This is a genomic window from Rhodohalobacter halophilus, assembly GCF_001715195.1.
GTDB classification, from domain to species: domain Bacteria; phylum Bacteroidota; class Rhodothermia; order Balneolales; family Balneolaceae; genus Rhodohalobacter; species Rhodohalobacter halophilus.
The window spans coordinates 1-57,671 of the sequence record NZ_MDWE01000024.1; the positions used below are offsets into that span (position 1 = coordinate 1).

Consider the following 57,671-nt stretch of genomic DNA (forward strand, 5'->3'; position numbering starts at 1 on the left):
AAAAATATCTGTCAAAGGAGATGATCAGCATCCATTGTATGACTATCTGACTCAAACAGATAACCCAGATTTTACCGGAGAGATTGGGTGGAATTTTGAAAAATTTCTTGTAGATCGGAACGGAAACGTCGTCAGAAGGTTTAAAAGTAACGTAACACCGATGAGCGATGAGCTCACAAACTCATTAGAAAGAATTTTATAAAAACTTACATACATCCCATCACCATCCCGATAAAGGGCTACAGTTGAAACCTGTAGCCCTTTTATTTTTTAGAAAAAGTTACATTCTTTCTTGACTTCGTATCGAAAGGCTCCCTATATTCAAATCTGTTCAAAAATAGAATAAGGTTCGCTAGTTCGATTTTTGAACCTTGTTAAGTTTTACTTTTTGAAATAATGGTCCGGTAGTTCAGCTGGTTAGAACGCCTGCCTGTCACGCAGGAGGTCGCGAGTTCGAATCTCGTCCGGATCGCAAAAGCCGCTCAATTCATTTTGAGTGGCTTTTTTTGTTTTAGCTTAGTTTTTAAAAAGAGAACGCCCGGCCATGTTTTTTATGAATGAGGCTGCGAGTTTCCCGAAGGCTTTCGGGATCCGGATCGCTACAAAAGCCAAGCACTTAAAAAGCGGTTGTCTTTTGTTTGATATGATTTTAAAAAAATGTGAGCACCCAACTTTGTTTTATGGATGGGATTACGAGTATCTCGAGCACCCAATGAGTGGAGATGTGAAAGTAACCCATCAAAACCGTATCTCTGCGACTATTTCAAATCGCGTAAATTCAGATGATTCATTAAGGAATTCATTTTCTTGCCTGCTTACATCAAAAATTAGTTTTGACCGATTCTCCATTACATAGGCTATTCCACCAATCCACTGCCTGTGTGCTACTTGGTTAAGGTCTTGGTTGTAAAGATTATCATATCGAAAAGTGAAGTGTATGGGAGAGCGGAATGGGTCTGCTTCGGTAAAGATGCTCCACCCGCGAAGGTTATACGGATCGTTTGTATTTGGTACGATATAATTGCCTGCACTGTCGCCAAATGAATGTGCGCCCTGAAGCATCACATTGAGTCGGGATGATTCGAATGAGAGAGCAGATCCAGCCATTGAAAAATCAGGGCTTTCTGATAAGTTCCCTTTGCCATGTGCACCAAATAGAGATAACTGAAGCCCGGCTAATTGATCCGGAAATGGGCGAAGTGTAAGCCTGCCTTCAACAACTTTATTACTGTTCTGTTCAAGGCTGGCGTATCCGCCGCCGTTATATATACCGATGGCAAAACTTCCATACCGTGCCGGGTTTGAATTGAGGCCACGAGCAGATTCTCTTTCCAGTTTTTCACCAATACCGGCAGAAAACTGGAGTCCAAAATCTGCAGATGAAATAATATCTGTTTGGTCAAGCATCATAGAGTTCTGTGCCCGGTAGTCATTGATATCCTGTTCAAAAGCGATCCATGGGCGATGAACAACACCGGCCTCAACGTTGATTGATGTAAACGGGCCAATATCATTAAAAGAGTAGTTTGCTAAGGCGTATTTCAGACGAAGTTCAATGTCGCCGGCACCATCACCTTGTTGATCAATAGTAACATCCTGGGTAAAACGTACTTCGAGCCGATCTTTCAGGTGCTTTCTGAACGTGATGTATCCTCTTTTGATAGAAAACTCGTTGATGTTTGTCTCTTGGGTCCGGTCATACTCGTAAGAGATAAAAAATTGCCCGTTAAAACCAACGTCGTTTAGTGCGTTTTGAGCAAAACTTTTAGGATTAATTGATAGAAAAAGTAATACCAAGCAGACACTTGTTAGAATCATGCGGTTCGTAGACCGTAGGCTATAGATGATGAACATAGGTTGTTATTTTGGGGTATTGTATAAGATTGCAACCGAGCCCAGGTTTATTCAGGCCCGGATGCGTTTGAGAGAAGTTTGTGGATTCAGTTAGTCGTCGTATGCTTCGCTGATGATCTCACCTTTGTCATCTATGAGAAGATCCAGATCGCTTAATCTCCGCGAGTCGAGTGAAATCAGGTATCGCGTTTCATCTCCTTCTATAATTCGTTCTGCATCGTCTATATTGTAGTCGCTATACTCAGAATCGATTTTGTCTCTTACAATGTCAGGCAGTTCGCGGTTGCGAATCTCCTCCTTATGATAGAGAAGTGTTCCCGATTCATCATATCTGGCTTCGTGGTCGCGGCCCCAGCCGGTTTCAAAATCGACCTCGAAATACCCGGATTCTCTTTCCCAATCAATATCCCTTGCATTTGAGAAATCCTCGGAAAAGGAGTTAATGACTACGTTGGGAACTTGTGACACAGGAATATCCTGTCCTTTTACAGTTCCGAATATTGAAAAAGTCCATGCAAAAATTATGAGTAAATATTTCATTGTTCTATGCTTTAGAATTTAGTAGCTGCGATAAATTCATGATTACTTATTAACTGATAATCTCAGAATTATATCGCCTGTTTCAGTGTCTGCACTAAACATAAGACCCAAATTTTGAAACATTCTGGAATCAAAGGATGGACTGAAAAATTATTCTAAAAAAATTGCGGAGATGAGGCTATCCACTCAGTAGAGTTCTATCAGCGCTGAAAATGAGGGAAGTGGAGAGGATTTTTCAAGTTACAGGATACAGAAAGAAATGAATAGAAGATTGGGTATTTCCACCGCGTACTACTTACTGCACGGTTACTTCAAAACAGTGAATACCATCATTATATGAATAATTGATTTGATAGTCGTAGAGGTCACAAATTGCCTTTATAATAGCCAGGCCGAGTCCGTTTCCGTGCTTTGAACCGGGGTTCTTTGAAAAACGCTTAAATAGTTTTTCTCTGTCAAGTCTGTCCTCTGTAGAGCTATTACAGATCCTAAATGAGTTGTATCCGATAGAAATGTTAACATTTCCTCCCGGTTTATTGTGATTAATGGCATTCACCAAAAGGTTTTGGAGCATTACCTCGGTAAGATAGGGGTTAGCTTCTACATAAAGAGGCGCATCATCTTCATCGATCTGAATGGATATCTGTTTGTATGAAGTAAGATCTTCAAGATTTTCCATCAGGCTACGAATCATATCACCAATCGATATACGTTCGTTTTCTACAAATTGGTTATTATCGATTCGGCTAAGCAGGAGAAGTGATTTGTTTAGCTGATTTAGTCGCGATGTTATATCCAGAATTTCACCAACCGTGGCAGCATCCTGCTCACTTAGTTCTGCTTTTTCAAGTAGGAGCTCAAGTTTACTTGTAATGACAGCTATTGGTGTTTGAAGCTCATGGGCAGCATTTTCAGTAAAATGTTTCTGATTGATGTATGATTTCCTAGTTCTTTCAATCAGTTCATCGGCTACGCGTTTCAGTTCTTGAAACTCAGTTGTTGAAGATTGTATGTCAGTTAATCCTGAGCTCTGTTCAACCCGATAATCCTTTAGATCTTTAAGAACCGTGTAGAAAGGTGACCATAGATTTTTCAGAGCCCAATTGTTAATAAGAACGATAGTGAGAATAAGTGCAATGTAGAGCCAAATGATAAACCAGAACATGCTCTCTACTAAATCATCTTCCTCCACAGTAGAGGAGACCACCTGGTATTTGTAGTATTGGCCTTTTACCTGATAAGCCTCTGTCAGCATTCGAACCTGCTCAAGATCATTGCTGAATGGAAGAGGCATAAGCGTATTTCGAAATACTTCTTCCTGATAAACCAGGGCCTCCTCGTATGTAATAGGAGAGATTGAGAACATACCATCTTCAAAACTCGTGCTTTCCAAAAGGGAAGGGTCTTCTTTCACCCGTGAATCCAGCAGCTCCAGCTGATCTTCGAGGTTGTCATCAACAATGTCGTACACTTCATCACGAAAGCCGAAATAAAAGATGACTGACCAAATTCCGACTACCACTAAAATGGATACGGCCAGATATTGCAGTGATCGATTAAGCAGCCTCATGATTTTTCCAATTTATAGCCAACTCCGTATACGGCTTTAATTTCAACTGATGCTCCGGCTTCGTCAAGCTTTTTTCGGAGGTTGGTGATTTGATAGTATATAAAATCGAAGTTATCGGCTTGATCAATGTGATCTCCCCAAACGTGTTCGGCCAGACCGGTACGGGTAATCAGGCGGTTTTTGTTGATGAGAAAATATTTTAAAACGTCAAATTCTTTTCGGTTTAACGTGATGGGCTCTTTATTGATAGTGACTTTTCTGTTATCCGGATCAAGGCTTACATTCCCGTAATCTATAGTTGATTTTCCTTCCAGCGTATTTCGTCGCAAAACTGCTTTTACACGAGCGGTCAGTTCTGCCAGGTGAAACGGCTTTGTAAGATAATCATCCGCGCCAAGTTCAAGTCCTTTGATTTTGTCATCGAGAGAATCCTTTGCAGAAATGATGATTACATTCTCAGTTTTACCTTTCTCATTTAATTGTTCAAGAATTTGCAGGCCGCTCCCGTTTGGCAACATTATGTCCAGCAAAATACAGTCGTAATCATATACAAACACCTTTTCCACTGCAGAAAGATAGTCGGAGGCTGTTTCCACTACATAGTGCTCTTTTTTCAGAGAATCTTCGATACTCTTCAACAGTCCGGGTTCGTCTTCAATAACTAAAATTTTCATGGAGGGAATATATCAGAAGAATTTTGAAACTTTCTGGAATCTTAAAGGATAATTACTCCATTAAACATGGATGTCAATAATTTTGAAAGGAATGTTTATGTATTCTTAAACTGCAGTAGTTAATTAACACTAAACTGAAATACCGAGTTTATCTATTCTCGACTGAAACTGTTTGATTGCATAATTTAAAAACCACTCTTTTTCCAAATTAAATGGAATGACGTCATAAGGCTCAAAGATTTCGTGAATGATGTTTGTCGCATCATTTAAAAGAGTCGTAAGAATGTCTTCCGCGGTCTTTTTGAATTCAGGGTTTTCATCAAGTATTCTATTGATTAAATACAGACCAAATGCAATGTGTCTGGATTCATCCTGTTTAAGATTATTCAGTCCTTTTCTAAGTCCGGGCATCAAGTCTCGATCCTCAAGCATGTTGTAGAATGCAGCATAACCTGTTTCCGCCAATGTTCCTTCAACAATCATATTATATGTAATGGAGGCTTTTAACTGGTTTAAAGGTGAAGGATCAATGTCTAAGTTAGTCAATGCTTCTGGTAGCTTTTCGTAAAAGATGGTTCTATAAAACGGGCCATGAAATCTCTCGGCATTAGGTATTCCTTTATAAACTTCTTGTTGATATAATGAGAAAAATTCAACGTGTTTCGCTTCCTCCCACAAAAATGATGTGAGATACATTTCCTCTTCCAGCCTTCCCTCATTGCTTATGACCTTAATAAGTGGAAGGAGGTCGGATGTAACAGCTTCTTCTCCGGCTAAAAAAAGAGAAGTTAAATGTAAAAGAATCTCTTTCTCCTCTTTGGTTAGTTGGGTCCATTGTTCACGATCTGTTGTCAGGTCTATATTTGATGGATTCCAGATTCCAAATTGTTTTGCTTTCTGAAAGAGCTTCATCGGAAAACTGTCGTGATCGATGCCTTTCCTTGTTGTTTTAAATGACTTTCTGTTTTTCCTGACAACTTTTTCCTGGATTTTTGGTGAATTATTTATGACCTGACTATGCCCCAAAATGGGAGCTGCTTTAATGAGCTCTATTGCCGCTTTTCTCTGTATGGATAAAAGTACCAGGCTACCTTTTTCCATTGAGATTTTGCCGAGCATAATCAGTTTTGTAGGATCTCTGTCTCTTTCAATTAAACGAATCCATGCCTCTTCGGTGGCTTTTAATATTACATCACTTATAGGTTCATCTTCCGGAGTTGCATATCGTAACTCTTCACACTTTCCATATTTTAAATCCAGGTAAACGCCGGTTATATCTTGCTCTTTCAAATGGTTGATGGAAGGAGTGGTTATTTTTAGAATGATAGGCGCATTCCATCCTTTTCCCTGTTGGCGATAGTTTTCACTGTTGTTGATATTTTCTTTCCACTGCTTGAGCCACTTCTCAGAAAAATATCCGGTCTCTTTCTCTTTACTTTTTTTATTGAACCACATGAAGCTACTATTTTGTGAAATCTTTACTTGTTTAAATGCGTTTCTTCCATACAAATCTACAGAATTGTATAGTATTTATAATCTCCATAATTAACGGTATTTTAAGAGACTGTGTAAAATACTATAAAACAAATTAAATACAATAAAAACAAACAGATATGAAAAGTTTATATCCCGCATATGATGTCATTGTTGTGGGAGCAGGGCATGCAGGAAGTGAAGCAGCAGCTGCATCAGCGAAAATGGGTGCCAAAACCCTTCTCATAACAATGAACCTTGATGCTATTGCCAAGATGTCCTGTAATCCGGCCATGGGCGGTGTTGCAAAAGGACAGCTTGTAAGAGAGATAGATGCACTTGGCGGGTTGAGTGGTATTGTCAGTGATCAAAGTGGAGTTCAGTTTAGAATGCTGAATCGAAGTAAAGGACCTGCTATGTGGAGCCCTCGATGCCAGAGTGACCGGTCACTTTATTCTAAGATAATGAGAGAGAACCTGGAGAAAATTGATAACCTCTTTTTCCGTCAGGATAATGTTGTTGATATCGTAACCGATAGCAGCGGAAAACAGATAAAAGGCGTGGTTACTCAAACAGGTCAAACTTTTGAAACCAAGTCTGTTATTTTAACCAGTGGTACTTTTTTAAATGGTCTAATTCATATTGGAGAGTCTCAATATGGTGGGGGAAGATCCGGTGAACGTGCATCGATTGGAATTTCCTCTGCACTTGAGAAACTGGGTTTTGAAGTGGGGAGATTAAAAACGGGAACGCCTCCCAGAATAGATGGTCGTTCTATAGACTACACAAAGCTTGAAGTTCAGTACGGTGATGAGAATCCGAGTCCATTTTCTTTTATGACGGATGAGCTTCCCGGCCTGGATGATCAATTGACATGCTGGATTGGGTATACAAATGAAGATGTTCATGAGATGCTCAAAACCGGTTTCGACAGAAGCCCGATGTTTAATGGCAGGATCAAATCAGTTGGCCCGCGCTATTGCCCGAGTATAGAAGATAAAATCAATCGTTTTGCTGATAAAGATCGTCACCAGTTATTCCTTGAACCGGAAGGGTGGAATACGTACGAAATGTATTTGAATGGGTTTTCTACCTCACTGCCCGAAGATGTTCAATATCATGCGCTTCGAACCATTCCCGGTTTTGAAGAAGCAGTCATGCTACGTCCCGGGTATGCGATAGAATACGACTATTTCCAGCCTCATCAGGTTAAGCGTTCTTTAGAAACAAAAATTGTAAACGGTTTGTTTTTTGCCGGGCAGATTAATGGTACTACCGGCTACGAAGAGGCGGCTTGTCAGGGACTCATTGCTGGGATTAACTCGGCTCTTTTTGTTCAGGAAAAGGAGCCGTTTGTAATCAAGAGATCAGAGGGATACATCGGAGTTTTGATTGACGACCTGATCAATAAAGGTACGGAAGAACCTTACAGAATGTTTACGTCCAGAGCTGAACATAGAATTTTACTGAGACAAGATAATGCCGATTTGCGTCTAACTGAATTAGGCAGAAAAATCGGACTGGTTGATGATGAGCGTTATGATCGGTTCTCAAAAAAGAAGAAAGAGATCAACGAGCTGTTCGATTTAATTGAAAACTACACAGTTCGACCTGAGAAGATGGATCCTATGCTTAAAGAGAAGGGTACACCAACACTTTCTCAACCGGTAAAAGCCCGAACTCTGATTCCGCGGCCACAATTGACCATCGATGATTTATTTGCGGCAGACGAAGAATTAAACCAAAAAGCATCTGAGATTACTTCAAACCGAGATGTTTTAGAACAGGTTGAGATTCAGATTAAATATGAGGGGTATATCAAACGGGAGTTTGAGATGGTTGAAGAGATCAGCAATAAAGAGAACGCTGCTATTCCTGAAAAGATCGACTACCATAAAATCAAAAGTCTCTCTTCTGAAGGGCAGAGTAAGCTCAGTAAAATTCAGCCCGAAACTATTGGTCAGGCTTCAAGAATAAGTGGTGTATCTGCCAGTGATATAGCCGTTCTCATGATTTATCTTAAAAACTAAAAAAGACTTGTTTCACGTGAAACATCAGATTGAAGAGATAAAGGTTGAAAAAGAAGTGCTTGCTAATGCAAGGAAGTTATACTCAAAACACAGTGAGCTTCTTGAGTCATATATTGATCATTTACTCGAGTGGAACTCAAAAATCAATCTTGTGAGTCGCAATGTTTCACGTGAAACAGTTCGTGAGCATGTAATTCATTCATTGATTCCGCTTCAGCTTGGCTTGTTAAATGATGTTGATGAATGGATTGATTCAGGCACCGGCGGCGGTTTGCCCGGCATTCCGCTATCAGTTGTATACCCCGAAAAGAAGTTTTATTTGAACGATAATGTCCGGAAGAAAATGCGGGCAGTTTCGGCAATAACGGAAAAACTTAAATTGAAAAATGTTGAGGTAATTCCCAAGAGCATCTCATTGGTGGGCATTAAAACTGGGGCGGGGATTGTGACAAAACACGCCTTCAAGATTAACGACCTGCTGAGGCTCACAAAAAAGAAGCCGTGGAAGAAGATTGTTATGTGGAAAGGGGTGAAAGGTGCGTATCAAGAGATGGAAAGAGTGCATTCGAATGTGAAGTGTACGATCTACTCTTTTCAATTTGATGAGGAATTCTATGAGGGGAAGGGGTTGGTTTTGCTAGAAAAGTAGCTTTTATTTTTGGTGAAATGCTCACATCTTATTGGGGCTTATCGATAATTGTCGGTAAGCTTTTTTTATATAATCGAAAATGATAGGGTGAAATATGTCCAGATTAAAAAGTTCAGAGCGTCGTTTAAAAATGATTTTAATGCTGCAGGATTCGAAAAAGAAACTGACAGTCAGCGATCTGGCGGAAGAGTTTGGGGTGAGTCGCAGAACAATTTTCAGGGATTTTAATTTTCTATCGGATATTAATGTGCCGGTTACATGGGATGAGTACAGCGGCTATGGGGTAATTGATGGTTATAAAATACCCCCATTGATGTTCAATTCACGTGAGCTCGCTACAATCATGGTAGGTCTCAATTTTGTAAAGTCGCAAGTGGATAAAAATCTTGTAGATGATGCAAAAGGTGTTGAATTAAAAATAAAAAATGTCTTACCGGATGATTTAAAAAGATTTATGGAATCACTTGATGACCGAACGGTAGTGGATCCATTTCTTCATTTTGGTGCAGATAAAAAAGAGGGTGGAAATTGGTATCTGTTAAGTAGCGCGATCTCCCAGCAGAAAATAATAGAGTTTACGTACGAAAGTAAAAAAGATAGTGAGATCAGCAATCGTAAAGTGAACCCGTATCTTTTGGTTTTTTATAGAGACCATTGGAATTTGATTGGTTATTCACACATGCGGGATGCAATTCGGAATTTTGTGCTGGATCAAATGGCGGAGGTAAAAATACTCGATGAAAAATTTGAGAAAAAACCAGAAATCGACGTAGAGGGCCTTATTTTTAATTCTAACGAATCGGGGCAAAAAATAAGGGTGGTGGTTGATGAATCTGTAGAACGCGCGTTTAAGGCGAATCTGCCGACTAAAATATTAAAGTTTGAGCCTATTGATTCTAAAAAATTTAAAGCAGAGTTCAATTTTGATAATTTGGATTATTTAAACGAGTGGTTGCTTCAGTTTGGAAATAATGTGAAGGTGGTGAGTCCGGAAAAACTAAAAATAATGAGAAAAAATTTACTGGCCGGTATGCTTGAAAATATCTGATGTGAAAAGAGAGGAGGGAATAATATCAGATTAACCAAACCAGTCGATGTAATAAAAAAAGGCTCCACATTGTGGAGCCTTTTTACTTTCAGTTGAAACTTTAGAACGTAAGATTACTCGACGGTTGGGGCATCGTCTTCGGAAGTTTCATCTTCATTGACTACCCGGGTAACTGCGGCAATCTTTCCATCTTCATCGAGTCGCATAATTCGTACGCCCTGAGTGTTCCGACCCATGGTGCGGATTCCTTTACACTGCATTCGAATGATCTTACCGCGCTCCGTTATAACCATCAAGTCATCGTTGTCTGATACTTCTTTCAGCGCAATCAGATTTCCGGTCTTTGGAGTAACCTTAAGCGTAATAACTCCTTTTCCGCCACGGCTCTGTTCCCGGTAATCATCAACAAGAGATCGCTTACCGAAACCGTTTTCTGAAATCGCAAGAACCGTAGCTTCATGAGTGTTTTTAATCACAACCATATCTACAAGCTCGTCGTTATCATCAAGATTCATTCCGCGTACTCCGGAAGTGTTTCGGCCCATTTCACGGACTTCCTCTTCATGAAAACGTATTGCACGTCCGGATTTGTTCGCAAGTATTATGTTGCTTTCCCCATCCGTAAGTGCTGCTTCCAGAAGGCTGTCATCATCTTTGATGTTGATGGCAATAATTCCATCTCTTCTCGGGCGGCTGTATGCTTCGAGTGAGGTCTTCTTCACTTGGCCTTTTTTCGTAGCCATGATGATGGAGTGTGATTTGATGTACTCATCATCATCCAGAGTTTTGACAGGAACAAATGTCTTAATCGAGTCATCCTTGTCGATATCAATCAGGTTGACAATTGCACGGCCGCGCGCAAGTCTGGAGCCTTCAGGAATTTCATAAACTTTTAACCAGTAACAGTTGCCTTTCTCGGTAAAGAAAAGGATATAGTTATGGTTAGTGGCAACAAAAAGATGTTCTACATATTCGTCATCTTTTGTTGTGGTTCCTTTCATCCCTTTACCTCCACGGCGCTGGCGACGATAACCACTTACCGGCATTCGCTTGATAAATCCTTTATTTGATATGGTAACAACCACATCTTCATCTGCAATCATATCCTCAATGCTGAAGTCGTCGGCAGAATAGACGATTTGTGTACGCCGTTCATCACCGTATCGGTCTTTCAGTTGAAGGAGCTCATTTTTGATGATCTCTTTCTGTTCGTCTCGGTTAGAGAGAATTTTTCGATATTCGGCAATCTGAGTTACAATATCACGATACTCGGTATCGATCTTATCCCGTTCGAGCCCGGTAAGCTTCTGCAACCTCATGTCGAGAATGGCTTTAGCCTGAATGTCGGTCAGTGCAAACTTTCGACGCAGTTCCTCATTAGCCTCTTGTGGATTCTTGGATGCACGAATAGTTTTAATAACCTCATCCAGATTATCGAGCGCAATTTTAAGCCCTTCAAGAATGTGGGCGCGAGCTTCAGCCTGATCGAGATCATAAATCGTACGGCGAATAACGACCTCAATACGATGTTCAATGAAACGTTCAATCAACTCTTTGAGCGCCATTACTTTAGGTCTGCCTTGTACCAGCGCAAGGTTGATCACGCCAAAGGTTTGCTGCATTTGCGTGTACTTATAAAGCTGATTGAGTACAACTCCTGCATTGGCACTTCTTTTCAGGATAATGACAATTCTCATACCTTCGCGGTCAGACTCATCCCGAATTTCAGAGATGTCAGTGATCTTCTCGTCACTAACCAGCTGAGCAATTTTTTGAATCAGCGTGGCTTTGTTTACCTGATAAGGAATTTCTGTGACTACAATCTGTTCGCGTGAATTTCGTAGCTCCTCAACATTGGCGCGGGCTCGCATCGTAATTTTACCGCGTCCTGTTGTGTAAGCCTCTTTGACACCTTCGTATCCGTAAATGATTCCGCCTGTAGGAAAGTCCGGAGCCGTGATGTGCTTCATCAGCTGCTCGGTTTCAATTTCAGGGTCATCGAGAAAGGCAACGGTACCGTCTACCACTTCAGATAGATTGTGAGGAGGCATGTTTGTAGCCATACCCACAGCAATACCGGAAGCACCATTAAGCAGCAGGTTTGGCAGCATGGACGGAAGAACGGTCGGCTCGGTCAGTGTATCATCAAAGTTGGTCTGAAAATCGACGGTTTCTTTGTTGATATCTGTGAGAAGCTCCTCTGCAATTCGCTGCATACGAACTTCAGTGTAACGCATCGCCGCAGCGGAATCACCGTCAATAGACCCGAAGTTTCCCTGGCCATTCACCAAAGGATAGCGGAGAGAAAACTCCTGAACCATTCGTACAATCGAGTCGTAAACAGCAGAGTCACCGTGCGGGTGATACTTACCCAAAACCTCACCCACAATACGGGCACTCTTTTTGAAGTTTCGGTTGTGAAGCATCCCGAGATCGCTCATTCCATAAAGAATACGCCGGTGAACAGGTTTCAATCCATCCCGCACATCCGGCAGCGCTCTCGATACAATTACCGACATCGAGTAGTCGATGTAGGACGATTGCATTTCGTCTTCAATAGAAATAGGTATAATCTTTTCTGTAGCCATGAATCAGTTTTGTCAGATGAATAATTTCTTTAAATGTCGAGTTGAGCGTATTTGGCATTTCGCTCGATGAATTCACGTCGCGGTTCAACGTCTCCGCCCATAAGGGTTGAGAACATTTTATCAGCCGCCGCAGCATTTTCTACCGTCACTTTTTGAAGTGTTCGGGTTTCGGGGTCCATGGTGGTTTCCCAGAGCTGCTCAGGGTTCATCTCGCCAAGACCCTTATAGCGTGAAACATCAAATTTCTTCTTCGACTTTTTCAGCTCGCGAATCAATTTATCGCGGGTATCATCATCCCACGCATACTGAATATCCTGGCGGGTAGCCGTAATTCTATAGAGCGGAGGTGTAGCGATATAGATAAATCCATTCTCGATGAGCGGATGCATATATCTATAGAAGAACGTTAGCAGCAGAGTACGGATATGAGATCCATCCACGTCGGCATCTGTCATGATGATAATTTTATGATATCGAAGCTTATCAAGCTCAAACTCCTCTTCATGACCAACACCGGTTCCTAAAGCTGTAATCATCGCCTGGATCTCTTTGTTCTCCAGAATCTTGTTGATCTTGGCTTTCTCAACGTTTAGAATTTTTCCTCGAAGCGGAAGAATTGCCTGGAAACTACGATTTCGTCCCATTTTGGCAGAACCGCCCGCAGAGTCACCCTCCACAATGTAAATTTCACTGTGAGCCGGATCTTTAATAGAACAGTCGGCAAGTTTACCCGGAAGTCCGCCACCACTCATTACACTTTTACGCTGAATGAGTTGACGAGCTTTTCGGGCTGCTTCACGCGCCTCAGCTGCCAGAATCACTTTTTCAAGGATCTTTTTAGCAGTTTTGGGGTTCTGCTCGAGATAATCTGTAAGCTTTTCATAAACAATAACCTCAACAGCACTCTGAACTTCAGAGTTACCCAACTTTGTTTTGGTCTGTCCTTCAAACTGAGGTTCGGCAACCTTTACACTCAAAACGCAGGTCATTCCTTCTCGAAAATCTTCTCCGGATACCTGAATTTTGCTATTTGATTTGATGATGTTATTCTTCTCGGCATACGTTTTAAAGCAGCGAGTAAGGGCTCTTCTGAAACCGGAGATATGGGTTCCGCCTTCACGCGTGTTAATATTATTTACGTACGAGTGGACATTTTCTGAATAGCTCTCATTATATGAGATGGCCAGCTCAACCGGTACATTATCCACTTCACCTGAAATGTACATCGGTTCATCCATCAGGGTTTCGCGAGATTCATCCAGGTACTTTACAAAATCTTTAACGCCACCCGCAAAGTGGAATTCTACATGATGAGAATCGCTGTCTTCCTCTTCGCGCTCATCGGTAATTTCAATAGTGATTTGCGGATTCAGGAATGCGAGTTCACGCATTCGGTCTGCAATAATATCAAACTTAAATTCCGTTGTTTGAGTAAAAATCTCAGCATCCGGTTTAAATTTGATTGTTGTACCGGTAACTTTCGTATTCCCGGTTTCCTGAAGTGGAGTTGTGGTAAAACCACGCTCAAACTCCATTACATAAATTTTGCCATCCCGATGGATTTCTGCACTAAAAGTAGAAGAAAGGGCATTCACGCAACTTACACCCACGCCGTGCAATCCACCTGATACTTTATAAGAATCCTTATCAAACTTACCGCCGGCATGAAGCTTGGTTAGCACAACCTCCACGGCGGGCATATTCAGTTTCGGGTGCTGATCAACCGGAATTCCCCGCCCGTTATCAGAGATGGTGATTGAACCGTCTTGATGAATAATTACTTTAATGTGATCGCAATATCCGGCAAGAGCTTCATCAATGGAGTTATCAACAACCTCGTTGATAAGGTGGTGAAGCCCGCGCTGACCGGTATCGCCAATGTACATCGAAGGTCGTTTTCGAACAGCTTCAAGACCTTCCAGTACCTGAATATTCGACGCTTTATAGTCAGATCCTTTTTTTTGTGCCATAAATGGGGTTGAGTGTGGTTAAAAATAGCCTCTTAGACGGTGGAAAATAGCGCAAGATCGGGCAAAATCAAAAAAAGGTATGGGTATATGTGCCTTTTATTATTATCTCCTGCAAAAAGCCAATTTTGAAGAGCGAGAGAGGGCGTGGAGGCAGGCATTATTCCGATTGAATTGGAGTGTAGAAATTATATATAAAATTGTATTGAATTTAAAATGTAATCCTCTTAATTTTGGTGTCTATCGAAAAACCAGCTAAGTAAACGAATTATGGCACGCAAGGACGATATTACAGGACAAAAGCCGCTGAACGGTTATCGCTCATCAAAAGCGAACAACAAAACCAAGCACCGTTTTCATTTGAATCTGAAAAAGCGGCGATTTTATATTCCTGAAGAAGATCGGTGGGTTACCCTGAAGGTTTCGAACAAAACCCTCCGCACAATTAACAAGAAGGGAATATCTGCGGTTTTGAAAGAGGCCAGAAAAAAAGGAACACTTTTAAAAGAGGTATAAACAATGGCGAAAGGTAATCGCATACAGGTAATTCTTGAATGCACGGAAAAACCGGGAAGCTCTCGGTATGTTACGATGAAGAATCGTCGGAACACCACAGACCGTCTCGAGCTGAAGAAGTATAATCCGGTACTCAGAAAGCACACGATTCACAAAGAAATTAAATAATACGTAACCATGGCGAAGAAACAAGCATTTGGTGAAGAAGCCCTGGCGCTGAAACAGTCTCAGCGTAAAATGGCGAAGGTTATCATATCTACAAAGAATGAGCGCGGAAAGTATGCGTTCAGAGAAACGATGATGGACCAGGATGATGTGAAAGATTTCATCAGTAAAAACAAGAAGTAAGTTTTTCGAAATGATTTTCAGAAAAGGTTGCATCCAGAACGGGTGGAACCTTTTTTTTTGCTTACATTTAACTGTAATACTTAAACAAACAGACCCGTACAGGTTCTATGAGCATTAAAGAGAAAATAATGAGCGACCTGAAGGATGCAATGAAAGCAAAAAAAACGGATGAACTCCGTGTTTTGCGATCCCTGAAGGCGAAAATTTTGGAAAAAGAGATTAGCGAACGAAAAGGCGGAGAAGCATCCATCAGTGATGAGCAGGTCATTGAAGTGCTAATGAAAGCCGCTAAACAGCGGAAAGAGTCGATTGATCAGTTTGAGCAGGGCGGCCGCGATGATCTGGTTGATAATGAGAAACAAGAGCTGGCCATTATCGAATCGTATTTGCCTGAAATGATGGACGATGATGAAATTCGCTCCGAAGTCCAGAAACAGATTGAACAGATGGGCGCCTCCTCAATGGCCGATATGGGGAAGGTGATGGGCGTTATGATGTCCAAGCTGAAGGGCAAAGCAGAAGGTGGTGATGTGAGCAGAATTGTAAAAGAGGAACTCTCCAAATAGACCGGAATGAACCTGCTCGACTTCTTTATCGTGATACCGATCGGTTACTTTGCGTATCGCGGTTTTATGAGCGGGGTTATTCACGAAGTTTTAAATATTGCCGGTATTATTCTGGCTGTATTTCTCACCTTTGAATACATGGAAGAAGCCTCAGCCATGTTCAGGCCCTTTTTTGATAATCCGGATTATGCGGTCGTTTCAGCTGCAATATTTCTCTTTGTGGCCACTATCGCTGTGGTACAGGCCATCGCTTATGCAACACAAAAACTGCTCGAAGTTATTAAGCTTAATATTGTTAACCGGGTAGCCGGACTGGCATTTGGAGCACTAAAATCGGGCATTGTAGTCAGTGCTATTCTGCTTCTGATGGCCGGATTTAATTTACCGGGAGAACAGAGCCGAACTGAATCCATTTCATACCCCTATGTGATTTTTCTTGCACCCATGGCTTTTGACCTGGTTGCTACAGTTTATCCCGGGGCAGAAAATTTTATTGATACGATCGATAAAACGATCGAAGAGAACAATCCCATAAAATCATTACCAATATTTGAAGATTTAAGTATATGAGTTTTCCATCTATCGACGAGCAATTAAACGTCATTAAACGAGGTACGGTTGAGATTGTGCCAGAAGAAGATCTGGTTGAAAAACTAAAAAAATCGAAAAAGGAGAATCGGCCTCTGCGGATCAAGCTCGGGTGTGATCCTACTCGTCCGGACCTCCACCTGGGGCACTCGGTTATTCTCAGGAAACTTCGACAATTCCAGGATCTCGGGCATCACGTTATTCTGATTATCGGAGATTTTACTGCACTGATTGGTGATCCGACAGGGCAAAATAAAACTCGTCCCTCACTTACCGAGGAAGAGATAAAAGAGAATGCACGGACCTACCTTGATCAGGCCGGAAAAATTTTGGACGGTAAAAAGACCGAGATCGTTTACAATTCAGAATGGCTCGGCGATATGAAGTTTCAGGATGTGATTTTGTTGACATCCAAAATGACCGTTGCCCGTATGATTGAACGGGATGATTTTTCCAAACGATATAAGAATAACGAATCGATCTCCTTGCATGAATTTCTCTACCCGCTGGCACAGGGACAGGATTCTGTTCACCTCAAATCGGATGTGGAGCTTGGCGGAACCGATCAGAAATTTAATTTACTTGTAGGTCGTGACCTTCAGCGTGATGCCGGGCAGGATCCACAGGTTTGTCTGATGATGCCGCTTTTGGTTGGAACGGACGGTTCACAAAAAATGAGTAAATCGTACGATAATTATATCGGAATTGATGAACCGGCAAATGATATGTACGGTAAGGCACTGTCTATACCGGATGAGCTGATGTACTCCTACTACGAACTGGTGACCGACATATCAACGGATGAACTCGAGACGATAAAAAAGCGTATAGAGGAAGATCCAAGGAACACAAAGCACGATCTGGCGTTTACCGTCACGCGAATGTATCATGGGGAAGAGGCTGCGAAAGCTGCCCGAAAATATTTTGAGCAGACGGTGATTAACAAGGATATACCCGATGATGCACCGGAACTGACGTTTGAAGCCGGTTCAACCCACAGACTTTTGGACATTATAGCAGAGGCAAACCTGACCTCGAGTAATGGAGAAGCGAAGCGCATGATGAAGCAGGGCGGAGTAAGCCTGGATGACGAAAAAATCAAAAGCCCCGGACATGAAATTACTTTCAAAGAGGGGGATGAACTGGCGCTGAAAGTAGGTAAGCGAAAATTTGCTAAATTAAAGGCAGTATAAATCAAAATGGGGCGGTGTTGAAACTGTTCAGCACCGACACTCCTGAACCCAACATCTACCATGGGAACACACTATTCCGGATCCAGTTCTGAAAAAAATACACTGAACGCATTTATAAAAATAATGCGCGCAACGGATTCATTGAGCAATCGACTGAATCGGCATCTTGCGGAAGAAAATTTAACAGAGAGTCAGTTTGGCACACTTGAAGCTATACACCACCTGGGCCCGTTAAACCAGCGCTCAATCGGAGAAAAAATTCTGAAGAGCGGTGGGAATATCACAATGGTTGTCGATAATCTGGAAAAACAGGGATACGTAAAACGAAAGCGGGACCCCAATGATCGCCGGGCGGTGTTAATTTATTTAACCCCGACAGGAAAAAAGTTTATCGAGAGCTTCTTTCCCAAACATCTGGAAAAAATTAAAGAGGAGTTTTCGGTGTTTACCGAGAGTGAGAAAAAAGAGCTCGCTCGTCTGTGTAAAAAGCTGGGAGTAAAAGAGGAAGAGTAACCACCTGTTAAACTGTAAGGAATGCGCTGAACCCGTTTCTTACAAGTGTGAACCGATCCAGCACATATCAATTACCATTCGCATCCTACCCGGCAGTGCGACTAATGATCCTGCTCATGGCCGGAATTGCTGCGGGTAATTTTGTATCCATCAACCTGCTTCAGCTCTTTATCCTTTTTGTAGTTCTGTTACTGGGATGGGTAACCACTGAGTATGTAGTCAGAAGGTGGAGAGTTGTACAATCAGTTAGGTTATCTATCCTGTTTTACATGGCAATTTTAGTGGTTGCCGGTGCAATATGGATCAAAAACGAACAGCTGCAGAGAGAGAAGGGGTTTGAATCAGTACAATATCTCAACCTGTTTGCGTGGGAAGAGCTGCGAATAGAAGGAAAGGTCGGGCAAAAAGGTTTTACATCTGCCGGCAGGCCGGTATATGTGATAGAGGTGAGCAGAACAGAGTTTGAAGTTGGGGTGGATAGAAATGATACGTATCAAATCAGACTGTATAGTGATCAGAATAAAAGAGAACTAAGTGTAGGGAGTTGGATTGTAGCTGAATTAAAGCTATATCAATTTCCGGAACGAAGAAATCCGCACGATTTTGATTATGGAAAGTGGTTGATGAGGCAGGGGATCTTTGCCCACGGAGAGATTTTAAAGATTGAATCCTATGAAGAATCATCATCCATATTTTCCTGGGGTCCATGGAGAGATCATGTTCAGAAAAATATCGATGCAGCATTTTCTGAAGAGACATCTTCATTAGCAAAGGCTCTACTATTGGGTTATAAAGAGGAGATTTCAGAGGATACCCGGAAACAGTTTTCCCGATCCGGGTTATCACACATCATGGCGGTGTCGGGGTTGCATGTCGGTTTTATTGTAGCTCCGTTTTGGTTTTTGATTCCATACTTTTGGACAAAAAGAGGCGGGAAAATAGCAGGAATTATTGTTTTGTCGATTCTATTGCTGGGTTATGCAGGGCTGACCGGTTTTAGCGCTTCGGTTTGCAGGGCCTCGATAATGGCATGGCTGATAACGTATGGAAAGTTGTTTCATAAGGTGAGGAACTCCATCAATCTTACCGCCGGCGCAGCGATTTTATTACTGATTTGGAATCCAAGCCAACAGTTTGATGTAGGATTTCAGCTCTCGTTCAGTGCTGTTTTTGTCATATTACTGGTGTTGCCGGAAACTCAGAGACTCATTCCTTTAAGATATAGATATGGGCGGTTCGGGGTTCTTAGTTCACTAATTATGATATCCGTTGTAGTTCAGGCGGGTCTATTTCCAATCCTTATACACTATTTTGGTGAGTTTTCTATTGCCGGACCGATAGCAAATGCTTTTGTCATACCTATACTGACTGTTGCTGTGCCACTCGGATTGGTTCTGTCTATTTTACCTTCTACTGCTGTGCAAACGGCAGGATTTAGTATTGTGCCTGTAGAGTGGGCTTTGAGATGGGTAGAATTTGTGGCCATGACAATTGGCGAGAGTGACTGGAGTTACTTTACAGTAAATGCAGATTCCGTATTCCTCTTCCTGCTCTGGATCTCTTTGATTTTGTTAATTGCATCGATTCGAATACCGGAGTTGAGATGGAAAATGCTGATCATTAGCATGGCGTGCATTAACCTGATGCTCGTTGAGCTAACGATGAAAGCAGGGAATGACCCCTTGGCGAAAATAACATTTCTTGATGTTGGTCAGGGTGATGCAATTCATATCGAAACACCAATGGGTAAACACATTTTGGTTGATGCCGGCAGATGGAGTCCGGGAAGAAATAGCGGTAGTGATACTATTGTTCCCTATTTCAATTCGATAGGCGTCCATCACATAGATGCCATGATTTTATCACATCCGCATGCAGACCATATTGGAGGTGTGAATGTTATCATAGAAGAGATGAGTGTTGGCAAAATCTACCAAAGTAATTACGACTACGACAGCCGGCTATATCAAACATTGATGAGAAATGTAGAAATGTTGAAAATTCCTGTTGTAAATGTTTTTGCCGGAGATCGAATCGATGTTGATGAAACAATGCGAATTTATGTGACCGGTCCGATCAAAAGAGGCACACTCCCTTCGAACCCAAACAACTACTCGGTATCCATTAAAGTTGAGCATGGAGAAAGTTCGATCCTGTTAACCGGTGATGCTGAACATCAGCAAGAGCAGAAAATGGCGGAAGTTTACGGAGAATTTCTAAAAACAGATCTGTATAAGCTTGGACATCACGGAAGTAAAACAAGCTCATCAAAACAGTTACTTGATCAGGTAAGACCAGAAATAACGGTAACATCATTAGCCTATCAAAACCGGTTCCGGCACCCAAATCGAGAAGCCATTACAAATGTTTCTGCATTCAGCGGGGAAAATTACTTTACAAGCCTTGAAGGTGCAGTGGTGATTGAATCAGACGGAAACACCCTGAGAAAAAAAGAGTGGAAGTAATCTCATTAAAAGAAGTTTGCCCGTGGGCTCGGTAAGGTGTAATTTCATTGGGTAATTGTGGAAAAATTGAAAGAATATGTCTGAAAAGGAACGGCTTAGCTTTGAAGAAGCTTTAAAAAAACTGGAAGCAGTAGTTGAAAAATTAAATGATAAGGAGATCTCTCTGGAAGAGTCGGTGGCTTTATATGAAGAGGGTCAAAAATTATCGAAGATCTGCTCTGAAACATTGGAAAGTGCTGCACTGAAGATTGAACAAATTGATCAGACCCAGGACGACACAGAACGTGATTAAAATATTATGGAAGAGTACATTCCGAAGGCAGGTCCGCTGCTCAGTAAAATTCAGGGACCTGATGATTTAAAAAAGCTCAAGCCGGAACAGTTACAAGATGTTTGCGATGAACTGAGGGAGTTTATAATTGACTCGGTATCAGTTCATGGCGGTCATTTTGGAGCGAGCCTCGGCGTAATCGAGCTTACCGTTGCGTTGCACTATACCTACAACACCCCATCTGATAGAATTGTATGGGATGTTGGCCACCAAGCCTATGGCCACAAAATTTTGACAGGCAGAAGGGATCAATTCCATACAAATCGCAAGTACGGTGGAGTTTCCGGATTCCCTAAACGTTCAGAGAGCGAGTACGATGCATTTGGTGTGGGACATTCCAGCACGTCCATTTCGGCTGCACTGGGGATGGCAGTTGCGGGAGATCTGAATGAAACAGATCAAAAAATGGTGGCGGTCATCGGCGATGGAGCCATGACGGGAGGAATGGCGTTTGAAGCATTGAACAACGCCGGCGCCATGAATTCAGACATTCTGGTGATCTTGAATGACAACAACATGTCAATCGATCCGAATGTAGGAGCTCTGAAGGAGTATCTTGCCGACATCACCACAAGCAAGACCTTCAACAAGATGCGCGATGAAATTTATGACCTTCTCGGGCATTTTAAATCGGCCGGAGAGAAGATGCGCAAAGTTGCCTCACGCCTTGAAAAGGCTGTCACAGCGGCCATCACACCGGGAGCCCTGTTCCAAGCCCTTGGGTTTAAGTACTACGGTCCGGTTGACGGCCATAACGTAGAAACCCTTCGCCGGCACCTGGAGGACCTTCGAACCGTTTCGGGGCCAAAACTATTGCATATTGTAACCGTAAAGGGGAAAGGTTTTGCTCCTGCTGAACGGGAGCAGACCAAATGGCACGCACAGAGCAGTCCGTTCGATAAAATAACCGGAAAATCTTTGGCAGCACCCGCTCCTAAAAAGAGTCAGCCCCAAAAATATCAGGATGTTTTTGGGGACGCACTTGTTGAGCTGGCAGAGATGAACGAAAATATTGTGGCCATCACACCGGCCATGCCGAGCGGTTCCAGTCTCTGGCCGATGATGAATAGATTTCCTGAACGCGCATTTGATGTGGGAATTGCTGAACAACACGCCGTAACCTTTGCAGCCGGTTTGGCCGCTGAAGGAAAAAAAGCATTTGCAGCTCTCTACTCTACATTTCTACAAAGAGCATATGATCAGGTGATTCATGATGTGGCCATACAGAAATTGCCGGTTGTATTTTGTATTGACAGGGCAGGGCTGGTTGGGGCTGACGGACCAACACACCACGGATTGTATGATGTCTCTTATCTGAGGGCGGTTCCGAATATGATTGTTTCATCCCCAATGGATGAACAGAACCTGCGCGATATGATGTATACAGCTTCGGAATATGACGAAGCAGCCTGGGCTATTCGCTATCCGAGGGGCAGGGCAACGGGTATGGATGTTCGGAAAGAGTTTCAAAAAACACCGATTGGGAAGGGCAGGATGATTCGTGAAGGCGGTTCAGTGGCTGTGCTGAGCTTTGGGCCGATCGGGAAATATGTGATTGAAGCCGCTGATGTGATGAGTGAGGAGGGAATTTCGATTGGTCATTACGACATGCGATACGCCAAGCCACTGGATACAGAACTGATCGACAAAGTTCTTGCCGGGTATGATTATATCATCACGCTTGAAGACGGCGCGAGACTGGGCGGATTTGGTTCGGCTGTTGCCGAATATGTTGCTGAACAGGGAGTTGCCGTGCCCGTAAAAATAATGGGTGTGCCGGATCGAATTGTGGAACATGGAACTCAGCGAGAACTTCACGAAGAAGTGGGAATAGGTCCGGCCGGTATTGTCCAAGAGGTGAAAAAGCTACTTGGGATTGAGATTGCCTAATCTGTATTTCGTATCTTTTAGGTGAATTGAAAACTGATCCAGAAACCAAACTCTGCCTTGTCGTATACACTCAAAGATTTTGATTATCATCTGCCCGAAGAGCTGATTGCTCAAAAACCCGCAACTCCACGCGATCACTCCAGGCTGCTCGTCTTTAACCGAAAAACAGGCACCGTTCAGGATGATTTTTTCTACAACATTGGTCAATATCTGCCCAAAAAGACCTCACTTGTTGTAAACAACAGCAAGGTTGAAAAGTGCCGGTTACTGTTCAGAGATGGGCAAGTGGAAATTTTTGTAACCCGGGCAGTTAACGACAAAGTGGTGGAGGCAATGGTTCGCCCGGGAAAAAAGTTCAAGCCCGGCAAACTTACAAAGCTGGCGGAAGGGCTGACCGCAACAACCCTGGCTATTGCTGATGACGGGATTCGAACGATTAAACTGAACAGGTCCCTGGATGATGAGATCACAGAGAAATTCAAACATACTCCGTTCCCGCCTTATATCGAACGGGATGAATCGCTGGCAGACAGATACCAAACAGTGTATGCTGAACAGGAAGGGAGTAAGGCGGCTCCAACCGCCGGGCTGCATTTTACCCCCGATCTTTTAAAGAGTCTTGAAGAGCAGGGGATTGAACGAAAAGAGGTGACTTTGCACGTTGGGCTGGGAACCTTTGCACCCGTCAAAACGGAAAAGATTGAAGATCATACCATGCACAGCGAGTGGTATCAAATCACGGAGAAGCAGGCTGAAGCTCTCAATCAGTCGAACAGTATTACCGCAGTGGGCACAACGAGTGTTCGTGTTTTGGAGTCAGCGGTGGGTGATAATAGAACGTTTAAACCCTGTTCAGGAGAGACCGATATATTTATCACACCGGGGTATAAATTTAAATCGGTAGATCATCTCATCACAAACTTTCACTTGCCTAAAAGTACACTCCTTATGCTGATTTCGGCATTTGCAGGGTACGATGAAATGAAGAGAATCTATCAGCACGCAATTACAGAGAAGTATCGGTTTTATTCATTTGGGGATGCGATGCTGATTTTATAGAGATCCTTTAATCAGTCTCTTTCTCCTTTTCATACTGAGCCTTATACCCATTTAGAATCTTTTGATTCATATGGCGCTTGTAGTTTTTGTACTCATACATACGCACAGTAAACTCTGAGTGGTAAGTGCCGTCGTTGCAATCTACGTTTAGTTTGTTGGGATTGTCAGTTTCTGTTATAACAACCTGAATGTTGCCCAGTTTATACGATTCTACTTCTTTGCTCATGCTTCTTTTCTGATTTAAACTCTTTACGTTGCAAAGATAACTCTTTTGTGTTTAATCCCCCGAATATAGATTTTGATGCTCTTAACCAATCATCACTGAATTCAACTAATATGAAAATATTTTTCTTATCGCTTTTCACCCTTCTCTTCGTAACCGCTTGTGGCAGTGAAGATGAGGATACCGAACTCTCACCTCAGATACAGGCTGAAACACCCCAAGAGCAGTTCTATGCAAACCTGGCTTCTCTATGCGGAGAGACATTTGAAGGAGAATCTACATTCCCGGACGATCCGGATCATGACCTGGTAAATACCGTACTGAAAGCAACGGTTAAAACGTGCACGGATGAGCGCATTGAAGTAGACTTTATCCGGGACGGAAACACGTGGCATGCAACCTGGATTTTGGAGATGCGTGAAGACGGCCTTCATCTCTATCACGACCACATTGGCGAGAAGGAGTATCCTGAAGGAGAGGAGCCTCTAACAGGTTATGGTGGATACGCGGATGATCGGGGGACGGAGTTTATGCAGTATTTTCCCGCTGATGATTATACAGCCGAAATATTGCCCGAAGCGGCTACTAATGTATGGATGATGGAGTATGATCCACAAGCAGAAACCTTTGTTTATGCTCTTGAAAGACATGAACAGCCGCGGTTTCGTGCACAGCTATCTAAACAGCAGTAAAAGGGACGTAAGGAGCCGGGCTGTGGTTAAAATGTTCCAAAATGGAATGTGAACTCATCCCGGGTCGGCTCCCACCCGAGCGATAACCCGATATCAAACGCAAGATTACTGATTCTGAATCGGCTTCGGATTCCTGCACCGTAAACGGCCCGGGTTGCCCGGTATATGTCAGATTGATTTAGATCGGCCACGGTTTGCGAAAAAAGAACAAGGTAGATGTTGGACAGATAAACCGGAACCGTCAGGCCACCATCATCCGGATAGGTAATGGGTATGGTGTAGCGCGTGTTGAATATCGCGACGTTGTTAACGGCCGGAAGCGGCACGTCGGAAAAGTTGTCGGAGTAGAGGTCAGCAGTATTAAACACAGGGAGGTCTGTTTGAGTGACTACCTGGCCGGTTAATCTCAACGATTGATTTAATTTTGATAACGGTGCAATAAATGTTGAAATATATCCCCGGAAACCTCTTCTATCCGTCAGGTTTGCATCGATGTTGAACTGATCGGTTTGAATGTTGAGCGTAGTGTTGTTCAGCCCAATTCGTGTTTCAGTAAAAAAGATCCAGCCGGCATTTGGCTGAACGTCACGCCTAAATTGTCTGAGCCTGTAATTCAGACTGGAGACCAAACCAACGGAGTGGCGGGTACCAAATTCTGAATAGGATTGTGAGGTCTGGTTCGGGTTTAAAAACCGCAATTGGCTTACATAGTATTGAGGTTCGAGCAGCAGAGAGGTGAAACGCGCATTTCTTTCAATATAGAATCGAAACGGTATTTTGAGGGAGGCTCCCCTGGATTGCTGCAAAAAAGGAAGAGTAAACGATTCGTTCTCGCTAGTTACACGAAAGGAGGTGAGGTTGGGCTCATTAAAAATATTCGCTCTAAAACCGGGATAAAATCCCTTGGTTGTATATTCCAGATCGTACCAGATCCGGTCAAGATAGTGAGAAATTTCCATGGTGTATCTTCGGCTGCTGAGCGGATCAACGCTCTCCATGGTGATGCCAATTCGGTCAGATCCACTCTGCTCATCGTATGTTGGAAGCCATAATCTCGGTTTAAGCCAGCTCCACCCTGAACGATAACTGCTGAACTCCCAATCGGTTGTATCGGCAACTTCAGCCCGATTCATCAATGGACGGTTCAGCAAGGTTTCTACAGATTCATTCGGCTGAAACTGATCCGGAGATATTTTATCTCGATTCAGGGATTGGGCTGATATAACTGCGGGAACCTGCTCATTCTGAATCTGCTTTATGAGTGCAATCAATGAGCCATCCGGTGAATAGGAAGCCTCAAACAGATTGTAAGGTTCGTTTGTAAGCCGGTGCAATTCTCTGCTATTAAGGTTGAATTCATACAGATTCATCACTCCGTCCCGATCACTAACAAAAAGCAGGCGGTTGCCATCGGGATGCCAGGAGAGATCAAAAATCGAAGCCGATTCAAATACAATATCCGGTTGATCAAATAGTATGTTTGTTTCTTCAGTTAAATTGATGAACCAGATTCCCTGAACACCGTTTAATTTGCCAATGATTGCTGATTGAGAAATATCGGCAGGATGAGGAGCAACCTGAATAACAGATGCCGTTTCCGGTTTTATGTATGTTTTAGAAATCAAGCCTGTGGCTGAGTTAACTTCGACCAATTCCTCCGTTTGGCCGGATGTTCGGAGAGCATAAATCTGACCAGCGTGTTCTGCCGGTGAAAATAAACGCTGCCGTTGTGTGATGCGGGTCAGCTCTCCGGATTGAACATTCAGCTCGTGAAGATCGCCCCGGAAAACGTTATCAAAGCGGGTGTCTGAGTGGTATCTGCTGAAGAGAATGGAGGAGTGGCTTTCTGTGGCTGAGTAGATGTAATCATCGGAAACAACGACTTCTTTGATCAGATTTACAGACCGGGATTCCAGATCGTATTGGTAAAATCCTGTCGGTTGATTACAAAAACGGCCGTGGAATATCAGCGTGGAGTTGTCAAGCCACAAGGGGCGATGGGTCCGGCGACAGGTTCCCCGCACAGGCAGCTCTTCGAGTGAGTTGTTTTCATTCACAGATGAGAGGCGGCTGCTCTCTTCCGAAGAGACATCAGCAGAAAACTCACGATAGAGAGCTGCCGGCCACTTTCCGGTTTTTGATCGCAATGCAACACCATAACCCAAAAATGGATATTTATAGTGAAACCGGATGGTGTTTTGTACGATTTCCTCACCGTAGCTGCTTTTGAGCCAGTTCATGAACTCATATCCGCCTGCATAGTGTCGGTTAAAGGGCGGTGTAAAATCTGTTGTGTGCAGCAGCTGTCCCATAGACCACTGCTCATCGGTTCCGAGCAGGCTGTTGAATTGATGGGTGAAATAGGGGTAGTTCCCGCGACCGGAATAGGGAAGAGTTCCATGGCTTTCATAATCGACGGCAATCCCTTCGTGAAGCCCCAAAGGAGCCGCTCCGTGGATAGAGCGTCTTAAGTCGGGTGAAAACAGGCCAAGAATTCTGCTAATAGACGGTGGGTTGACACTAAAATGAAGAGCATGAACAAGTTCATGAGGAAGGACCGATTCAAGCCAGTCGCCCGATTGTGGGTTTAACGTTTTTCCACGAATGGGAGCCAGCTCAATTTCAGAACGGAAATTGGACGGAGATACAAATCCATTAGAACGATCGTTTTCGGGGTTGATAATAACCGGAAACCGGCGCAGTTCTCCACCCACAAACTGTTGAATATCGTTGTACTCCGATTCAAGAATAGATAGCGACCGGATGGCTTCATCTCTGTAGATTTCTGGATAGATCAGGCGAAAACGTTCTGTGTTGATCTCCTGCCAATTTAAATTTGGCAGACGATATTTGGTTTCATAGATCTGTGCGGCACCTTCGCTGAAGGGATAAGTCGCAGCGATCACAAACAGGGTAAGGTATGTGAAGAGCTTTTTCATGGATGATGCTAACATGAGAAAATCCGGGATGAATCAAAAGAAGAAAATATCCATTTAAAGGGTTGAGTGGTGAATGGATTTCTTTCAAAACAGTATGTGACAAATTGTAAAGCCATGTATAATTTTTTTGAATTACGAAGATATCGGAACCTTTATTTTCAGAAATTTTTTATGTTTTTAGTACAGCTATAAAAATAACCCAAAGAAATAGGTGAGGTTAGGATGGTAAGTGAAAAAGAGATCAATGAACTGGTAAATAGAAAAGGAAGTGATTTAGTAACAATCACTTTGCCAACGCATAAAACAGGAGAAGAGTCAAAACAGGACCCAATTCGATTAAAAAACTTACTGAACGATGCCGTTTCCATGCTCAAGGAGAACGGCATGAAAGAATCGGATGCAGAAAGTTACTTAAAGCCCGCTTACGATCTGCTCGAGAAGCCGATGTTTTGGTCTCATGCCGATAAAGGCCTGGCCATTTATATCAGCGAAGAGGACTCAGAGATTTTTAAACTTCCATACAACGTTGATGCAGAAGTTTATGTGAATAATCACTACCTCATCACACCGCTTCTGCCGATGCTTAGTATGGACGGAACGTTTTGCCTGCTTGCTCTGAGCCGGCAAAATGCAAAATTGCTCAAATGCACTCGTAACAATGTTGAAGATATCACACCGGCAGATATTTCGGTTTCCATAGAGGATTATCTTGAGGTGGACCCTGAAAAACAGCTTCAGTTTCATACAGGTGCAAAATCACAAAAGGCGATGTATTTTGGCCATGGAGCGAGTGAAGAGGATAAGATGGTGATTGTAGAGCAATACTTCAGGGAGATTGAAAAGGGTGTGACCAAAGTGATGAGGGAGCGAAATGACCCTCTTGTAGTTGTAGGGCTGAAAGACAACCTTTCTGTTTATAAGAAGGTCAATAATTACGGGCGTCTGGTTGAGCAGGCTGTTGAGCTGAACCCCGATGAACTTTCCGAACAGGAACTGCGGGACAAGGGTTGGGGAGTTATTCAGAAACACTTTCTGAAAGATATGTACAACTCCCTGGAGAAGTTTTCCGAGCACTCCGAAGGGAAGGTATCCAACAACCTGGGAGATATTGTAGAGGCAACGGTTCAGGGGCGTTCTCACACAATCTTTATCTCCCGCGATGAGAAAAAGTGGGGAGTATTTGATGAAGCTCAGCAAACGGTTCACTACAGCAGTAAACCTAAAAACGGAGATATTGAGCTGCTGAACTGGCTGTCCATTACCGGAAGAAAGACCGGCAGTAAAGTATATCTGTTACCAAAAGAAGAGATGCCAATGCACTCTACGGTAGTGGCCGAGTTCCGATTCTGATACTCGGTATTCAAACCAAATAATAGTAAGCGGAGCCTGTTTAATCGGGCTTCGCTTTTTTTATGCAGTTTTTAAAAATTGTTTCATTCATACGACTGATTTCAAAGAGTGCGGTGAATTGTTTACTATATGTGCAACTTAGCCATTACAATAAACCATCTTTATCGAATGAAATCACTATTACAATCTATTGCTCTACTATTGATTGTACCTGCAATTGCTTTTTCGCAGGTCAATCTGGACTACTATCTGCCGGAAGGCGTTTCCTATAACCCCGACATCCCCACTCCAAAAGAGGTGGTTGGACATGAAGTCGGGGAGTGGCACATCACTCACGACAAGCTTGCGCAGTATATGTATGCGCTTGCGGAAGCTTCTGATCGCGTAACCATCCAGGAATACGCCAGAACGTATGAAAATCGGCCTTTACTTTTGCTGACGATTACCTCTCCGGACAATCACTCATCCATCGATCAAATTAAGTCGACCCACAGGTTGCTGCGCGATCCGGACCGGTCCGGTAATCTCGATCTGGACTCTATGCCGGTTATTGTAAATATGGGGTTCAGTGTACACGGAAATGAGGCGAGTGGCTCAAATGCATCGTTAGTCAGTGCTTACCACTTTGCCGCTGCCCAAGGCGAAGAAATTGAAGAGATACTCAGTAACTCAATCATACTGCTCGACCCATCCTTCAACCCGGACGGGCTGCAGCGATTTTCAACATGGGTAAACATGCACAAAAGTGCCACGACCGTTACGGACCCGAATGCAAGAGAATTCAGTGAGGTGTGGCCGAACGGCAGAACCAACCACTACTGGTTTGACCTGAACCGGGACTGGATGCCGGTTGTGCACCCCGAAAGCCGCGGCCGGATAACCATGTACCAGGATTGGAGGCCGCACGTACTGACCGACCACCATGAGATGGGAACAAACTCTACCTTCTTTTTTCAGCCGGGAATCCCTTCAAGAACCCATCCGCTGACTCCGCAACGCAACCAGGACCTGACAGCTGCCATCGCAGAATATCATGCTGATGAACTGGATGAAATCCAGAGTCTCTACTATGCACGCGAGTCGTTTGATGATTTCTACTATGGCAAAGGATCCACCTACCCGGATATATTTGGAACTATCGGTATTCTGTTTGAGCAGGCGAGTTCAAGAGGACATGCTCAGGAGAGTGCTCATGGAGTGCTCGAGTTTCCGTTTGCAGTGCGTAATCAGTTCAGGACGTCACTTTCTACCGTAAAGGCGGCGAACGGATTGAGAATGGAACTGCATGAAAACATGCGTGAATTCTATCGCGAAACACGACAGGAGGCTTCCAGAAACTCTGTGAAAGCGATTGTCATCGGGGATAAGTACGATTCAGGTAAAAATTACCACTTCGCCGATTTGATGACTCACCACAGTGTGGAACTTTATGAATTGGCACAAAACCTGGAAGTAAACGGTGAAACGTTTGAGCGTGGCAAAGCCTGGGTTATTCCAATGGAACAGACCGAATACAAGTTTATAGAAGCGATGTTTGAGACAAGAACTGAGTTTACCGACAGTCTCTTTTATGATGTTTCAACATGGACATTGCCATCTGTTTTTAATCTGCCGCATGCCGAGCTCAATCAGAGGCAGTTTAGCAGTAACCTGATGGGCGACAGAGTGGAAACACCTGAAAAACCTGCCGGCCAAATGGTAGGAGGGAGAAGCAACTACGCATACGCTTTTGAGTGGGATGAATATTACGCTCCTCGGACTCTTTACAGGCTGCAACAGATGGGCGTACGTACTCAGGTCGCATTTCAGAAATTTCAGTCGGTTGTATCAACCGGGGTTAAAGAGTTTAACTACGGTACAATTCTGATACCACTGGGTGTTCAGGATGTGGATGAGGCCGAAATATTCCGAACACTTCAAACCGCTGCAGAAGAGGACGGAGTTGACATCTATAACCTGAGAACGGGTCTTTCTGCCGGCGGCGTGGATTTAGGCAGCCCAAGTATCAATCCCCTTCAAAAGCCAAGTGTTGCCATTCTGGCCGGAAGCGGAGTCAGTAATCTTGAAGTGGGCGAAATCTGGCATCAGCTTGATCAGAGATACAAAATCCCATTAACCATACTTGAGAAAGATCGTGTAGGCCGGGCGGACCTCAGCCGGTATAACAGGCTTGTTCTTGTATCAGGCGGTTACGGCGATTTAAGTGACGGGGCTGTAAGTGATATTAAAAACTGGGTGCGTAGCGGCGGAACGTTGATCGTTCAGCGTGGTGCTATCAGTTGGGCACGGAGCCAGGGGCTTTTGAATGCTGAAACAGTAGAGAGGGAGTCATCTGATCCTATCCGATATGCCTATGAAGAACTTTCGAGTGCAAGGGGAGCGCAGGTGATTGGCGGTTCTATTTTCAGCGCCATGCTTGATACAACCAATCCGCTTGGATTTGGTTACAGAAATGATAACATGCATGTCTTCCGGAATAGCACAACCTTTCTTGAGGTTGGCTCAAACCCGGCTGCATCTCCTCTTTATCTGACAAATGAGCCGTTAGTTAGCGGATATATCTCCGGAGAAAATAAGGAGTACATTAAAGATACTGCCTCCATCACGGTTTCAAGCTATGGTTCGGGAAGAGTGATCGGTTTTGTTGATAATCCGAATTTCCGGGCATTCTGGTATGGTACGAACAAGCTGTTTGCGAATGCGCTCTTTTTTGGAAATCAAATAAGCGGTGCAGCAACCAACTGATCTGGCTGAATAACAGATGTTTAAAGCCCGGGTATTCATCAGAAATACTCGGGCTTTTCCATTTAAGACAAAAAATTCCAAAATATTCTTGACAAACAATCCACACCTGTGTAATTTAAGATTAAATACTCTTAATTATTTTAATGGATCATAATGTTGCTCTCAAAATCTTGCATATACGGCCTGCGGGCTTCTCTTTACCTTGCCTCTCAAAAGAGTGAAGGGTACACGCCTATTCGAAAAATGAGTGAAGATCTTGAAATTTCTTTTCATTTTTTGACGAAAATTATGCAACAGCTTACAGCAGATGAACTTTTGGAGTCGTTTAAAGGGCCAAATGGCGGAGTACGTTTGAAAAAATCAGGAGATGAAATTACATTTATGGATATAGTAATGGCCATAGATGGTCCGGCGCTTTTCACAGAATGTGCCCTGGGATTACCGGGTTGCGGTGTAGAAAAACCATGTCCTTTTCATGAGCAGTGGGCAGAGACCCGGGATAATATTAAAGAGATGATGGAAGGCACAACTATAAATGAGCTGGCCATTAAAGGAAAAGAAGAGAACTTACGCTTAACCGCTAAAGGCGGTTTTGAAAAATTCCTGCAACTGGAATAAAAAAATTTCAATCTATTTATGACAAAATACTCTTTTAACATTTACAAATAATACAATGAAATCACTACTAACATTACTTTTTTCAATCACACTCATTTTCACCGCATGCTCCGGAGGCAATTCAGGGCAACAAGCTGACTCCTCAGGCGAACCTGAACAAGAACAGGGGCTCAGTGATTTTGAAATGGAACATGGTATTGGTCCGATCACCGAACGGATTGATATCAGCGATGATATTGATGAAGATCTTCGGGTACGTGGCCAGGAAATTTTTGAGATGAAATGCGAAATGTGCCACAACATGGAAGGAAGAATGGTAGGGCCCGCTTTAGGCGATGTGGCTGAACGAAGAAGCCCTGAATATTTGATGAACATGGTTTTAAATCCGGGAGGGATGGCGAGAAATCACCCTGAGGGACAAAAACTGGTTCAGGAATATATGACAGTAATGCCGTTTCAAAATGTAACCGAAGAAGATGCAAGAGCATTAGTCGAGTATTTGAGAGACTATAGCATGAACAATTAACCAATAACTCCTCTATCAAACAAAAAACAATCAATACTATGAGTAAGAAAAAAAACAATAAGCTTCGAGGGATATTATTTGGGGCAGGATTTGTAGCCTTAGCTGCATTTCTGTTTACGGGATGTCCTTCGGACCAAAGAATGTTGCAAAGCGGAGACGCAGCGCAAAAAGTATATGTAGCTCCGGGAGATCATGATGAATTTTATGGATTCTTTTCCGGTGGATATAGCGGACAGTTGAGTGTTTGGGGATTACCCTCTGCACGTATGCTGAAAGTTATTCCGGTATTTTCACAGGATCCGGAAACAGGTTACGGTTACTCGGAAGAGACAAAGCCTCTTTTTAATACCAGCTATGGATTTATTCCATGGGATGATTCTCACCATCCACACATTTCACAAACTGAAGGTGATTCTGATGGACGTTGGATCTTCATCAATGCGAATAACACACCACGTATTGCAAGAATTGATCTGACAACATTTGAAACCAAAGAGATTCTGGAACTGCCCAATACCGGCGGTAACCACGCATCCTCTTATGTTACATCGAACACTGAGTATGTAATTGGTGCTACCCGATTCAGTATTCCATACGAAAAAGATCTGGATGTGCCGATTAACAGTTACAGTGATGAATTTAGGGGAGCCCTTTCGTTCATTCAGGTGGATCAAGAGACAGGAATGATGGAGATGGATTTCCAGATTGTTGTGCCTCCATACAACTACGACCTGGGAAGAGCTGGTAAAGGCGTATCTGGCGATTGGGTGTTCTTTACTACATACAACACAGAGGAAGCTCACACCATGCTTGAAGTAAATGCGTCGCGTAACGATAAAGATTTTATTGCGGCGGTAAACTGGAAAAAAGCAGCTGAATTGGTGCGTAACGGCCATGGCAAAACTATGGATGCAGAGTACTATCACAACCATTACAATGGCCAGAATCAAGGTGTTGCGGTTTCTGAGGTTAAGAATGAAGTAACGGTTCTCGATACCAGAGAAGTAGATGAGAACTTTATCTACTATCTGCCTACGCCAAAATCTCCGCACGGTGTGGATTTAGATCCAACCGGGGAGTATATCGTAGGTGGCGGTAAGCTGGCTACCGTTATTCCGGTACATTCATTTTCAAATATGCTTGAGGCCATTGAGAACGAAGAGTTTGATGAGTTTATCGATGGGATTCCGGTGCTGAACTATGATGCCACAATTGCCGGTGAAGTGGAAAATCCGGGATTAGGCCCTCTTCATACCGAGTTTGACGGTAAAGGATACGCTTACACATCCGTATACATTTCATCTGAAATTGTAAAATGGTCACTCGATACATTTGAAGTAGTGGACAGAATTGACTCATACTACTCAATTGGTCACTTGATGATTACAGGCGGAGACACCGTTGATCCAGACGCACAATACATGGTTGGTCTGACCAAGACTGCAAAAGATCGATATCTGCCAACCGGGCCTAAGCAGAATCACCCGGCACAGTTATACGATATAAGCGGCGACAAGATGGAGCTACTGCTTGACTTCCCAACCATTGGTGAGCCTCACTACGCACAGGCAATACGTGCAGACAAGATCAAAGATAATGTGAAGCAGATCTATGAAATGGAAGAGAACGATCACCCGAATGCGATTACACGAATAAGTGATAACCGTGTGGAGCGAAACGGTAGGGATGTTCACATCTACATGGGAGCAACACGAAGCCACTTCCGACCCGATAACATCGAGGGTGTGAAAGTTGGTGATACAGTTTATCTGCACCTGACCAATATGGAACAGGAGTGGGATGTAGTTCACGGTATTGCAATTAAAGGCTCTACAAATTCGGAGATACTTGTAGCACCGGGACAAACCAAGACAATTAAATGGGAGCCTACTCGAACGGGAATCTACCCATTCTACTGTACCGCTTTCTGCTCAGCTCTCCACCAGGAGATGCAGGGATATATTCGGGTGTCTGCACCAGATTCAAATGTAGATTTGAAATGGAGTACCAACGAATAACTAAAGAGCCCCTCGTCCCGAGGAATAATCGGGACTTATGATCCATAACCGGGTTCGGTTAGTTACCGGGCCCGGGATCATAAAATGAAAAAGTATTTAGTTGATGACGGGGTTTGGTTCAACAATCAAACCCTATCATGAACTAAACGAAATAATCGGACACAGGGAAAATGAAAAATCAATCAAAAATAATAATGGCGTTGGCGGCCTTATTGCTGATCCCGCTCTATTTTATGCCATTTTGGACCATTGACATGAATGCACCTCAGTACCCGGAGGGAATTGGTATGCATATTCATATTAATGACTTAACCGGCCATAAGAAGCATGACTTAAAAAGTATTAATCAGCTAAATCACTACATTGGGATGAAAGAGATACACAAAGAAGATTTCAAAGAGTTTGAAATTATGCCATGGGTGTTTGGTGGGATGATTGTGCTTGGACTTGCTGCAGCAGCAACCGGAAGTGTAAAATTGGCAATAACCTGGTTGGTTCTGATGGTAATTATAGGAGTGGTGGGTTTTATTGATTTTTATATGTGGGGATATGATTATGGACATAATTTGAATCCGAATGCGGCCATTAAAGTGCCCGGCATGAGCTATCAGCCACCACTTTTCGGATGTAAACAACTTCTAAATATCAACGCGTGTTCCTGGCCCACAACCGGGTCAATATTTATTGGGTTGTCATTTCTGATGGCAGGTTGGGTTACATGGACTGAAAAATTCAAAAAATAAAGACAGTTAAATAAAATGGATCATAAAGCAATAATCACAATTTTTGTGATGGGTTTGATACTGCTGGGGGGCTGTAATCAAGCTTCAGAAAAGAACAACGATGATGTATTCCGATACACCAATTCGGTGGATATCGAGTATGGATCGGATATCTGCAGCTACACGAATGACGTAATAGAAACGGTACGCTACGGTGGTAAAATTACCATGAAAGACGGTACGGTTCACAAATTCATGTCTGCTGAATGTGTGGCCGGGTTTTATCTGGAGATGGATGATAAAGATGAAATCGAAGAGATGGTGATCGTTGATTTTGCACACGGTCAGCAATATTTACCGGTAGAAGATCTCGTCTACCTCAAGAGCAGTTTGCGTCCCAGCCCGAATGGTATGTCACTTACAGCCATTGATAACTCTAATGAGAAAATGAAGGATTACATCTATGATGCTTATCCCGGTGAATTCCACACATGGGAAGAGGTGCTTGCGATGGTTAGCAGCGAATGGAGCATCAACTACGACGAAATGAAAGCGTCTGTTAACTAATAAATTTGAGGTGAAGATGAGGGGCGGATCAAAAATTAAACTGATCGTTTTTTCAGCACTTATTCTAATAGGTTGTGAGCCAAAACCACAGCCCATTAACTACGGCAGCGACGAGTGCGCTTACTGCAGGATGATGATTACCGATGCTGAGTTTGGATCACAGATTGTGAACAATCAGGGCAGGGCTTACAAGTTTGATTCTGTGGAGTGTATGGCCGCGTACGATCTGACGGAAGACGGAGAAAACGTTCACTCCAAATGGGTACCCAACTTTTTGGACCGGGAAGAGTGGCTGAATGCAGAGGACGCTGTTTACCTGCACAGTGAGACACTGCGAAGTCCTATGGGTTTATTTCTTTCTGCCTATCGTGACAGATCATCTGCTGAGGAGATGAGGGAAGAGTATGGCGGAGAAATTGTAGATTACGAATCGGTAAAAGAAATTGTTGAAAGAGAATGGCTGTCAAATGGATCAGGCGGCCAACAAATGATGAACCGGTAAACGGATCATAGTGGGGGAAGTATGATTAAAGTAGTGTTTACATTTTTGCTTTTGCTATCAGCACAATCTGTTATGGCTCAAATAATAGTCAGTCCGGACGGGGGGATTCGTTCAATTAAAGAAGCTGTGGAATTAGCAGAGCCCGGTGCACATATTCAAGTACAACCCGGAACCTATGTTGAGCATAACATCGGCATTGATAAACCCTTAACGCTGGAGGGGATCGACTACCCGGTTATTGATGGAAATAACGAGGGGTACATATTGGTCATCAATTCAGACAGTGTAACCGTAAAGGGCTTTGAGATAAAAAGAACCGGCCGAAGTTATGTGCGAGACTATGCAGCCATTATGATTGAAGGCGCAAAAGATTTTATCATTGAAGACAACCGCCTTGAGGATGTATTCTTTGGTATATATTTGGCACAAACGGAGCGGGGAGTTGTCAGGAACAATCGCGTGGAAGCTTTCGATACGCGTGAAGCATCATCCGGAAACGGAATTCATCTCTGGGATGTGAAAAACCCCCAAATTATAGAGAATGAAGTGCTGGGAATGCGCGACGGAATCTACTTAGAGTTTGTGGATAATGCCGAGATCTATGGCAACATCAGCAACGATAATAACCGCTATGGACTGCACTACATGTTCTCTGACGGTGGCAGGTACTACGACAACATTTTCCGCAGAAACGGTGCGGGTGTCGCCGTCATGTACTCCGATAATGTGGATATGATGAACAACCTGTTTGAGCACAATTGGGGTACAGCCGCGTACGGTCTGCTTCTAAAGGATATCAATTACAGTAAAATTGAGGGAAACAGATTCTACAGGAATACGGTGGCTATTTATTCTGAGGGGACTAATGAAGTACACATTCACGCCAATGACATTGAGTTGAACGGATGGGCAGTGAATATTAAATCGAACAGTGCACGAAATCGGTTTACGGAGAATAATTTTATTGAGAACAGTTTTGATGTCCGGACCGACAGTCCGCGAAATAACAATGAATTTGTGGGGAACTACTGGAGTCAATACGAGGGGTATGACCTGGACAGAGACGGAATTGGCGATGTGCCTTATCGCCCCGTGAGCCTGTTTTCCATGGTGATAACAAAGCAGCCGGAATCGCTGATACTGCTCAGAAGTATGTTTATTAAACTTCTGGATACTGCAGAACGAATTGCACCGGTGCTGACTCCCAAAACCCTGTATGACGAACAACCAAAAATGGATCGAATAAGACGATGATTGAAATAGAAGATGTTAAAAAATCGTTTGGCGACCTGAACGTTTTGAAAGGGATGAGCTTAACGGTTCCAAAAGGTCAGGCTACGGGAATTGTGGGACCCAACGGTGCCGGAAAAACAACATTGATTAAAACGATATTGGGGCTGGTGAAGTCCGATTCAGGCCTGATAAAAGTTAACGGTGAGCCGCTGGACAATGATGGCCGATACCGAAAAGATATCGGCTATATGCCGCAGGTGGCGCGTTACCCGGAGAACATGAAGGTTTACGAACTGTTTGAATTCATCAAAGGGCTGAGAGATCAGGAGCCGGTATATGAACAGGAGTTAATCGATCAATTTACGTTAAGGCCCGAGCTGGAGAAATCTCTCAGGAATCTATCCGGCGGTAACCGGCAGAAAGTGGGAGCCACACTGGCCATGATGTTCAATCCCGATCTGCTCTTTTTTGATGAACCGACCGCCGGGCTCGATCCGCGTTCAAGCCATAAGTTTAAAAAACGTGTGGAGATGGAGAAAGAAAACAGAAAAACCGTGATTATTACTTCCCATATTATGAGTGAGCTGGAGCAGCTGGTGGATCACGTCGTATTTATCCTGGATGGAAGAATTCGATACTACGGCTCAATGGAGAATTTGCTACAGGAGAGTAATGAAACCCGGCTTGAAGCAGCGATCGCCAGTATGATGGACGATGACCCGCAGGAGGTGGCCGCATGAGTTTATTAATGCATATCATTAAGAATGAATGGAAATCTCTGCTTCGCGGAAAATGGGTGATCGGGTATGGATTAATTTTTCTGATTCTGACAGATACATTGTTGCGATTTGGGGGCGGAGGCGCAGAAACACTTCTCAGCCTCAGCAACGTGATGCTACTTTTTGTACCTCTTGTAGGCATGATTTACGGAATTCTGTATATCTACCAGTCGCGCGAGTTTGTCGAACTTTTGCTCACGCAGCCGATCAATCGGAGAGTTCTCTACTGGGGACTCTTTCTGGGAATTTCCACTCCGCTTATGGCCGCATTTATTGTGGGGTCGATGTTGCCGCTTGGCTGGCACGGAATTCTGATGATTGACGGAATGGCATCCGCAATGGTACTCGGGCTTGGCGGAGTTCTAACACTTATTTTTGCGGCACTCGGTTTTGTATTCGGGCTGATGTTCTATGAGGACAAAATCAAAGGCTTTGGCTTTACCATCGTCGTCTGGCTCTTTTTGGCAATTCTATACGACGGACTCGTGCTGATGCTCGTTTTCCTGTTTGGTAACTATCCGCTGGAGAATTTTGTAATTGCCGTTTCCATGCTCAACCCAATCGACCTGGCGCGTATCATGGTAATGCTCGAATTTGATGTCTCGGCGCTAATGGGATATACCGGCGCTGTATTCAACCGATTTTTTGGCACAACACTCGGAATTACAACAGCCAGCGTAATGCTTCTGGTCTGGCTTGCCGTTCCTACTTGGATCGGGCTCAACGTTTTTAGAAAGAAAGATTTTTAGAGAGGCGCAACGCGAGTATTCCCCAAGTCTTCATATTGAATGATGATCTTGGGGAACTCAGCCTTAAAACATGTTTGGTGTTTATGCAGACAGATAGAGAACTGATTCAAAAATACAATGTGCCCGGTCCGCGCTACACGAGCTACCCGACCGCTGTGCAATTTCAAGAGATTGATAACCCGGCCAACGTAGTTCATACGCTTAAAAAGAGAAACAGCGAACCGCGAAATGTCTCGCTCTATTTTCATGTACCGTTCTGTTTTTCTTTATGCTGGTATTGTGGTTGTACAAAAATCATCACCAAAAATACCGATCGGGGTGACGTATACATCGATTACCTTGTCAAGGAGATGGATTTAGTGAAAGAGCAGTTCCATCCTCAATCAAAGGTGATTCAGCTCCACATGGGAGGGGGTACACCGACATTTCTGAAACCGGATCAGCTGCGAAGGCTTGGTTCAGAGATCAAAAAAAGATTTACGTACCATCCGGAGATTGAGTTTAGTGTGGAGATCGACCCGAGAACCTGCTCAAAAGAGCATGTGGGGGCCCTGGCCGAAATTGGAGTGAACCGTGCGTCACTCGGCGTGCAGGATACCAACGAAGAGGTTCAGAAAGCCATTCATCGAATCCAGCCTTTTGAGCAGACAGAGCAGGTGACCCGCTGGTTACGCGAAGCGTGGATAAATTCCATCAATTTTGATCTGATTTATGGGCTGCCAAAACAGACACTGGAGACGTTTCAACAAACGCTGAGGGATGTTCAAACGCTACACCCCGATCGCCTGGCGGTTTACAGCTACGCACATCTTCCTAACCTGATGCCGTCTCAAAAACTGCTGAACGAGGATGAGTTCCCATCACCGGACGAAAAACTGTCGATGTTGATGCTGGCAATCAACACGCTTGAGAATGACGGCTACCGGTATATCGGAATGGATCACTTTTCGAAAGAGGGTGATGAGCTAACCAAAGCACTGGAAGAGGGTACTCTTCAGCGAAACTTTCAGGGATACAGCACACACGCCAATACCGATATGTATGCGCTGGGAATGTCGGGAATTTCGATGGTCGACTCAATCTACTATCAGAATACGAAAGATCTGGACGCCTACTACACCGAATTGGATGATGGCAGTTTGCCGGTGGTGAAACAGATGATGCTGCGTGAAGATGACCGTATCAGGCGTGACTGGATCTCCCGGCTGATGTGTAAACCGAACGTTCATTTTACTGATTTTGAACAGAGGTGGGGAGTAGATCCTAAAGAGTATTTTGCAAATGAGTGGAACCGGCTTGATGAGCTGGAAGAAGACGAACTGATAATCGTACTGGATAATCAAATTCAAATAACAACACGCGGCCGCCTGTTTTTGAGAAATATTGCAATGGTTTTTGATGCATATCTCTCGCCCGATAAACAGACGCAGCGTTACTCAAAAACGGTGTAATCATAGTTATGAAGGAGATCGGCGAAAAAGATAAAAAGTGGCTCAGGGTGTGGTTTATCAGCGGGGCCGTTCTGGTAACATTGATATTAATTGTGGGCGGTATTACGCGCCTGACCGGATCGGGGCTTTCCATGACCGATTGGAAGCCGATTATGGGGTCAATCCCGCCAATTACCGAAGCGCAGTGGGAGGAAGCGTTTGATCAGTACAAACAGTTTCCTGAGTATCAGCAGATCAATCGCGGGATGAGTCTTGGCGAATTCCAGTTCATATTTTTCTGGGAATATCTCCATAGAATGCTGGGCCGTTTGATTGGGATTGTATTTCTGGTTCCCTTTATCTATTTCGTTGCAAAGAAAAAGCTAAATACCAAATGGCTGAAACGATCGGTCTGGCTTCTCATATTAGGGGGCTCGCAGGGGTTGATGGGCTGGTATATGGTTCAAAGCGGATTGGTGGACCTTCCGTATGTTAGCCCATACCGTTTGACAGCACACCTTCTTCTTGCATTCACCATATTTGCATTCTGTGTATGGTATGCCGCAGATCTCACAAAATTTAAACGCGAAATGGAGCCGCGTAAAACAGAGCTGAGCCGATGGCTCTACATTCTGTTTGGGGTGATTGTTGTTCAGGTTGCCTGGGGGGCGCTGGTTGCGGGACTCGATGCCGGTCACGTTTACAACACGTTTCCCAAAATGTATCAATATTGGATACCGCCTGAGGTGATGGCACTGGAGCCGTGGTATCAGAATTTTACAGAAAACTCATCGATGGTGCAGTTTATTCATCGTGCGCTGGCTACGGCCATCGGGCTGATGGCCATCGGTTATTGGGTTCGGCTGTTTATGGTTCGAAGCAGCAAGTCCGCGAAGTTGTGGGGCGGTGTCATTTTCGCCCTTGTATTGATCCAATACACCCTCGGCGTGTTTACGCTGATCACCCATGTTCAGATTGCACTCGGTGTTCTGCATCAGTTTGTTGCACTGCTGCTGGTAGGTGCTATGCTGGTTGCCATTTATAGCATTAAACAGAACCGGGCTCAGCCGGCACTTTAATCGTGTTGTGATGGAGAATAGAGAGAAATTTCTGCGGAATATCTGGCTCTGGAGCCTTCTCTTTTTTCTGCTTGCCGCTCTCACAGGCTTAGCCTATCGATGGGGGCTTTTTACGGGTGATTCATTCAACCTGCGGCTTTCCAATATCCGTCACGCCCACTCCCACCTGATGTTCTTCAACTGGGTGACCCCGGTTCCAATGGGGTTTATTGCCTTTCAATTCTCAAAAAGTGTACCGGAATTACTCCGTCCTATGAAGTGGAGCATCGGTACAATCATGGCAATTGGGTTTTTGTCTTACCCCTTCTTTCTTCTCTACGGATATCACCCTGTTCCGGTGGGCTCTGCAGAGTTGCCTTTTTCAGTGATGCTGTCAGGCCTGGTTATGATTGGCTGGTATTGGTTCGGATGGCTCTATCTGAAATACAGAAATAGAGTGGAGAAAACCCTTTCCCTGATTTTTTTTGATGGAGCCTTGGTGATGCTGGTAGTCAGCTCAATGGGAGCGTGGGGTGTTGCTGTTGCTCAATTTGGAAATATCGATAACAACCTTATTTCCGGTGCCCTGACACACTTTTTCCTGACTACATTTACAGAAGGATGGTGCATTCTCACTGCTTTGGGTGTAATATATTATTTTGTTGAAGGTGATATTGAAGTGCCGTTTGACCGTAACTGGCTGATCGCGCCGATAGTGCTGGGCGCCCCGCTCATGTTCCCATTTGGGTTGAATGTGGAACTTTTAAATGAGTCCCTGCTATGGACTGCTAAAGCAGGATCGCTATTAGTGGCTATGGGGCTTGGAGTCAATTTTTGGTTTTTGATCCGCGCACTTTCGAAAAAAGTTAGTCCCGTTTGGATGTTCGTATTTGCCTTGCTGGCCATAAAAGTCATGGTTCAGTTAGCTGCGGTGTTTTTACCGGCAACACTCTGGTTGGGTCAGCACGGCCTTCGGGTGTTTTATCTGCACCTTCTGCTGCTTGGTTTTGTCAGTACGCTCTACTTCGTGGCAATACACTCGGTTTTCCTTAAAAGCCCAAAAATCGGCTTATATCTATTTGTCGGATCAGTTTTGCTTCTTCTCTCTACGCTTGTTCTAATTAGCGGATTGTGGCCCATGGCCTGGCAGCCGGTAAATGTGTACTTCTGGGTAACTGTTGGAGCGGCTCTGCCCTCACTTGCGGTTTTGGTTGAACTTGTTCTGATGTACTCCCGGAGTGATCTCCAACAGATCGAGTAAAGCCAATAAAAAATCCCCGCCTTTTGAGAGGAGGGGATTTAGAAGAAGCTGATTTTTCAAATTGAAATCTACGCCCAATTTGTTGATCGTATCAGTGAACCTTACTGACCGGAGACGTTCGTTTCAACTCTGTAGACCGAATTTGGAGCCGTAACATACAACTCACTGTTACTTTCACCGCCCCAGGCCAGATTCGTGATTCGTTCATCAAACTCCAATAACTGAATACGGTTTCCTTCAACATCAAATACGGATAGTCCACCCGGCCCGGTTGAGTAGAGGCGTCCGTCAGAGTCCGTTTTCATTCCGTCGGCTGCACCGCTATCATCGCGCTCTCCCACAGATGCAAAAAGTGTTTGGTTTGATACGGATCCACTCTGGTCCAGATCAAACCGGATGATACGGCCGCTTGCAGAATCGTTGACATACAGATGCGACTCATCGGGTGAAAGTGCAATTCCATTTGGATAGTTAAACTCATCAAAAAGAAGAGTGAGTTCGCCGTTGGGGTCTAACCTGTACACGCCGCTGAAGTCCAGCTCGCGATCTTCATCTGAAACACCAAATGGCGGATCGGTAAAAAAGATCGCTCCGTTTGAGTGGACCACCAGATCGTTCGGGCTGTTCAGTCGCATTCCGTTAAACTGATCGGCCAAAGGGTTGATGGACATGTCATCCCCGACTTCTGAAACTCTTCCTTCATGCTGGGCAAGAACTATGTTGCCATCCGGTGTGATGGAAATTCCGTTGGAGTTTCCACTTGGTTCGAGATAGACCTCCGCTTCTGCATCCCCCGGGGCCCAACGGTAGATACGGTTGGCAGGAATATCGCTGAATAGGAGAAATCCATTCGGATGCCAAAACGGTCCTTCTGTAAATTGAAATCCTTCGGCGATTGCTTCAGGCGTACTAAGTTCAAGGCTAAATTCATCGCCCTCAGAACATGAGCTAAAAATGAACAGGAGTGACGAAATCGTTAGAAGTACGGCATTTTTTGTGAGTGCTTTCATCGTGTAGAGGTTTTGTTTGGGTTAAAAAGTTGAGTCGAGATCGTCGTCTTCAGAAATAGGATCAATAATTAAGAATCCGAACCGAAGTAGCAGACGTTCCGCGCCGGTGAGCTGTAAGAACTCATCAATAACGGCGGAAGCCAATTCGGGTTCATCGGTTATGAGTCCTGAAATTCGTTTTTCAAGCATAGAAACCATATTTCCTGCGCTGTTTACCGTCCAGGCATATACCTGCTGATCGCGGTTCGTATAGTTTTGCACCATTTGTGAAGTTACACTTTGCTGGCTTATTGCTAAAAAGTCCATCGGGACCCGGCTGAGATCTCCGGCTGTTACGGCAGATACATAACCGACCGGGATGTCGGGGGCAATTCTGCGGACCTGACGAACCGCCTCCGCTGAGAGCGACATGAGGAGTACCTGGTTTTCCATTTCAAGTTCTCGAATGTGCCGAATGGTCTCTTCCGCAAGATCTTCTCTAAAGCCATAATATTTCAGCTCAATCATCAACCCAAGCCGTCCTTTTGCCTGAAGCATATATTCCCTCAAGGTTGGTACAACCAGAAGGGAGTCGGCAAACTCTTTTTCTGTACGGAGACGTATATTTTGAACATCAGAATAGGGGGTGTTGGCGATCCGGGCGGTTCTGCCGGCCACTCTCATGAAATCTGCATCGTGAACTACAATGGCGGTTCCGTCGGATGTAAGCTGAACATCAATTTCTGCATAGTCGGCATTTGCAGCAATGGACTCTTCAAGACCGGCAAGGCTGTTTTCGGGTGCCCCGCCTGCAATGGCCCGATGGGCAATAACCTCAGGATTGTAATGATCTGTGGGCGGCCCATAAGTCATAAACACGCTGGCGCTGATGCTGCCTGCAACCATAATGAAAAGAGCCGGAGCCAGATATTTTGGCGAAGAAAATTTTCGCAGAGTTTTTACTGTCTTTTGTGTCAGCTTAATGATGCCCGGCGCCTCTACAGAGTAGGTTCCCCGAATATAGATGAAGTAAAATTTGGTGATGATGGTTGAAATAAGCGAAAAACCGATAAATGATATAATGGCAGAAATAGTAAATGAAAGGATTAGGTAGAGCCCGGCTGATGCAGCTATCAATCTCAGGGATTCTCCAGTTTCTACCAGCCAATGACTGAATTTGCTAAACCCATATAGGAGGGTGGCATCCACGGTAAGACGGATGAATATCCAAAATAAAATCGCTGTGCTCACCGATTTTATAAAAACAAGCATTTTATTGAAGGGCAATGACCATGACTCTTTAAGCGCCTCTTTCAAAGATCGGCGGCCATCGAGATATGAGGGGAGTGCCGGCAGTGAAAATCCGATCAGAATGAGGAGTCCAATGCCCCAGAAAAGTGTCAAAATTCCACTGTAAATAAGTGCAGAATACCACTCAGGAGGAGTTATGGTAAGATAGTAATTGATGTCATACTCTGTGAGATAGCGTTGATAAATTATCCAAATGCCAACCAGAAATGGAGTGAGCGCAGTGATGGAGAGCCCGATCGTGATTGCGCACAATTTTATGAGAATGTGAATACGCTGGGCTATGTGGACGGCTATGGTTGTAACCGAAACTCTTTCGCGCCGCAAATCGTCTGTAATAATCTGAAACAGGCCGGCGTATCGGATGGTCACCCCGGTTAAAGTGATCAACAGAATGGAGAAGAGGTATAAAAATCCGCCCGGAGTGAGGATCCACTGAATTAATTCGTCATTACCGACCGGCAATCGATCACCCCGAAAAACTCCCCAGTGGATCATGGCAATAAAAACCGGAGCCAGGATGGCTGTAAAAAGGGCATAAACGGTCAGAGTCCAGCCGGCCATGGGTTTCCAAAGCATCACCAGTGTGCGCCACGAGCTTCGGAATGTGTTTGTAAAAAACAGTCGGGTAAATCGGTTCATACGTAAGACTAAATGATTCTAACCGCTTGAGTGTTCATTAAATAACATCAATGTTCTTGAAATCTGAAAAAAATGTCTGATTTTAGGGCGAATAAAAAAACCGGTCACGATTAAATCTATGCCGGAGAAATTAAATTGCCGATGCGAACAGAGTGATGGATAAAAGTTTAAAACGACTAAAGAATAAAGCGGATGAACTGCATATCGATAAAATAAAGAGACATATCTTTCTATGTGCAGATCAAACGAATCCGAAGTGTTGCATGCACGATGTGGGTTTGAGGTCCTGGAGTTATTTGAAAATGCGCCTGAGGGAGCTCAACCTTGATGGTGAGGGCGGTGTATTCCGGACAAAAGCGAACTGCCTGAGAATTTGCAAACGCGGGCCTGTTGCTGTTGTCTACCCCGAAGGAACGTGGTACCACTCCTGTACGCCGGAAGTTCTGGAAAGAATTATTCAGGAGCATTTAATAGGTGGCGAGCCTGTGCAGGAATATGTAATTACCCAACAACCATTAGAGTTATAAATGATGAAATTTTTAATAGCCGGGTTTCTACAACATTTCTGACAATAGGTTTTGTATCAACGTCATCAGCTGCAGACCCGGATGAGCTGATCAAGCAGGCCGAAGAACTGTTCGACGAGGGTGATGAGGAGGCCGCCCTGGAGGTATATTTGGAAGTGCTCGAGGAGGACTCCGAAAACTACAAAGCGTTATGGAATGCAAGCCTGATCTATTCGAGACTTGGCTACCTGATGGATGGTAATGAAGATAAACAGGAGGAGTACTACGAGCGAGCAATGGAGCTTGCCGAAAAAACCATTGAAGCGCATCCCGATGAGGGTCACGGATACTATGTGATGGCTGTTGCCAAAGGTCGATGGAGCGAGCTTCAGGACAATGAAACCCGGGTGGAAACTTCACATGAAATTAAAGAGAACATAGAGAAGGCAGCTGAGCGAATTCCGGATTATGCACCGCTGTGGCATCTCTACGGGGTGTTTCATTCGGATGTTTCCGACATTTCCGGGGCAGAAAAGTTTGCCGCGAATTTGATATCAGAGGGTGTTCCGGACGCCAGCGAAGAAAAAGCCGAGGAGTATTTGAAAAGGGCGATCGACATGATGCCGGAGAGCATTCTTTTCCGGCTGGATCTGGCCAAGCACTACCTGAAAGTGGATGATGAAGAGCGTGCAAGAGTGATACTGAAAGAGATTTCTGAGATGGGTGTGGAGCTGCCAAATGAGGGACAGCTCAAGGAAGAGGCCGAAGAGCTATTGGAAGATATGTAGTAAAAAACTCCGCGCACCCCGCGCCTCTGCGGTAAAGGCCGTATTTATTAATGCACGATCACATCCGGGCTGTTGCCATCATCTCGATCGTGATTTCGATTCTGAAAAAGCCTGATCAGGTTCGAGATTCCATATAGCAGCATAAAAGCAGCGATAAAGTAGGCCACCGAATCGGGGTTCATTAGAATGAGCACGGCGATGATAAGGGTTAAAAATCCCATTATGGCAAATTGAAAGCCCATGAGCATGATCAATCCGAAAAACCCGAGAAAAAGGGCAAACGTGTAGGGAATCAACTCCGGGAAGATGAAGATCAAAGCGCCCGCAACGATTGGAAATCCGACGATGAAAGCCGGAATCCGAGCGTACATAAACATCAAGCCCAGGGCAACCAGGTAACCGCCCGCAATCAGGTAGAGAAAATTCGGGTAGATAAGAACAAGCGCCCCGGTTACCAGCGCCAAAAGCGCAGTTAAAACCTGCCGTTCTCTCGATTTCTGCGGTGTGGAAGATATTTGAAAGTGAAATTGCATGGGTTGGATGGGTTGGATTGAGGCCCCCGTCAGACCGCTTCGCGCGGTCAGACGGATATATAATCAATAAATTTTATTTAAACAATGATCAGGTATTGTCTGCATTGAAAATTCATATCAACAGGATATTTATGTTTACTAACTAGTTATTATAACCACCCACCAGACCGCGTGTAGCGGTCTGGCGGAAACACACAATTACTTCATCACCTCCTCAATCTCCTTGATCTCCTTCGGCACATCGGTCATATTTTCGTAACCGTCTTCGGTGATAATGAGGTTGTCTTCGATGCGGATACCGCCAAAGTCCATCAGTGCTTCTATTTTATCAGCATTCAGGTATTTGGCCTGATCTGCATTTTCGAGAGCCGGTTTTAGCAGGGCCGGAATGAAGTAAATTCCCGGTTCGATGGTAATTACCATTCCCGGCATCAGTTCGCGGCGCACTCGTAAAAATTTGATTCCGGGTCGGTCGATGCGTTCCACCCCTTTGGGATAACCGCCCACGTCGTGAGTGTCGAGGCCGAGGAAGTGGCCGAGCCCGTGTGGAAAGAAGAGAGCAAAGATGTTGTTCTCCATCATCTCATCAATATCGCCCTTTACAACCCCGATCTCCTTCAATCCATGGAGGATGATTCGGCAGGCTCCCAGGTGCAGGTCCTCCATCTTTACACCGGGTTTCACATTCTCGATACTCTTGTTCAGGGCATCCAGCACAATCTGATAAATTACTGCCTGGTCGCCCGAAAACCGACCATTTGCCGGGTAGGTTCGGGTCACGTCCGAAGCATATCCTTCACACTCATAACCGGCATCGATCAGGTAAAAGTCTCCATCGTTAATCTGCTGATTGTTGTCCACATAGTGCAGAATGGCGCTGTTGGTCCCGCCGGCGTGAATTCCGGTATAGGCCGGCTGCAGCAGCCCGTGCTTTTTCTGATGGTAGTCGAAGATCGCTTTTGCCTCATACTCATACATCCCCGGCTTGATCGACTTCATCACCTCAAGGTGCGCGATGTTGTTTACATGTGCAGCCTCTCGCATTCGTGTTAATTCGTAATCTGTTTTGATACACCGGCAGTAGGTGATGGCATCCTGAAGGGTATCGGTCTCTACGGTAAAATCGCGGTTCAGATCTTCCACAAACTCGGCCTGTTCCTCATCCAGGCAGTAGATGACTGATGGTTTTAGTTTTTTCATCACCGATAAAATGTCGTTGGTGTAGTGGAGGTGGTCTGGCTGATACTCCTCCTGAATTTGATCCCTGCTCTTAATCTTGCCATGCCAAACGGCAAACTGGGCATCCCGTTTAGGGGCGAACAGATGATACTCACCGCTCTTAATGTCTAAAACCGCATGATATTCCGGTTCGTTTACGCCGGTCAGATACCAGAAATTACTCTCCTGGCGGAACGGAAATTCAAAGTCGGTTCCGTAGCGGTACATAATTTCCGCTCCTTTCAGATAGATCAATCCATCCTGGTTATCATCAAATAGTGAGAGCAGTTTTTCGCGATGCAGTTTTGTGGACATGGTTGTATGAGTCAGGTTAACGTTTTTTGAGTGATGAATTCTTTCTCTAAATGTACAGTTTCGGCATATTAAACGAAAAACCTCATCAGGTAGTGGGGCAGCTGTTCGATTACCTTTGGGCTGAATCCATGTTTAAATAGCGGCAGATGTTGGGCGGCGTCCAGTGTACGATGATTACCATTCATGAGAAGTTCTGCGGAGTCAGCCTGTTGGTCTGAAAGTTTTCCGAGGTTAACAGATAGAATTCCACGGTTTCTCCCCTTGTCATTTAAAATTGCCGTGAGGTGTGAGCTGCCGGATTCAGTACCCATAAAAGAGATGGCCAGCTTTTGATCACGGTCAACAACCGGAACACGATAGTATTGATTCAGTCTGAAATCTAAAAACAAGCCCGGGAAGTCCAGATAATTAACGGGCCAGTCAATCTCCTCACTCCAGAAGTGTGTGATTGATTGTTGAAGAATGTTTTTTGGGTCTCCGGCAAAACGACCGGCACAAAATCCCCGATGCTCCCAATAGGTAATATCCCGGTTTAGCTCCTGGAGCGGTGTTGTAATCTCAAGCGGAAAGTCAGGATTGTCATGCGATTCGATCGCTTTTACAGAGCCGTTCTCAACCCGATACCAAAAATCGCTGACGCCGTTCGTCAGGCAGATATACGAGGCTCCAATGGCCTGATTGTAACGGGCGGTCTGTTCTGCAACGGTACTGTTTAGTTTTACAGATTCTGCCTTGCACTCAATCAGAATGTTGGGTTTCATTGCCTTGTTGTAGAGAATCAAATCAGCACGCAGGGCATTCTCTTCCTGAGGAAGCTTAACCGGCGCTTCAAACCCTATTCGGGATTTAGGCCAATCGGTTTGAAGCAGTAGAAACTCCACCCATTTGAGCCTGACGCGCTCCTCCGGCCTGATTTTAAAACGTTTTTTCAGAACAGGGTTAAAGAGCTGTTTTTTATCGCCGGCGGACCGGATGATGGGGAAGTGATTTTTTGAGAAACTGATCATGACTAAAAATAATAAAGAATAGTCGTTAAAAAGATTTGTAATTAAAGATTGAATGTGTGAGCTTATGTGTATGAAATTTTACGGAAATATCTTACTCATGCATACTCGTCGCCGTCGCTGCCTTTTGGGCATGTGACATAGGTGTGTTATAGATTTGACCATTTTCACAAGCCCGTCTGAACGTAATGTTGAGATGGGCTTTTTTTGTTTGTGGGAGTGTAGAATCTATTTATAAAGCAGGTTGTCTTGAATGTTTTGGCCTAATCAGAGCATTCAATGTGTGAATTCTTAATTTCATGATACTTCTGCAAGTCCATGGAAAACAGTTGTTAGTTACAGGGATCTTTGCGGAATTTTAATCAAAAGCGGGTTAAGATCGCAGTATAGATTGATTTTAGGCTGAAGTCATGCTATGTAAGGCAATGCTATTTTGAGTTGGGTATTATCGTGATTTTTAAATTGTTCTCAATCTTTATGCTCGTAAACTGAAGTAAAAAGTGTTTGCTCAAAATGGGTGAATTGAGAATGAACCATTGACAATAAGGTGTGTTTGGGTGGCTCAATCTTGCCAAAACTCAAGTAATCTTATCTAAACCAAAACCGAAAAATAAAGAGGCTTATATGCTTAAAAGGATACTTTCTATGATTGGCTCGGCTTTGTTTGTGGCTGTTTTCAGCTCGGCAGCCGTTGCGCAATATACAGTTGAAGGTACGGTATCTGACCAGAGTGACGGTTCCCCGCTGCCGGGTGCAACCGTTATGCTTGTCGATACGAATTACGGTGCAGCAACAGATGCTGACGGATATTTTGAGTTTACAAATGTTCCGGAGGGGAATTATCAAATTCGGGTTACGTATGTAGGGTACACTACTTTAAATAGACAAATAAGTGTTAATAATAATTTGAATTTGACTTTAGAGATGACTTCAGACCAACAATTACTATCAGAGGTAGTTGTTGTTGGTTATGGTGTGCAAACCAGAAGTGATTTGACCGGTTCTGTTTCAAGTATAAACTCTGAAGAAATAGCAAACCAACCAGTTGCAAGTTTGGATGCCGCTTTGCAAGGAAGGTCTTCAGGTGTTTTTGTAAGTAGTCCATCTGGTACCCCCGGAGCTGGGATGACGATGAATATACGTGGTCAAACCTCCTTATCTGCGAGCAGTGAACCTCTTTATGTAATAGATGGCGTACCAATTATTTCTGAGGATTTATCGGGATTGTTCTCAGGCGGTCAGGCTACGAACTCGCTTGCTGATCTTAATCCAAACGACATTGAATCAATTGAAATATTGAAAGATGCTTCGGCTACGGCGATTTATGGATCACGTGGCGCAAATGGAGTTGTACTTATTACAACTAAAAGAGGTGTGAGTGGTCAGTCAAGAATTGGATTTAATATGTACACCGGCTTTCAGAGTATAACTAATGAAATTGATATGCACAGTTCGCAGGAATTCCTAGAGTTAATGAACGATGCTGCTAGGCAAGACAACCGAGATCTTGGTACCAACTACTCCGATACTCATGTATCAGATATTTGGGGTTATGATCCAAATGATCCTAATTTACAAAATACTCGATGGTATGATGAAATTTTTAGAACAGCTCCGATAAATAATTATGAATTGACGGCTTCAGGAGGAACAGACAATGCCAGATATTTTACATCTTTCTCATATTTTGATCAAGAAGGAGTTCAGCTTGGAACCGGATTCGAAAGAGTTAGTGGGCGCATAAACCTTGATGCCAAAGTTACAGATTGGCTAGATTTTGGAACCAATATCACGGTAAACAGAACTATACAAAACCGAACTATTAATGATAATTCACTTTATGGAGTGGTTATTAATGCACTTGCTGGTGATCCATTAATGCCTGTGTACGAAGATGATGGTTCATACGCAGACCCATTCAATTACTTCGGTTGGTGGATGCTCGATAATCCGGTTTTAATTGCAAATGAGTACTCTCGCTTTACAAATACGGTTAGAGGAATCGGTACGGTATTTGGTGAAGCGAGCTTGGCAGAAGGCCTCTCGTTGAGAACTTCACTCTCAATAGATTATACGAACCTTGAAGATGAAGCATATACTCCTATTATTTCAAGAGAATCGGCAAATGCTCAAAGAAATGGATTCGGTAACTATGGAACAACACAAGATTTTACATGGTTAATCGAGAACTATCTCTCTTATGTGAATACATTTGCAGACCAGCACAATGTAAACGCTGTAGTTGGTACTTCGTTTCAGGCTTCTAACAGGGAGTTTTCCTCAATCAATGCTCAAGGGTTTCCAAGTGATCAGTTCACTAAACTTTCAGTAGCTGCCCAGGTAACCTCAGCGTCAACTTCCGGTTCAAGCTGGGGACTTGCTTCCTATTTCTTTAGAGGTAATTACTCATTTGATAACCGTTACCTGTTCACAACTACCGGCCGGGTTGATGGCTCATCACGGTTTGGTGATAACTTCAGATATGGATTTTTTCCTTCAGCATCTGTGGCGTGGCGAATGACGAATGAATACTTCATGGAAAACCAAGACCTATTCTCCGAACTGAAGCCAAGAGTAAGTTACGGTATCACGGGTAACCAGGAAGGAATTGGAAACTTCGCCTCGCGAGGCCTGTTTGGAGTATCAGACTATCGTGCAACCCCAACACTTGTACCAACGCAATTAAGTAATGCCAACCTGACTTGGGAAAGTACTCGTCAATTAGACGTTGGTGTTGACGTGGGAATGTTTGAAGACAGGTTAACTTTCAGTGCTGATTATTTCATAAAGACCACTGAGGATCTGTTATTAAACAGGCTGGTTCCAGGTATTTCAGGCTTTTCAAGTGTAACCGATAACATCGGTAAAGTTGAGAATAAAGGGTTTGAATTTGATGTGCGCGGTGTCGTTCTATCACGTAGAGACTTCTCATGGAGTTCAAGTTTCAACATTTCGTTTATTCGAAATACAGTTCTTGAGCTTGAGGTAAACAATCAGGTTCTGAACGATTCACACATTCTTTCAGAAGGTCAGCCTATCGGAACATTCCATTTAATCGATCACAGGGGTGTTGATCCACAAACAGGTAATATGCTTTGGATTGATGAAAACGAAGACGGAGTAATTGACTCCGGTGACAGAAGAACTGTTGGAAATGCACAGCCTGACTTTTTTGGAGGATGGAGCAACTCATTTGCTTATAAAGGTTTTGATCTAAATATGCTTTTTCAGTTTACATATGGAAATGAAATATTTAACCACAGTAGAGCTTCTTATGAAAACCTAGGTTGGGATCGCCTTGAAATTCCAGCAATTTTCCCTTTACCAGATGGTAATAACCATCGGCTTGCAGACAAAAGATGGATGGAGCCGGGTGATCAAACCGATATACCAAGAGCCTCATTGACGAATATTAACTGGAGGGAATATTCTTCTAGATGGTTAGAGGATGGATCTTATTTGAGATTAAAGACTGTGACTCTAGGGTATAATTTTTCACCAAACTTTACCGACAGAATTGGTATGAGAATGTTTAGAGTGTACATGCAGGCGCAAAACCTGTTAACATTTACAAATTATACAGGTCTCGATCCGGAAGTAAACCAAAATGCCAGAAACCCGCTCGTTGCCGGTTCTGATTTTGGAACGCACCCACAAGTGCGCACGATCTCTTTTGGAATTAATGTTGAATTTTAAAAACCGGAACTCATGAAAAAATTATCAATATTACTTATTACAATACTAGCGGTATTTCTAATATCATGTGATGTTCTGGATACCGAACCACAAGCGTCTCTCGATGCGAACACTGCGTTAACCGACGGGGCATCAGCTCAGGCTGTACTTTTAGGTGCCTACTCAAGGATGCAGGTAACACCATACTATGGTGCACACTTTACACTCAGCCCGGATTTGGCCGCAGACAATGCCCGATACCAGGGTTTCTTTGATTCTCAGTTGGAAATTAATTCAGGTTCAGTTCCTATTAGTAACTTTTGGATTAGTACAGCGTGGGTTAATATTTACAGGGTAGTGAATATTGCAAACCTGCTCATTGCTGAGGTCCCAAATATTGCAGATGATGCTTTTAGTTCCCGGGACAGGGTATTAGGGGAAGCACATGCTATCAGAGCTCTTGCATATTTCGATTTGCTGAGAGTATTTGGTTATCATTTTGATGTTTCTTCCCCATATGGCATGCCCCTATTACTAGAGCCTATTGAGAATAATGATTTCAACCTCATTCCGGATTTAGAACGCAGTGGTGTTGCTGACACATATCAGCAAATACTTGATGACTTAAATACAGCCATAGGGCTTATGCAGGGTTACGTAGATAACACGGCAATGAGCTATTGGGCAGCTGTTGCTCTGCGTGCGAGAGTAAATCTATACGCTGGAAATTACGGTGCGGCATTTGATGATGCTGATGACGTTATTGAAAATGGTCCGTTTTCTCTTGTGGAGGATGTTCAGGATCTTTTTGATACTACATCGCCAACATCAGAATCAATTTTTGATTTAGTGTTTAGCGATCAGGATCAAAGCTCACTATATGTTTTTACGTTTCAGCGTGATGAATACAATGTTGATCCAGATTTAACCGGTGCTATAGAAGCAGGGGATGATAGAGCAGGGTTGTTTGTATTTGAAAGAGGCAGCGACAGGCCTGTAAAGTGGTCTAATCCAAATAATGCAAATAACGTTAAAGTTCTTAGGCTGGGCGAGATGTTCCTCATTAGGTCAGAAGCAGCCGTATTTGATTCAAATGATCCGAATGCGGGTTTGGATGATCTTAATGAGATAAGAGATCGAGCCGGCCTCGGTGATGTTGGACCATTTGCCAACATCGACGAGTACGTTGATGCACTACTACAGGAGCGACGTATTGAGCTCAATTACGAAGGACACCGTTTCTTCGATCTTGTACGTCTTGATCGGTTTGAGGATGTGCTCAACAGGGATTCATTTCGAAGGGCATTCCCAATACCGCGCGATGAGTTACAGATTCAGGAAAATCTGGATCAAAACCCAGGATATCCTATTGAGTAAAATTTTAAGGAGATATAAACAGCTCAGGGGTTAATTCCTCTGAGCCGTTTTTTTACGGCTTTTAATTCTAAAAATGTAAAATGGTTTTAATTTAAAGTAAAGGGAAACCAGGCTGAAGTGGTAGGAAATTCACAGGTTTTAGTCTACCGCAACCGATCGGGCGAATTCATCACAGAAAACGGAAAACTTGGAGCCCGCAATATTCAGCTCGATATCTATGTGCCCGGGGAGGTTTTTGCTATTGATTAATTTGAGATCTAGACAAGAAAAGTGATTACAGTTTTGGAAATATTCTCCCCCTAATAAGGGGAGAGTGAGGGGGGTGTAATTTAGATTATTCCTCATTTTCATGATATACGTTCTCCCAAAATCTGCTAAGGCACACCTCTTTCCGAAATTCCTGAGATATCGTGGTTAGACCAAAAATATATCTGAAGAAATATCGAATTAAATCTAAATAGTCATCAGATGAGGGCTTTGCAAAACTAAGGAATATGTCATTCTGATCCCGAAAGCATTCGGGAGAAGAATCTCATAAGTAGATCTGATGTATCTGTTGAGAGATCCTTCACTACGTTCAGGATGACTTAACAGGTTTTGCAAAGCCTTCCAGATAAGAATTAACCGGAAAAGTTCATCCGTTTTTATATTTTCTGATAGAAAATCTTAAGTCCAACAAATCTATATATGTATAAATATTTACTGATTGCCCTGTTTTTCGTTTCTGCCTGTTCATCCCAAAAATCCATTGATCAGCTCAAGTCTGATAACGAAAATCACATCGCAGAAGAGGAGGGTACATTCGGCATCTGGTTTCAGCACCTCCAAAATCCTGACCTGCACTTTTCCATTAACGCAGATACCCTGTTTCATGCAGCCAGCACGATGAAAACACCCGTGATGATTGAACTTTTTCGCAGAGCGGAAGCCGGGGAATTTGATCTGTCGGACTCCATCGAGGTGGAAAATAAATTCTACAGCATAGTAGATGGATCGGAATTTCAGCTAACACTCAACCCGGAGGGGGACGACCCATTTGAACGAAGAGTTGGCGAAATGGCGACTCTCTATGACCTCAACCACGCGATGATTACCTATAGCAGTAATTTGACAACAAACCTTCTGATTAGATTGGTTGGAGCAGAAGAAACAACGCAAACCATGCGGGAGATGGGTGCTGAAAACATTCAGGTACTGCGAGGGGTGGAAGACCTGAAAGCGTTTGAACAGGGGCTTAGTAACCGGACAACCCCAAGAGATCTGGGAATTATTTTTGAACATATTGCAAACGGAACGGCCGTTAGCCCCACAATGGACAGTTTGATGGTGGAGGTACTGAAAGATCAATTTTACAACGATGTGATTCCGGCCCAGCTGCCCGGAGATGTAGTGACTGCCAATAAAACCGGATTCATAACCGGTGTCCGTCACGATTCTGCAATTGTTTATCTCCCTGATGGCCAATCCTACGTGTTAATCTACCTGTCTAAAAATCTGCCGGACGGTGACCGGGGAACAGAAATAGGGGCGGAAATTTCAAAAATGATTTACGAGTGGCTGATATTGTAACCCCTTAGGCGTAAGGATTTAAAAAAGCACAAGAGTTTACCGAATCAGTTTTTTGTACGGTATAAATTAGTACATTAAGTAATACTGCTTTCAGTCGATAAGGGAAACAGGTAACGAGTCACCAACAGAAGGTTGGCAAACAGTGTGCTTTCTGAAACTATATGAATATTTCAGACGATATATTTAAGAGCTCTCCATTTGGTTTCGCCTATCACAAATTAGTGATGGAGAACGGCAAGCCTGCAGACTACATTTTTGAAGAGGTGAATCAAACCTTTGAAGAGCTGACAGGCTTATCCGGCTCTCAAATTATTGGGAAGCATGCCACAGACGTTTTGCCGGGCATTCGCAATGGAGATACGGATTGGGTTGAACTTTATGCTGATGTTGCTCTTAAAGGTGAGGAGATAGTTGTTGAGCAATATTCATCTCCGCTCGATCGATGGTACCAGGTTCAGGCCTGGTCGGATAAG

General features: G+C 43.8%; 50 protein-coding genes, 1 tRNA gene and 1 pseudogene (1 of these 52 running past the window's edge). 38 read left to right on the forward strand and 14 right to left on the reverse strand.

The window, feature by feature from the left end:
- Together BG260_RS14275 and BG260_RS07975 are read left to right on the forward strand one after the other, a co-directional pair.
- Positions 1 to 202, forward strand: a pseudogene (locus BG260_RS14275) (glutathione peroxidase); the annotation flags it as partial.
- Positions 203 to 398: 196 nt separating this feature from the next.
- A tRNA-Asp gene (locus BG260_RS07975) sits at positions 399 to 472 on the forward strand.
- A 266-nt stretch (positions 473 to 738) separates the two neighbouring features.
- Here the strand turns inward: BG260_RS07975 and BG260_RS07980 are convergent.
- The 5 genes from BG260_RS07980 to BG260_RS08000 all read right to left on the reverse strand — a co-directional run bounded on the left by BG260_RS07980 (position 739) and on the right by BG260_RS08000 (position 6,093).
- Positions 739 to 1,818 (reverse strand): hypothetical protein, encoded by a 1,080-nt coding sequence (locus BG260_RS07980; protein ID WP_141691547.1) that lies wholly within the window; start codon positions 1,816 to 1,818, stop codon positions 739 to 741.
- Between the two features lie 126 nt (positions 1,819 to 1,944).
- A complete protein-coding gene (locus BG260_RS07985; RefSeq protein WP_069131470.1) occupies positions 1,945 to 2,394 on the reverse strand; it encodes a PepSY-like domain-containing protein in 450 nt (149 codons plus the stop codon).
- 295 nt (positions 2,395 to 2,689) lie between these two features.
- Positions 2,690 to 3,964 (reverse strand): sensor histidine kinase, encoded by a 1,275-nt coding sequence (locus BG260_RS07990; RefSeq protein WP_069131473.1) that lies wholly within the window; start codon positions 3,962 to 3,964, stop codon positions 2,690 to 2,692.
- Positions 3,961 to 4,638, reverse strand: a complete 678-nt coding sequence (locus tag BG260_RS07995) for a response regulator transcription factor (RefSeq protein WP_069131476.1) — start codon at positions 4,636 to 4,638, stop codon at positions 3,961 to 3,963. The genes BG260_RS07990 and BG260_RS07995 overlap by 4 nt, the downstream gene beginning before the upstream one ends.
- A 129-nt stretch (positions 4,639 to 4,767) precedes the next feature.
- On the reverse strand, positions 4,768 to 6,093 hold the full coding sequence (locus BG260_RS08000; RefSeq protein WP_176719459.1) for a R2-like ligand-binding oxidase: 1,326 nt from the start codon (positions 6,091 to 6,093) through the stop codon (positions 4,768 to 4,770).
- Between the two features lie 158 nt (positions 6,094 to 6,251).
- On the opposite strand from BG260_RS08000, the gene mnmG reads away from it, so the two are divergent.
- From mnmG to BG260_RS08015, 3 genes are all read left to right on the forward strand, one after another.
- Positions 6,252 to 8,141, forward strand: a complete 1,890-nt coding sequence (mnmG, locus tag BG260_RS08005; RefSeq protein ID WP_069131480.1) for a tRNA uridine-5-carboxymethylaminomethyl(34) synthesis enzyme MnmG — start codon at positions 6,252 to 6,254, stop codon at positions 8,139 to 8,141.
- A 16-nt stretch (positions 8,142 to 8,157) separates the two neighbouring features.
- Complete coding sequence (locus BG260_RS08010; RefSeq protein ID WP_176719460.1) at positions 8,158 to 8,790, forward strand: 16S rRNA (guanine(527)-N(7))-methyltransferase RsmG; 633 nt, start codon at positions 8,158 to 8,160, stop codon at positions 8,788 to 8,790.
- A gap of 94 nt (positions 8,791 to 8,884) precedes the next feature.
- Positions 8,885 to 9,838, forward strand: a complete 954-nt coding sequence (locus tag BG260_RS08015; RefSeq protein WP_083750180.1) for a helix-turn-helix transcriptional regulator — start codon at positions 8,885 to 8,887, stop codon at positions 9,836 to 9,838.
- 113 nt (positions 9,839 to 9,951) lie between these two features.
- On the opposite strand, the gene gyrA is transcribed toward BG260_RS08015, so the two are convergent.
- Entirely contained in the window at positions 9,952 to 12,426 is a 2,475-nt protein-coding gene (gene gyrA / locus BG260_RS08020) for a DNA gyrase subunit A (protein WP_069131484.1), read from the reverse strand.
- 29 nt (positions 12,427 to 12,455) lie between these two features.
- Positions 12,456 to 14,396, reverse strand: coding sequence for a DNA topoisomerase (ATP-hydrolyzing) subunit B (gyrB, locus tag BG260_RS08025; protein WP_069131485.1), 1,941 nt, complete (start codon positions 14,394 to 14,396; stop codon positions 12,456 to 12,458).
- Between the two features lie 267 nt (positions 14,397 to 14,663).
- On the opposite strand from gyrB, the gene rpmB reads away from it, so the two are divergent.
- From rpmB to queA, 11 genes are all read left to right on the forward strand, one after another.
- Positions 14,664 to 14,909, forward strand: coding sequence for a 50S ribosomal protein L28 (gene rpmB / locus BG260_RS08030; RefSeq protein ID WP_069131487.1), 246 nt, complete (start codon positions 14,664 to 14,666; stop codon positions 14,907 to 14,909).
- A 3-nt stretch (positions 14,910 to 14,912) separates the two neighbouring features.
- The gene (gene rpmG / locus BG260_RS08035) at positions 14,913 to 15,077 is read left to right on the forward strand and encodes a 50S ribosomal protein L33 (protein ID WP_069131489.1); all 165 of its coding nucleotides are present in this window, start codon (positions 14,913 to 14,915) and stop codon (positions 15,075 to 15,077) included.
- A 9-nt stretch (positions 15,078 to 15,086) separates the two neighbouring features.
- Complete coding sequence (locus BG260_RS13905; protein WP_083750181.1) at positions 15,087 to 15,257, forward strand: DUF4295 family protein; 171 nt, start codon at positions 15,087 to 15,089, stop codon at positions 15,255 to 15,257.
- 107 nt (positions 15,258 to 15,364) lie between these two features.
- Positions 15,365 to 15,823 (forward strand): GatB/YqeY domain-containing protein, encoded by a 459-nt coding sequence (locus BG260_RS08040; RefSeq protein ID WP_069131491.1) that lies wholly within the window; start codon positions 15,365 to 15,367, stop codon positions 15,821 to 15,823.
- 6 nt (positions 15,824 to 15,829) lie between these two features.
- Entirely contained in the window at positions 15,830 to 16,393 is a 564-nt protein-coding gene (locus BG260_RS08045; protein ID WP_069131494.1) for a CvpA family protein, read from the forward strand.
- Positions 16,390 to 17,604, forward strand: a complete 1,215-nt coding sequence (tyrS, locus tag BG260_RS08050; protein WP_069131496.1) for a tyrosine--tRNA ligase — start codon at positions 16,390 to 16,392, stop codon at positions 17,602 to 17,604. Before BG260_RS08045 ends, tyrS begins: the two co-directional genes overlap by 4 nt.
- Before the next feature lie 60 nt (positions 17,605 to 17,664).
- A complete protein-coding gene (locus BG260_RS08055; RefSeq protein ID WP_069131498.1) occupies positions 17,665 to 18,117 on the forward strand; it encodes a MarR family winged helix-turn-helix transcriptional regulator in 453 nt (150 codons plus the stop codon).
- Positions 18,118 to 18,164: 47 nt separating this feature from the next.
- A complete protein-coding gene (locus BG260_RS08060; protein ID WP_141691548.1) occupies positions 18,165 to 20,582 on the forward strand; it encodes a DNA internalization-related competence protein ComEC/Rec2 in 2,418 nt (805 codons plus the stop codon).
- Between the two features lie 76 nt (positions 20,583 to 20,658).
- Positions 20,659 to 20,874: an exodeoxyribonuclease VII small subunit gene (gene xseB, locus BG260_RS08065; RefSeq protein WP_069131502.1), complete on the forward strand. Its 216-nt coding sequence runs from the start codon at positions 20,659 to 20,661 to the stop codon at positions 20,872 to 20,874.
- A gap of 6 nt (positions 20,875 to 20,880) precedes the next feature.
- Complete coding sequence (gene dxs / locus BG260_RS08070; protein WP_069131504.1) at positions 20,881 to 22,803, forward strand: 1-deoxy-D-xylulose-5-phosphate synthase; 1,923 nt, start codon at positions 20,881 to 20,883, stop codon at positions 22,801 to 22,803.
- Between the two features lie 57 nt (positions 22,804 to 22,860).
- Positions 22,861 to 23,862, forward strand: coding sequence for a tRNA preQ1(34) S-adenosylmethionine ribosyltransferase-isomerase QueA (gene queA, locus BG260_RS08075; protein WP_069131505.1), 1,002 nt, complete (start codon positions 22,861 to 22,863; stop codon positions 23,860 to 23,862).
- A gap of 7 nt (positions 23,863 to 23,869) precedes the next feature.
- Here queA and BG260_RS08080 read toward each other — a convergent pair whose 3' ends face one another.
- Complete coding sequence (locus tag BG260_RS08080) at positions 23,870 to 24,088, reverse strand: hypothetical protein (protein ID WP_069131507.1); 219 nt, start codon at positions 24,086 to 24,088, stop codon at positions 23,870 to 23,872.
- A 110-nt stretch (positions 24,089 to 24,198) separates the two neighbouring features.
- Between BG260_RS08080 and BG260_RS08085 the strand changes: the two genes are divergently transcribed.
- Positions 24,199 to 24,777, forward strand: a complete 579-nt coding sequence (locus BG260_RS08085; RefSeq protein ID WP_141691549.1) for a hypothetical protein — start codon at positions 24,199 to 24,201, stop codon at positions 24,775 to 24,777.
- Positions 24,778 to 24,803: 26 nt separating this feature from the next.
- Here the strand turns inward: BG260_RS08085 and BG260_RS08090 are convergent, their stop codons facing one another.
- Complete coding sequence (locus BG260_RS08090) at positions 24,804 to 27,716, reverse strand: TolB-like translocation protein (protein ID WP_176719461.1); 2,913 nt, start codon at positions 27,714 to 27,716, stop codon at positions 24,804 to 24,806.
- A gap of 222 nt (positions 27,717 to 27,938) precedes the next feature.
- On the opposite strand from BG260_RS08090, the gene BG260_RS08095 reads away from it, so the two are divergent.
- The 14 genes from BG260_RS08095 to BG260_RS08160 all read left to right on the forward strand — a co-directional run bounded on the left by BG260_RS08095 (position 27,939) and on the right by BG260_RS08160 (position 43,274).
- Positions 27,939 to 29,066: a baeRF7 domain-containing protein gene (locus BG260_RS08095; RefSeq protein ID WP_069131511.1), complete on the forward strand. Its 1,128-nt coding sequence runs from the start codon at positions 27,939 to 27,941 to the stop codon at positions 29,064 to 29,066.
- 168 nt (positions 29,067 to 29,234) lie between these two features.
- On the forward strand, positions 29,235 to 31,811 hold the full coding sequence (locus BG260_RS08100; protein ID WP_069131513.1) for a M14 family metallopeptidase: 2,577 nt from the start codon (positions 29,235 to 29,237) through the stop codon (positions 31,809 to 31,811).
- A gap of 153 nt (positions 31,812 to 31,964) precedes the next feature.
- Complete coding sequence (locus BG260_RS08105; RefSeq protein ID WP_176719462.1) at positions 31,965 to 32,429, forward strand: RrF2 family transcriptional regulator; 465 nt, start codon at positions 31,965 to 31,967, stop codon at positions 32,427 to 32,429.
- A 55-nt stretch (positions 32,430 to 32,484) separates the two neighbouring features.
- Positions 32,485 to 32,955 carry a c-type cytochrome gene (locus BG260_RS08110; protein WP_069131514.1) on the forward strand — a complete coding sequence of 157 codons (471 nt, stop codon included), beginning with the start codon at positions 32,485 to 32,487 and terminating at the stop codon, positions 32,953 to 32,955.
- A gap of 38 nt (positions 32,956 to 32,993) precedes the next feature.
- Complete coding sequence (gene nosZ, locus BG260_RS08115; RefSeq protein WP_069131515.1) at positions 32,994 to 34,973, forward strand: Sec-dependent nitrous-oxide reductase; 1,980 nt, start codon at positions 32,994 to 32,996, stop codon at positions 34,971 to 34,973.
- Positions 34,974 to 35,143: 170 nt separating this feature from the next.
- Entirely contained in the window at positions 35,144 to 35,716 is a 573-nt protein-coding gene (locus tag BG260_RS08120; protein WP_069131516.1) for a hypothetical protein, read from the forward strand.
- 15 nt (positions 35,717 to 35,731) lie between these two features.
- The gene (locus BG260_RS08125) at positions 35,732 to 36,262 is read left to right on the forward strand and encodes a hypothetical protein (protein WP_069131518.1); all 531 of its coding nucleotides are present in this window, start codon (positions 35,732 to 35,734) and stop codon (positions 36,260 to 36,262) included.
- Between the two features lie 16 nt (positions 36,263 to 36,278).
- Complete coding sequence (locus BG260_RS08130) at positions 36,279 to 36,764, forward strand: nitrous oxide reductase accessory protein NosL (RefSeq protein ID WP_069131519.1); 486 nt, start codon at positions 36,279 to 36,281, stop codon at positions 36,762 to 36,764.
- Between the two features lie 72 nt (positions 36,765 to 36,836).
- Positions 36,837 to 38,018, forward strand: coding sequence for a nitrous oxide reductase family maturation protein NosD (locus BG260_RS08135; RefSeq protein WP_083750191.1), 1,182 nt, complete (start codon positions 36,837 to 36,839; stop codon positions 38,016 to 38,018).
- Positions 38,015 to 38,737, forward strand: coding sequence for an ABC transporter ATP-binding protein (locus tag BG260_RS08140; protein WP_069131521.1), 723 nt, complete (start codon positions 38,015 to 38,017; stop codon positions 38,735 to 38,737). Before BG260_RS08135 ends, BG260_RS08140 begins: the two co-directional genes overlap by 4 nt.
- The gene (locus BG260_RS08145) at positions 38,734 to 39,525 is read left to right on the forward strand and encodes an ABC transporter permease (protein WP_069131522.1); all 792 of its coding nucleotides are present in this window, start codon (positions 38,734 to 38,736) and stop codon (positions 39,523 to 39,525) included. Before BG260_RS08140 ends, BG260_RS08145 begins: the two co-directional genes overlap by 4 nt.
- A gap of 83 nt (positions 39,526 to 39,608) precedes the next feature.
- Complete coding sequence (gene hemN / locus BG260_RS08150) at positions 39,609 to 40,976, forward strand: oxygen-independent coproporphyrinogen III oxidase (RefSeq protein WP_069131524.1); 1,368 nt, start codon at positions 39,609 to 39,611, stop codon at positions 40,974 to 40,976.
- Between the two features lie 8 nt (positions 40,977 to 40,984).
- The gene (locus BG260_RS08155; RefSeq protein WP_069131526.1) at positions 40,985 to 42,034 is read left to right on the forward strand and encodes a COX15/CtaA family protein; all 1,050 of its coding nucleotides are present in this window, start codon (positions 40,985 to 40,987) and stop codon (positions 42,032 to 42,034) included.
- A gap of 10 nt (positions 42,035 to 42,044) precedes the next feature.
- Positions 42,045 to 43,274, forward strand: coding sequence for a hypothetical protein (locus BG260_RS08160; protein ID WP_069131528.1), 1,230 nt, complete (start codon positions 42,045 to 42,047; stop codon positions 43,272 to 43,274).
- Between the two features lie 101 nt (positions 43,275 to 43,375).
- On the opposite strand, the gene BG260_RS08165 is transcribed toward BG260_RS08160, so the two are convergent.
- Both BG260_RS08165 and BG260_RS08170 read right to left on the reverse strand, forming a co-directional pair.
- The gene (locus BG260_RS08165) at positions 43,376 to 44,284 is read right to left on the reverse strand and encodes an SMP-30/gluconolactonase/LRE family protein (protein ID WP_083750183.1); all 909 of its coding nucleotides are present in this window, start codon (positions 44,282 to 44,284) and stop codon (positions 43,376 to 43,378) included.
- Between the two features lie 21 nt (positions 44,285 to 44,305).
- Positions 44,306 to 46,213 carry a glycerophosphodiester phosphodiesterase family protein gene (locus BG260_RS08170; RefSeq protein ID WP_069131531.1) on the reverse strand — a complete coding sequence of 636 codons (1,908 nt, stop codon included), beginning with the start codon at positions 46,211 to 46,213 and terminating at the stop codon, positions 44,306 to 44,308.
- Positions 46,214 to 46,368: 155 nt separating this feature from the next.
- Between BG260_RS08170 and BG260_RS13910 the strand changes: the two genes are divergently transcribed.
- Together BG260_RS13910 and BG260_RS08175 are read left to right on the forward strand one after the other, a co-directional pair.
- Positions 46,369 to 46,740: a (2Fe-2S) ferredoxin domain-containing protein gene (locus BG260_RS13910; protein ID WP_083750184.1), complete on the forward strand. Its 372-nt coding sequence runs from the start codon at positions 46,369 to 46,371 to the stop codon at positions 46,738 to 46,740.
- Positions 46,629 to 47,507 (forward strand): tetratricopeptide repeat protein, encoded by an 879-nt coding sequence (locus tag BG260_RS08175; RefSeq protein ID WP_069131534.1) that lies wholly within the window; start codon positions 46,629 to 46,631, stop codon positions 47,505 to 47,507. Before BG260_RS13910 ends, BG260_RS08175 begins: the two co-directional genes overlap by 112 nt.
- Positions 47,508 to 47,554: 47 nt before the next feature.
- Here BG260_RS08175 and BG260_RS08180 read toward each other — a convergent pair whose 3' ends face one another.
- The 3 genes from BG260_RS08180 to BG260_RS08190 form a co-directional block, all read right to left on the reverse strand.
- Positions 47,555 to 48,040, reverse strand: coding sequence for a DUF308 domain-containing protein (locus tag BG260_RS08180; RefSeq protein WP_069131537.1), 486 nt, complete (start codon positions 48,038 to 48,040; stop codon positions 47,555 to 47,557).
- 198 nt (positions 48,041 to 48,238) lie between these two features.
- Complete coding sequence (locus BG260_RS08185; protein ID WP_069131539.1) at positions 48,239 to 49,573, reverse strand: aminopeptidase P family protein; 1,335 nt, start codon at positions 49,571 to 49,573, stop codon at positions 48,239 to 48,241.
- Between the two features lie 68 nt (positions 49,574 to 49,641).
- Positions 49,642 to 50,580: a type I restriction enzyme HsdR N-terminal domain-containing protein gene (locus tag BG260_RS08190; RefSeq protein ID WP_069131541.1), complete on the reverse strand. Its 939-nt coding sequence runs from the start codon at positions 50,578 to 50,580 to the stop codon at positions 49,642 to 49,644.
- A 546-nt stretch (positions 50,581 to 51,126) separates the two neighbouring features.
- On the opposite strand from BG260_RS08190, the gene BG260_RS08195 reads away from it, so the two are divergent.
- From BG260_RS08195 to BG260_RS08210, 5 genes are all read left to right on the forward strand, one after another.
- Positions 51,127 to 54,273 (forward strand): SusC/RagA family TonB-linked outer membrane protein, encoded by a 3,147-nt coding sequence (locus BG260_RS08195; protein WP_083750186.1) that lies wholly within the window; start codon positions 51,127 to 51,129, stop codon positions 54,271 to 54,273.
- A gap of 12 nt (positions 54,274 to 54,285) precedes the next feature.
- Entirely contained in the window at positions 54,286 to 55,629 is a 1,344-nt protein-coding gene (locus BG260_RS08200; protein WP_069131544.1) for a RagB/SusD family nutrient uptake outer membrane protein, read from the forward strand.
- A 117-nt stretch (positions 55,630 to 55,746) separates the two neighbouring features.
- Positions 55,747 to 55,878, forward strand: a complete 132-nt coding sequence (locus BG260_RS14470; RefSeq protein WP_281179591.1) for a hypothetical protein — start codon at positions 55,747 to 55,749, stop codon at positions 55,876 to 55,878.
- A 438-nt stretch (positions 55,879 to 56,316) separates the two neighbouring features.
- Positions 56,317 to 57,198: a serine hydrolase gene (locus tag BG260_RS08205; RefSeq protein WP_069131545.1), complete on the forward strand. Its 882-nt coding sequence runs from the start codon at positions 56,317 to 56,319 to the stop codon at positions 57,196 to 57,198.
- A gap of 161 nt (positions 57,199 to 57,359) precedes the next feature.
- Positions 57,360 to 57,671 carry the 5' end (the start) of a PAS domain S-box protein gene (locus BG260_RS08210; RefSeq protein ID WP_069131547.1) on the forward strand. 2,643 nt of this gene lie beyond the right edge of the window, so 312 of the gene's 2,955 nt are visible here — the first part of the coding sequence; it begins with the start codon at positions 57,360 to 57,362; its stop codon lies off the right edge, out of view.

What these genes read in the sequence shown, in the direction of transcription:
- dxs (WP_069131504.1), top strand. Translation starts at nt 20,881, where the DNA reads ATGGAAGAGTACATTCCGAAGGCAGGTCCGCTGCTCAGTAAAATTCAG.
- BG260_RS08200 (WP_069131544.1), top strand. Translation starts at nt 54,286, where the DNA reads ATGAAAAAATTATCAATATTACTTATTACAATACTAGCGGTATTTCTA.
- xseB (WP_069131502.1), top strand. Translation starts at nt 20,659, where the DNA reads ATGTCTGAAAAGGAACGGCTTAGCTTTGAAGAAGCTTTAAAAAAACTG.
- BG260_RS13910 (WP_083750184.1), top strand. Translation starts at nt 46,369, where the DNA reads ATGGATAAAAGTTTAAAACGACTAAAGAATAAAGCGGATGAACTGCAT.
- BG260_RS08100 (WP_069131513.1), top strand. Translation starts at nt 29,235, where the DNA reads ATGAAATCACTATTACAATCTATTGCTCTACTATTGATTGTACCTGCA.
- tyrS (WP_069131496.1), top strand. Translation starts at nt 16,390, where the DNA reads ATGAGTTTTCCATCTATCGACGAGCAATTAAACGTCATTAAACGAGGT.
- BG260_RS08090 (WP_176719461.1), bottom strand. Translation starts at nt 27,716, where the DNA reads ATGAAAAAGCTCTTCACATACCTTACCCTGTTTGTGATCGCTGCGACT.
- BG260_RS07985 (WP_069131470.1), bottom strand. Translation starts at nt 2,394, where the DNA reads ATGAAATATTTACTCATAATTTTTGCATGGACTTTTTCAATATTCGGA.
- gyrA (WP_069131484.1), bottom strand. Translation starts at nt 12,426, where the DNA reads ATGGCTACAGAAAAGATTATACCTATTTCTATTGAAGACGAAATGCAA.
- rpmG (WP_069131489.1), top strand. Translation starts at nt 14,913, where the DNA reads ATGGCGAAAGGTAATCGCATACAGGTAATTCTTGAATGCACGGAAAAA.
- BG260_RS08130 (WP_069131519.1), top strand. Translation starts at nt 36,279, where the DNA reads ATGAGGGGCGGATCAAAAATTAAACTGATCGTTTTTTCAGCACTTATT.
- BG260_RS08120 (WP_069131516.1), top strand. Translation starts at nt 35,144, where the DNA reads ATGAAAAATCAATCAAAAATAATAATGGCGTTGGCGGCCTTATTGCTG.
- BG260_RS08190 (WP_069131541.1), bottom strand. Translation starts at nt 50,580, where the DNA reads ATGATCAGTTTCTCAAAAAATCACTTCCCCATCATCCGGTCCGCCGGC.
- BG260_RS13905 (WP_083750181.1), top strand. Translation starts at nt 15,087, where the DNA reads ATGGCGAAGAAACAAGCATTTGGTGAAGAAGCCCTGGCGCTGAAACAG.
- mnmG (WP_069131480.1), top strand. Translation starts at nt 6,252, where the DNA reads ATGAAAAGTTTATATCCCGCATATGATGTCATTGTTGTGGGAGCAGGG.
- nosZ (WP_069131515.1), top strand. Translation starts at nt 32,994, where the DNA reads ATGAGTAAGAAAAAAAACAATAAGCTTCGAGGGATATTATTTGGGGCA.
- BG260_RS08135 (WP_083750191.1), top strand. Translation starts at nt 36,837, where the DNA reads ATGGCTCAAATAATAGTCAGTCCGGACGGGGGGATTCGTTCAATTAAA.
- BG260_RS08000 (WP_176719459.1), bottom strand. Translation starts at nt 6,093, where the DNA reads ATGTGGTTCAATAAAAAAAGTAAAGAGAAAGAGACCGGATATTTTTCT.
- rpmB (WP_069131487.1), top strand. Translation starts at nt 14,664, where the DNA reads ATGGCACGCAAGGACGATATTACAGGACAAAAGCCGCTGAACGGTTAT.
- BG260_RS08040 (WP_069131491.1), top strand. Translation starts at nt 15,365, where the DNA reads ATGAGCATTAAAGAGAAAATAATGAGCGACCTGAAGGATGCAATGAAA.
- BG260_RS08185 (WP_069131539.1), bottom strand. Translation starts at nt 49,573, where the DNA reads ATGTCCACAAAACTGCATCGCGAAAAACTGCTCTCACTATTTGATGAT.
- BG260_RS08105 (WP_176719462.1), top strand. Translation starts at nt 31,965, where the DNA reads ATGTTGCTCTCAAAATCTTGCATATACGGCCTGCGGGCTTCTCTTTAC.
- BG260_RS08145 (WP_069131522.1), top strand. Translation starts at nt 38,734, where the DNA reads ATGAGTTTATTAATGCATATCATTAAGAATGAATGGAAATCTCTGCTT.
- BG260_RS08110 (WP_069131514.1), top strand. Translation starts at nt 32,485, where the DNA reads ATGAAATCACTACTAACATTACTTTTTTCAATCACACTCATTTTCACC.
- BG260_RS08170 (WP_069131531.1), bottom strand. Translation starts at nt 46,213, where the DNA reads ATGAACCGATTTACCCGACTGTTTTTTACAAACACATTCCGAAGCTCG.
- BG260_RS08055 (WP_069131498.1), top strand. Translation starts at nt 17,665, where the DNA reads ATGGGAACACACTATTCCGGATCCAGTTCTGAAAAAAATACACTGAAC.
- BG260_RS08180 (WP_069131537.1), bottom strand. Translation starts at nt 48,040, where the DNA reads ATGCAATTTCACTTTCAAATATCTTCCACACCGCAGAAATCGAGAGAA.
- BG260_RS08045 (WP_069131494.1), top strand. Translation starts at nt 15,830, where the DNA reads ATGAACCTGCTCGACTTCTTTATCGTGATACCGATCGGTTACTTTGCG.
- BG260_RS07990 (WP_069131473.1), bottom strand. Translation starts at nt 3,964, where the DNA reads ATGAGGCTGCTTAATCGATCACTGCAATATCTGGCCGTATCCATTTTA.
- BG260_RS07980 (WP_141691547.1), bottom strand. Translation starts at nt 1,818, where the DNA reads ATGATTCTAACAAGTGTCTGCTTGGTATTACTTTTTCTATCAATTAAT.
- BG260_RS07995 (WP_069131476.1), bottom strand. Translation starts at nt 4,638, where the DNA reads ATGAAAATTTTAGTTATTGAAGACGAACCCGGACTGTTGAAGAGTATC.
- hemN (WP_069131524.1), top strand. Translation starts at nt 39,609, where the DNA reads ATGCAGACAGATAGAGAACTGATTCAAAAATACAATGTGCCCGGTCCG.
- BG260_RS08125 (WP_069131518.1), top strand. Translation starts at nt 35,732, where the DNA reads ATGGATCATAAAGCAATAATCACAATTTTTGTGATGGGTTTGATACTG.
- BG260_RS08140 (WP_069131521.1), top strand. Translation starts at nt 38,015, where the DNA reads ATGATTGAAATAGAAGATGTTAAAAAATCGTTTGGCGACCTGAACGTT.
- gyrB (WP_069131485.1), bottom strand. Translation starts at nt 14,396, where the DNA reads ATGGCACAAAAAAAAGGATCTGACTATAAAGCGTCGAATATTCAGGTA.
- BG260_RS08160 (WP_069131528.1), top strand. Translation starts at nt 42,045, where the DNA reads ATGGAGAATAGAGAGAAATTTCTGCGGAATATCTGGCTCTGGAGCCTT.
- BG260_RS08205 (WP_069131545.1), top strand. Translation starts at nt 56,317, where the DNA reads ATGTATAAATATTTACTGATTGCCCTGTTTTTCGTTTCTGCCTGTTCA.
- BG260_RS08165 (WP_083750183.1), bottom strand. Translation starts at nt 44,284, where the DNA reads ATGAAAGCACTCACAAAAAATGCCGTACTTCTAACGATTTCGTCACTC.
- BG260_RS08085 (WP_141691549.1), top strand. Translation starts at nt 24,199, where the DNA reads ATGAAAATATTTTTCTTATCGCTTTTCACCCTTCTCTTCGTAACCGCT.
- BG260_RS08080 (WP_069131507.1), bottom strand. Translation starts at nt 24,088, where the DNA reads ATGAGCAAAGAAGTAGAATCGTATAAACTGGGCAACATTCAGGTTGTT.
- BG260_RS08095 (WP_069131511.1), top strand. Translation starts at nt 27,939, where the DNA reads ATGGTAAGTGAAAAAGAGATCAATGAACTGGTAAATAGAAAAGGAAGT.
- BG260_RS08015 (WP_083750180.1), top strand. Translation starts at nt 8,885, where the DNA reads ATGTCCAGATTAAAAAGTTCAGAGCGTCGTTTAAAAATGATTTTAATG.
- BG260_RS08155 (WP_069131526.1), top strand. Translation starts at nt 40,985, where the DNA reads ATGAAGGAGATCGGCGAAAAAGATAAAAAGTGGCTCAGGGTGTGGTTT.